We start from the raw sequence: 50211 nt of genomic DNA on the forward strand, positions 1-50211 counted from the left end.
CAGCAGCAGGATCAGGATGGGGTTGTCGGTCAGGGTCTGCAGCAGGGCCGCCAGCTGCTCTGGGGCTTCCAGCAGGGCCAGCAGCCAGCCGAAGGCGGCCGCCGAGCCGATGATCAGCATCACCATGGCGGTGGTCTTGACCGCATTCTGCGCCGCGATCGTGAAACCCCGGAAGCCCAGCGTCCGATAGACGATCACGGCGATCACCAGGGTGTAGATCACCGCGACGGCCGAGCTTTCGGTCGGGGTGAAGACCCCGCCCAGCACACCCCCGAAGATGATCACCGCCGTCAGCAGACCCGGCAGGGCGGAGGCGAAGGCGGCGGCGAAGGCCGGCCAGCCCGGGAACTGGCCCTTCGGATAGCCCCGCCTCACGGCGATGATCCAGGCTGTGGCGGCCAGCAGGATGCCGGTCAGGATGCCGGGCAGAACACCGGCCAGGAAAAGGTCTGCGACAGAGACCGACACGCCAGCCGCCGCCGCATAGATGATCATGTTGTGCGACGGCGGGATCAGGATGCCGAGGATCGCCGAGGTGGAGGTGACATTCACCGCATAGTCGGCGTCATAGCCCTTTTCCTTCATCAGCGGGATGAGGGTCGAGCCAAGGGCGGAGACCGAGGCGACGGCCGATCCCGACACGCCGCCGAACATCATCGACGCGCCCACATCGACGACGCCCAGTCCGCCGCGAATCCGGCCCATGGCGGCGTCGGCCACCCGGACCAGCCGTTCGGCGATCCCTGCCTGCTGCATCAGGTCTCCGGCGAAGATGAAGAACGGAATGGCCATCAGGGAGAAGACGTTCACGCCTGTGGCGATCCGCTGGAAGGCGACCACCGGTGCGATGTCCATGAAGATGAAGGTCACGAGCGACGCCAGGCCGAGGGCGAAGGCCACGGGAACGCCGATGATCAGCAGAAGGGCCAGCAGCCCGAGCAGAAGGGTCAGTTCCATAGCGGTTCGACTTTCCGGCCCCGGGCCTCACAAATCAGATGTTCCAGTGCGAACAGAACGGTCACCCACCCTGCGATCGGCAGCGGCAGATAGGCGGCCCCGCGCGGCACGCCCAGGGTGGGAATGTCGAAGGCCCAGGTGCGCGCCACCAGCTCGCCGCCCCAGACGCCCATGGCCAGGCCAAACGCGGCCATGGCCAGCAGGCTTACGACCCGGCACAGTCGCCGCAGAGGCGCGGGCATGGCGTCGGTGGCCGCGCTCATGCCCAGATGGAACTGTTCGCGCACCCCGACCGCAGCGGCCAGCAGGACGAACCAGACCATCAACAGCAGCGCCGCCTGCTCCGCCCAGGCCGGCGCGTCGCCCAGGCCGTAGCGGGCGAAGACGGCCCAGCCGATGATCCCGGTCATGGCGATCAACCCGACCGCCGCGAACGCCAGGGTCGCGCGGCTGATCCAGCGCGAGATGAAGGCGAGACTGTCCAGCATCACACCATGCCCCGGATCTGGTTGACGAGCGCGGTCTGCGCCGGCGAGGTGATGAACCGGTCCCAGACCGGCGCCATGGCCGCCTCGAAGGCCGAACGATCCAGACCGTCGACGACCTCCACGCCGGCGTCGATCATCGCCTGCCGGGCGCTCGCCTCGCGGGCTTCCCACAGTCGGCGCATGAAGGGCACGCTCTCGGTGGCGGCGTCTCGGATGATCTCACGATCAGACGGCGACAGTTTGGCCCAGGTCCGGGCCGAGGCCACGAGCACCTCCGGGGCCATGACGTGGCGGGTCACGCTGTAGAAGCGCGCGACCTCGAAATGGCGGCTGTCCTGATAAGAGGGCCAGTTGTTCTCGGCCCCGTCGATGACCCCCTGGACCAGGGCCTGAAAGACCTCGCCATAGGACATGGGGATGGGGCTGGCGCCGAGCGCCTGGACCATGGCGATATAGAGGTTCGACGTCTGGACCCGCAGTTTGAGACCGCGCATGTCGGCCGGGGTCCGGATGGGACCCCGGGTGTTGTAGAAGCTGCGCTCGCCGGAATCGTAGAAGGCCAGGCCGATCAGCCCGTGCCGCTCCAGACTGTTCAATATCGTCCGGCCGGGGGCCCCGTCGAGCGCACGCCGCATATGGTCGGTCGACTGGAACAGGAAGGGCAGGGACGGGACGAGGGTCAGCGGCTCAATGGGATTGAGCGGGGCCAGGTTCACCCGGTTGATGTCCAGTCCGCCGAAGACGGTGATCTCCAGCGTGTCCTTTTCTTCCCCCAGCTGGCCGCCGGCATAGTTCTGAAGCCTGAGCCGCCCGTCCGTCCGTTTCGAAATCAGGGCGCCAAAGTGATTGACGGCCTCGACCGTCGGATAGCCCGCAGGATGGGTGTCTGCGCCGCGCAACGGCCGTTCGCCGATCTCCTGGACACAGGCCGCGAGAGGGGCCGCCAGGGCAGTGGCGATCAACGCTCGGCGAGAGGGTCTCATAGGCGATAGGTTTCCTTGACGAGCCCCTAGCCAAGTTCGTGCGCCAGCTCGTGAGCCTCGTCTTCCTCAAGCCGGTGTTCCGTGAGGCAAGCATGCAAGGTAACCGGTGTCAATGCGGCGATGATTACAGTAGGATTACAGTGGGATTACAATGGAATTACCGTTGGCTGTGGCGACGGTGCACTTAACGCACCTTCAGCCTAAGCTCTCGAATATCTCAGCGACAATTTTGTGTACTGCCGCCGTAGTCGCCGCATCATGAAAGGCCGCCGTCTTGGCTGGCTTGCCTGTTCAAGAAAGCGGAGACCTTTTCGCGCGCGACGACTAGCGCCGCCATTTTCAAAACAGGTCCTGTTGGTCCGTGTCGGGCGTGGGCGCGCCCTCTCGCGCGTCAAGGCGACTTACAGCGCCGATGTTTCGTCTGGCGACGGCGGTGACGGCGACGCGGAGGGGGTCTTGGGCGGGCAGCGGACCTGGCCATTGATCGTGGCGCCCGAGCCGGGGTTCAGCGCCCCTATACTGGCCGAATAGCTGACGATACGCTCGCAGTGACTGTAGGCTTCGCCCAAGGCCTTCAGGACGGCCGCTGGATCGGTGTTGGCCGTGGCGCAGGCCGACAGCGAAAGGCAAGCGAGCGCCGCGCTCGCCAGGATGATGGCGCGCTTCATGATGACGTCTCCGGTTCAGGAATGTTCGGGGAAGGTCGCGCTGAGCGCTCGTCTATTGGGCGTCAAGGAAGGCCGTGCGTTCGGCTTCGCGACGGTTCACAAGGCCTTGCAGAACCCGGCCCCCGGCGTACTTCCAGGCGCGGAAAGCGTCGGCCGAGCCGATCGTGTCGCCCGCCAGGAACTTCCGGCGCACCGTGCTGTCGGCGAAGTCTGCGGTTCCGCCGATTTCACCCACCCCGATGTTGTAGGCGAGCGAGACCATGGCCCCCAGCTGCGCGTCGCTGGGCGCGCGGTCTGGCAGCAGGCGCAAGATTTTATCGGTGACGTCCTGGGCGACCTTGGCCAGCAGAAGGTCGGCTTCGATCCGGGTCATGCCGCCGGGCCACAGGGCGCGCCAGAGACGATAGGCGGTCTCGCGCTCTTTCACGGGCTTGCCGGCGTGGAAAAGGGCATAGCCCCAGCCGACCGTGTATATGCCCACTGGATCGGGCAGCGGTTCCAGGACGTTGGGCGTCTTCTTGTCACCATCGTGCAGGCCCTCGAAGCGCTGGATCAGCGCAAGGGCGCTTTCGGGCGTGGGGCGCTTTTTCATGCGGACTCCTTTCGGCGCTGGGGCGTCCGACGTTCGGCGGGGAGCTGGTCGGGACGCGCCCGCCCCTGCGCCCAGAGGTTCGTGAGCATCGCGCTCGCGGCCGCCGTCACCGCCGTCACGATCCAGGCTTCGCGCGGCGTGGCGCCGCCATGGATCCAGACGTCGATGCCCGCGCCCGCCATCACGACCGAGAGGCCGAGCACGACGATGGAGGCCGCCCGGCTGGACGACCACGGCTTGATCTCGGGCTTGAGCATGTTCCCCCGCAGGGCCAGCGCCAGGAACCCGGCGCCGGCCGCAGCGACGGTGTAGAGGTCGAGGGGCGTGCTCATGGCTCGCCCTCCCGTCCGAGCGCTTCAACGCGCTGGGCCGCCCGGTTGCGCAGGACCTTGAAGATCAGGGGCAGCAGCTCCCAGCCAAAGGCGCCGACGCCAAACCCGAACGCGAAGGCGTCGCGCAGCGGCGCCAGCGGGATGAGCGGCGCCAGGACCTGGACAAGCGCGAAGGCGCAGAGCACGCCGGCGGCCGTGGCGCAGACCACGTTCAGAACCAGGGCGCGGTACTCGTCGTGCGTCGGGGCGTGGCCGCCCAAGGCCACCGCCCCGAACTGCGCCAGGCCGTAGACCGCCGCGCCGAACAGCGCGCCGAGCGCCGCTCGCAAGCGGTCGGGGTCGATGTCCATCAGGACCTCCAGAATGGGGATAGGGCGGGTGGCCAGGCCCGCTGGAAGGAGAACGCGGGCGATCGCGGGGCGCCTGAGCCGGAGGGCCGCCAGGAGCTTCCTGGAAAGGCGGCGAGGACCTGGGCAGGTCCTCGCCGCGCGATCGCGCTATTTTTCGTCCGGACCCGCGGGCGTGAGGATCTGATCGCGCCTTGCGGTGCTATCGGCCGCCAGCGGGTCGCCAAACACCCCGAGCTGGCGGAGCAGTTCGAAGGCGCCGAGGGTTTGAGGGCTGTTGAGCTCGATCACCGACACGGCGTCGAAGCGACGCAGAAAGCGCTGCATCTCGAACAGGTCGTCCTTCTCGGGATTATCCAGGTCTTGAACGGAGAGGGCTGAAGCTTGGACCTGGAGCTTGGCGAAACGCCGCTCCTCTTCCTTGGTGAAGCGGTTGAGCAGATAGACCTTGGCGATGCGCTCCATGGCGGGGCGGGCGGGCTCCGCCACGGGGATGAAGCCCACGCCTGCATAGCCCAGAGCCTCATCGACCCAGGACAGGTCGGCCAGGCTCTCGTCGGAGAGGCCGATAAGTTCTGGCGGAAGGTCTCCAGGCGCGCCAATGGGCGCGGCCGTGGCCGCGGTGATCTTCTGAAACTTGGTCATGAAGAACCTCAGGTGGAGGTGAATTTCGCCCCCGCCAAGGCGGCGAGGTATTGCTCATCTGCGTTGCGAATGGCCGGCGCGATGTTGTCTCCCACCCGCATGACCATGCCGTAGAAGCGATGGAGTTGGCCGCTCGTGCCCGATAGCGGGCCTACGAAAAAGTTCAGGCCCGCGTTGCCGCTGAACAGCAAGGTGGATGTATCCGAGCCGGCTGGAACACCATTGGCTCTCGCGGTTCTGCCGCTGTTTGTCTGTTGAAAGGCGGCGACAACGTCGAGGTCTAGGAGACCCGTGATTGGGCTTCCAAGATTGTCTCCGAAGGTCCCGAACACCAGATCGCCTATAGAGCCGAAGCCGGTATGCAGGTTCCACCCGGTGTCGTGCTCGATACCGCCGCCCCCAAAGATGGTGCCTGAGCTCCGAAACCGGGCTGCCCACTGAAGCGAGTACCGAACGCCAACAAACGCGTTCCAAACGGTGCTTTCGAAGCTGAGCTGTGACGAGTTTTGCGTGACTTCCAGGTAGTAGATGTCCTTCTCGGGCAAATATCTGAGAACAGGGCGGGCGGCTTCGCTCGGCGCGAACACGTAGCCGCCCGCCGTGCCCTTATTGCGAAATGATCCCACCGGCTGATTGATTTGCGCCTTCTGGGTCCGAGCGCTGTCGATCCACATCGACGAGAGGTCCGACGGATCAAACCACACGGTCACGGAGCTTTGGTTTCCAAGAGTAGGGCGCGTTTTCCCGACTGATTTCCTGATCGCGTCCATTGAGCCCATGCGTGGCGCGGGCATGGGTTTGAGGGCGGACAGGCCGCCGAGGCCAGCCAGTTTCGCCCTTTCGCCGCCGATGCCTTGCATCAGTAGGCGGCGCCTTCGACGCGGCCGACGATGCCGCTGGCCAGCGCGACCCCGGAGGCCATCCAGAGGCTCTCCCCGGCGGCCAGGATCAGGGGAGCCACCTCCGCATAACCGAAGTCCGTCACGGCCGCTTGGGTGGATTGCGACATGCTATAGGCTGGCATCAGCGCGGTGTTGATCAGGCGCAGCGTCGTGCCGCCGTTGGACGAGACGTAGAGCTGCATCTGGGTGGCGCTGACCGTGGCGCGCGGAATGGCGGTGACCTTGGTGATACGGGCGCCGTTGGTCTGGGAGGCCAGCACTTGAACGGCGTTGGACACCGTGTCGCCATAGCTGGTCTGGGCGGCGGTCATGACGCCGGTGCCGGTGATCGGGGCCTGCGGCGTGACGAGAGAGTTGGGCGTGACGGGCATGGTCTGGGCTCCTTAGAAAAGCGCTGCGGCGTTCAGGGCGAACGCGCGGGCGGCGTTGATGTCGGTCTGGGCGGTGGCCAGCGCGGTGGTTAGGGCGGTGTCGGTGGGCGCGCTGGTCGAGACGGTCCAAGCGCTAAAGGTCCCGGTTCCGCCGATCGTGGTCACGTTCAGGGTCAGGGCCCCGGTTGCGGGGGCGTAGGCGGTGATCTGGCCGAACATCCAGTTGGTCGGCGATGCGGTGGCCGCTACCATCGCAAAGCCGCCCACGGCGAAGGCCAGGTTCGGCTGGATGGTCAGGCTCTTGGCGCCGGCGCCGACGGCCACGGACGTAGTCGAGGTTCCGACGAAGCCGGCCGCCGCGATCTTGGCGTCCATGGCCGCGAGGCTCGCCGTCGCCTGAGACGTGAACTGCCCCGTGGCGGCGTTGAAGGCCGTGATCGAGGCGTTGTGCTGGGTCTGGAAGCTGGAAAGCGACGCCAGGAAGGTGTCGGTGTCGCTGACGAAGGTGGTTGGGTTTTCAGTGCGCGGCGGGTTGGGCAGCGCGCTGACGCTGGGCACAATGTCGATCGGCATGGATCAGACCTCCTCAAGTTCCAGGGTGACGAGCGCGCTGTCCGGGCGATCCAGCCGGATCGAGAATTGCTTGTAGATTCCGAGGATCAGCAGCGCTTCGAAGTAGTCGTCCGTCAGGTCGTCGAGCCCGAACCAGAGGCCGGGTTCGGCATTGAGGCGTGACCGCGCGTCGCGCGCGTTCTTCACATTCGCCTTGGGACAGCGCACGGACTGGTTGGTCTTGGGGACGGAGCGGCGAGGGACCAGGGTGCTGGTCCCGTAGTCGTCTCGCGTGATCTTGGAGTAGTTCTCGGCGTCGTCGACGGCGTCGTAGATGGTCGAGCCCAGATAGATGGAGCGACCGATCACCAGGCCGCCGCAGCTGACCTTGCCGCCGTTTCGGGTGACCGCGATCGAGATCACGCCGTTGGTGTAGGGCGGCAGATCGTAGAAAACGATGGCGGACCGGAAGGTGAACGGCGCGAAGAAGTAGCCGTAATAGTCCGTCACCGTGCGGGTGCTGAGCGCCAGGGTTTGCGTGTAGCGGACGATGCCGCTGACCGTGACGGTCACGGTCACGGCGTCCGCGACCAGGCCCACCAATCCGATCGCGTCGATGCGCTCGCCCGGCGTGATGGTCACGTTCAGCGGGGACGACACCGTGGTTGCGGTGTTGCGCAACAGGTCGAACATGGCCCAGCGGTTGGTGGGGCCGACGTCCATCCACCAGGCGCTGGACCCCGGATCGGTCGGAAGGCGGCCGGAATTGCCGTCCTGAAGGCTTTCGAAGATCCGGTGGACCTGGCAGGTCGCGGTGTGGACGCCCGATCCCGCCGAGGTCGTGGTGATCGGGGCGCCGTTCAGCTCTTCGGAAACCTGAAAGGCTCCCGCAGCGCGGTTGACGATGAAGTAGACCCGACCCGCGACCAGACCGGCCGGAAGGGTTCCCGTCGTGGAGAACACCACGATCGTTCCGTCGGCCTGGCCGTGGCTGGCCCAGGTGATCACCGCAGGCGCGCCGTTGGAAATCGTGACGGTCGCGGTCGGCGACCCCACGATGACCTTGGCCCCGGCGGCGTAGGTCGTCCCGGCGGCGTAGGCGGCCTCGCCCACCGCCGGTTCGGGCGCGTTCGAGCTGGTCAGTCGCGCTTCGGTTATCTCTAAGGGCGGGATTACTCGCATCAGGCGGCCTCCGTCATCATGGCTTGGCCCCCGCTGGTCACCGTCGCGAACTGGCGCTGCAGTTTCTCGTTGGAGGCTTTGAGGTCGGCGATGTCCTCGGCTTGCCGTTCGTTCACGGCGACCAGGCGTTCCAGCGCGGTGACGAGCCTTGGATCATTGGCGGCGCGCACGCCGAGCCGCCCGCCGATGTTCGTCAGGGGCATGATCGCTTCCGGACCCGCTTCCCCCATCACGGCGGTGTTGAAAGCGGTCGGCCGGGTCACGACGCCGTTGGTGAACGCGCCGCCGTTGGCGAAGCCAATCCGGTAGGACTGGTTTTGCGCCGCGAGGATGTCGCGCGCGACCTTCTTCACGCTCTCGGGCTGTTGCTCGATCCAGGCCTGGAACCCGCCGGAGCCGAAATCGCCCGCATAGCCGGTCTGGCGCGCCAGGAGCATGTTGACGTCGCGGTTCACGCCCCATTCGCGGTCCGGATTGGCCAGCGCGCCGCCATAGGTCCCGTCCAGCACCTTCAGCGCCGACTGCAGACCCGCGATGGCGTTGGCGACCGACAAGACCGACTCGTTGATCGTGGTCAGGGCCGAGACCTGCGCCGTCAGGGCTTCAAGCTGCTGTTCGGCGAGGGTCTTCTGGCGTCCTGCGGTCGCTTCTGCGGCCGCCAGCGCGGACTTCGCCCAGGCCACGTCGCGCAGGTAGTTGGCTTGGCTTGTGCTGCTGTTCGCCGACGACTCTAGGAACGCGGTGATCTGATCGGGAAGGTTGCCGGCCGCGTCCGCATCGCCCAGCGCCGCCGACGCGGCGGTGGTCCGCGCCTGGGCGCGCAGGGCCGCGTAGGAGGCCGCAGCGCCCGCCGTCTCGTCGAGCGCGTTGCGCGCGTCCCTCAGCGTCTCTTCCAGGCTCGACCACTTGTTGATGGTCTCCTCGATGGCCGAGGCCTCCGCCTCGTAGGCGCTGACCAGGGCAGCCCGCGCGTTCGAGACCAAGGCCTCGGCGTCGCTTTGCTGCGTGGCGCGAAGGCTGGCGGCTTCCTCCGCCGCCTGGGCAAGCACGGACGCGGCGTCTTCCGAGGCGGTCGCCACCTTGTCGAACGCCGGCGCGATCGACAGGAGCGTCTTATAGGCCTCGGCGCCGGCAGCCGTGGAGACGTCCAGGCCAAGGACGACCTTCTTGAACTCCTCGCGAGAGCTCTTCGCCGAAAGACCGAACGCCGCGAGGTTGTCGTTCACCGCCCCGATCACCGGGGCCAGCTGTTCGGCTTCCGTCAGGAAGCTCGAGGCGAAGAACGACGTGGCCGACGAGAACGCGTCCAGCCCGCCAAACAGCTGGACCAGGTTGTCGCGCGCCGACAGGCTTTCGATCCCGATCGACCGGAAGGACATGCCAAGGCTGGCCAGGGCGGTGTCGACGACCTGATACTCGCGCGCCAGGCGGGTCAGGGTCTCGAACGCGCCTTCTCCGACCGCGGCCAGGTCTTCCAGACCTTGCACGCCGGCGGCGGCCAGCTGGTCGGCCACCTTGTCGAAGGTGGCGTTCAGAACCTCGGCGATCTCGGTGGCCGAGAGGTCCTTGAGCGACAGCTTGCCCAGGTCGACCACGGCCGAACCCAGCGCGGCTTCGGCGGCCTTGGCGGCCTCGACGCCGAACACCGACGCCGCCGACAGGACGCCGTCTCCCAGGGCCTGGATGACGCCCGCGATTTGCGACAGCAGGTCGCCGTCGATCGCGCCGGAAACCGTCGAGGTGGAGACCTTGGTGGAGTAGGCGACGCCCAGGAACTTCTTGGTCTTGGTCGTCACCAGATCGGCGTAGGTCGCGCCGCTGATGCCGTTGGCCAGGATGTCGGCGTAGCTGGCGGCGTTGAAGCTGAGGCCCTGGTCGAGGAGCTCGGTCGTCGTTTTCGAGCCGCCCAGGAACAGATTGGCGAGGCCGAATAGCGCGCTCCCGTTGCTGGTCGTCGTCCCAAGGCCGAGGCCGGACGGGCTGAGGAGGTTACCTGCCGCGATCGACCGGCTGAGGCCGCTGGCCAGGTTGCCGATCTGGTTGTCGATCGAACGCAGCGACGCGACCATGGCGCTGGAGTATTCGAGATCCTGGTTCCAGGCGCTGTTGGCCTCCTCCAGGGCCCCAGCGATGGAGCCCGAGGACGTCTTGTTTTCGGTGCGCAGAACGTCGACGGCGCCCTTCAGGGCTTCGAGCTTGGCCTGGGCTTTCTCAGCCGACTTTTGGCCAATCGCGCCCAGAACGCCGGTGACGGCGGACACAGCGCCGCCGATCGGAGCCAGGACGCCGCTTGCGCTTCCGAGGAACTGGCCAAGTCCGCCGCCCGCCAGCTGGCCAGCCTCTTTCAGCAGGCCTGAAAGGCCGCTGATCGACCCGCCGACGTTACCCTCCGCCACGCCCCCAAAGAAGGCGTGGGCGGACTGGAAGGCGCGTCCGTAGGCTTCGACAATCTCCCCAAGGGCGCGCTTGTGCTCCTCAAGATGCACAACCGGCATGGGGATAAGATCGACGTTCTGTTGGGCGTCGATGGTTTTTCGGACTGCCGCTGCTTCGGTTAGAAGTTGCTTTTGCGCTTTCCACGAGGCGTAAGCCCGATCCAGGCGCTCTAGCTGGTCGTCGGTCGTAGCTCCCAGACGCGCGGTCGCATAGGCGAGCGCCATCTGAGCCTCCTCGCTCCGGCCCATCGCCGCAATTTGCCGCTCCAGGTCACGCGTGAATTCAATGATGTTGTCGCCTAAGCCAACGACGTTGACCTCGTTCACTTGAGGGGCGGCGGAGTGATCCTTGTTCGAGCCCGAGCTTTTTTGGCGCTTTTCCCATTCGCGATCGGCCTGGGCCGCCACGGCGGCTCCAAAGCCTTCGCGGGACTTCTTGGCGCGGGCGGATGCCTTTTCCCAATCCGCTGAGAAGGCTGCTGCAGCCTTCGCATTCGCGGCCTGAAGTCGGGGAAGGGTAACCTTCCCGAACTCGTCCAAGCCTGCCTTCTTGAGCAAGACATTGAGGCCTGAGATCACGCCATTGATCATGGCCTCGATCCCGCCGATGGTCTTGTTCGCCGCCGCCGAGATGATCGCGCCAATGGCGTCCGGCAGGTTCGACCAGTTCTTGGTAATGGTCTGGTAGGCGGCGATGAAGAAGCCCACGGTGTTATCGTACCAGCCCGTCACGCCATCGACGATGAAATCCAGGGTCTTCGAGAACAGATCGCCCAGGAACCCCAGTCCCTCGCCGATCGGGCCGTTCATGATGTAGTCGCCTGTCACCTTGACGAGGGCGTTCCAGGTGTCGCCCCAGGTCGTGGCGTGTTTGGTGTTCTTGTCGATCTCACGTTCGAACAGGGCGAACGCGCCGACGGCGACCGCGCCGATGGCGGCGAATGGAGCGAAGGCCACTGCGGCTTCCCCGAAGCCCGCGAAAGCCGCCTTCAGGCCTCCGGCTTCCAGGGCCGCCCCTGCGAAGGTCTCCACCATGCCCACGCCCAGGTTGGTGAGGAGCGCCATGGGCTCTTGGCCGGATAGCAGCCCGGAAGCGAAGTCCTTCATTTGGGACCCGAACTTCTCGGCGTACTTGCCGCTGTCTTTCAGGCTGCCGCCATAGCGGGCGATCTCCGCTTCGCTTTCCTTGGCCGCCGTCCCCAGCTTGTTCAGCATGTCGGCGTACTGATCGCCGCCGGTCGCGCCCTTCTTTAGGGCCTCGTTCAGCGCCCTGGCGCTTTGGGCGAGCGCGTCCTGCGCGGCGGCCAGGGGATCGAGCGCGTCGGCGAGGTCGCTCAATCGGCGCTCATACTCTGCGGCCTGCGAGGAGGCCCGCCGTTGCGCGCGCGTGAGCTGCTGGATGCTCTCTTCGGCGCGCGCCGCCGCCGAGTCGATGGCGGCGAAGGATGATTTCGCCGAGCGGCCGACCTTGCCAAAGGCGGTGTCGGCGGTCTTGGCGGCCTTTGTCAGGCGCTCCAGTTGCTCGGCGGCGGTCTCGGCCGCGCGAGCCAGGCTGGCCGGGTTCGGCGTTTCTTGCGCCATGATGACCTCCACAAACGCGAAGGGCTCCCTCGCGGGAGCCCTTGCTTCGGCAAAGTTGAAGGGCCTCGTCGAAGGGCGAGGCGTCTCGAACAGGTTTTGGGTGATGGCTCCGCGCGCGGAGCCTTAAGTCTTCGTCGCCAAGGCGATCTCAAGCTGGAGGCTGTCGATCTGGAGGATCGCCCGCCGTTCCCAAAGCTCCAGCCGCACGCCCTCGTCGCGTTCCCAGGCCTGGATATCCAGACGCGAGAGGCGACAGGGGGCCATGGCGCCGGTTTGCCGGGTCCGCGCCAGGTCGCAGAACCAGTACCAGACATGGGCGGCGTGAGGTGACAGTGGCGGCGGGTTTTCCAGCCTCCAGCGCGCCTCGACGTCGCCCTGCCGCGCCAGGCTTTCCAGGTGTGTGCGAAGGGGTTCGCCGTCGTCCTGGCGAACCCCTAGCTCGAACTGTTCTCTCGCGAAGGCGATCAGGCCTTCGGCGAGGGTCGCGTAAAATTTGCGATGTCGTTCGAGGCGCGCGTCACCTGCTCGGCGATCCGGTTGCTACGGCTCACCAGGCGGAAGGCCCCTTCGGGCGTGAAGGCCGTTCGCAGGTTCCAGCCGACGACGCGCGCCGCGGTCAAGCGGTGACCGAAGGCGATGTCGTCCTCGACCAGGGTGAACTCGGCCGCCTCGCCCTTGGTGACGGCCGCAGCCTGGGCCTGGCGCTTGCGGCGCTCGTTGACGAGGCGGTTCACCTCGCCTTGGACGCGTTCGGACTGCGCGCCCAGGACGTTGAGGACAAGGCCGTCCTCGGCGCCGTCCGCGTTCAGGACGGGCAGGGCGTAGGGCACGTCCGAGGCGGCGACGTCGTCATAGGCTTCCAGATCGCGGTCGATGGTGATCTTGGTCATGTGAGTGTCCCGAAAAGGACGCCAGGGCGCGACCCTGGCGTTGAGTTGGAGAGGGAGCGCCGCTGAAAGAGCCCGCGGCGGGGCGTCCGGCTGGGCCGGATCTCGTTAGGCGGCCGAGTCCTGGATCGAGATGATCGTCTGGTCGGTGGCCAGGGCCGCGCCGCCGGCGCTGTTGATCTGCGCCGTGAACGCGTAGGTCCGGATGATGGCCTTCTCGCCGTCGTCAGGCGTGTCGCTGGTCAGCTTGATCATCGGCATGTTGACGACCATGAAGTCGGCGTTGGCCGTGTTGTCCTCGGCGATCGTCAGAACCAGGGAGGTCGTCGACCGGCCATCCAGGATCGTTTGCAGCGTCACGCTGTCGAACTTGGCGGTGAAGCTGCCTGAGACAGCGATACGGCCGCGTTGGAGGTCATCGACCACATTGGCGCCGACCACGGCGTCGCTGTGGGCGGTGTTGCCGTTGATGGTGACCTGAGCGCCGGTGACGTTGGCGACTTGCACGCCGTTCACCAGGATAGCGCCGTTCACCGCCGTCAGCACATCGGTCAGGGTCTCGGCCGCCGGCGTTGTCAGCACTTGGGCGGCGCCCAGGGTGCGGGTGCGGCCGACGGTGTCGAGGCTGATCGTGGCGTTGCCCGTGGCCGGCAGGCTCAGAGCGACTTGGGCGATCTGTTGGTCGTTGTAGACTTCCGAACGACCAAGGTCCGGATACCACTCCTCGAACGTATAGTAGTCGTTGGTGTGGCCGGTCGCGGGGACCAGCGCCTTCTTGCCGGTGATGGCGAAGGTGGCGGCCGTGACGGCGCTTTCGGCGAACATCGCCGAGCCGTTCAGTGGCTTGACGGTGAGGGCCAGGGCGGTGACGGCCAGCACCTGCAGGTTCTTCTGGCTGTTGAGCGCGTTGAAGGCGCCTGCGGTCAGGCGGCCCACGTCGCCGACCTTGACGCCGTCGGTCAGGAACGAGCCGGCCGAGCGGGTCAGGGTCCAGTTCTGGCCCGAAGCGGCGACGGTGATGGTCAGGCCGGTCAGGGCCGCGCCCGTCGCCATGTCCTTGCGCAGCAGCGAAGCCAGCAGCGTTCCATAGGTGCCAGGCGACAGCAGGCCGTCGATCTTGCCGGCCGGCTTGATCACCCCCAGGCCGACGCCGGTCGACTGTTGGTGAGATACGATCTCGTTGCTCTCGAAGGTGTCCAGCGGCGCCTGGAAGACGCTGGAGGTGCGGCGGACGATCTGGCCGCCGCCGCCGGTGGCGTTGGCGCCCAGGCCGGTTTGCTTCTTGTAGGCGGTCTTTTTGTTAATACCCTGTGCAACGGGCATGAGAGACTCCTAGGTTGGTGAAGGGGCATGCAGCGACGCCCGGCGCATGTCCGGGGGCGTCGAGGTCTGGCGGCCGAGGGGCCCGTCAGGAGGTGATCGAGGCGATGAACGGCACGCGGAGTTGCACCACGTAGTCGCCCTGGTCGTCGTTCACGCCGGGCAGGATCGCGGGCGTGCCGGCGATCGTGGTGGCGAAGCCGTTGGCGGTGAAGGTCGCGCCTCGAAAGAAGGTGGCCCGGATCAGATCCGCGCGCGCGGCCACGGCGCTGACGCCTTGACCGCCCGGATAGACCAGGTCGATGCGCATGTAGCCGCGCTCTTGGAAGCCGCGCCCATACTCGCTGTTCAGGGGCTTGGCGAAAGCCATGGCGACGCGCTGGTAGGGCGTATCGGCGGTTGGTGAGAAGGCCGCGTTTTCCCAGGCCGTGGCGAGCGGCGGCGTCATGGCGGCGACCGCAGTCTCGAGCGCTTCACGGATACTAACCGAGCTCATCGTTCGCGTGCTCCCTGGAGCGGCTTCCGATCCGGTCGCTAGAACCGGCCGGTGGAGGAGGTGATGGGGTTCGAAGGCTTGCGCCGGCCGAGGAGCCGGCGGCCCTGCGGGCGCGTCGGCGAGCCGCCTCAGGAGCGGCGCCGTCCGGTTGGATCCAGCCCGCCGACGCAGGCTCGCGGCCTCACGTCGGTGACGCCGGAGTTGGTCCCAAAAGCGGGAGATCAGGAGGGGGGGGCCTGAGCGGCGGCGGAAACGAAAAAGCCCCGCCGGAGATTTTCCGGGCGGGGCTGTTTGTGTGGGCGCAGTGCCCTGTGTGGATATAAGAACCACAAAACAGGTTCCGTGTCAAGCGCTATGCTTTGGAATACTTATTCTCGCCTGGCCGCCAGGGCGTTTCCCGGGCCTTCGCCAGGCGCGCGCAGCAGCCTCACGGCGATGTCCAGGGCCCGCGCGAGGGCGTCCCGGTTTCGCGCCAAGGCGCGGCCGCGCCCCCAGGCGGTGATGGCCGTTCCTTCCCCCGCCACCGATCGGAGGAGTTGCAGCGCCTTGGGATCGCCGATGCAGCCCAGGGCCACGGCGCGATCGACGCGGGCGACATAGTCCAGCAGTTTCGCGCGCCTCAATCGTTTCTCGACGAACGCGTCATTGTCGTGCCCCGTGCCGCCGCCGACATCGTCGAAGACCTGAGCTCTGAGGTCCCTGCCGCGCGCCTCATAGCCGGCGCGATAGGCCGTCGCTGCTCTCATATGCTGAACGGTCAGGTGTCCCAGCTTGTGCAGCCGATGCAAGCCGTCGCGGCTCTCGATCTCGACGGCGCCGCAAGAGGGCGTCTCGTTGACGTCCTCGCCCCTGGCCTTGGCCAGGGCCACGGTCTCGGCGATGCCGTCCGCGCGCGCGTTGAGCTCGATCCTCTGCTGAAGTCGCTCGGCTAGCCTGGCGATTTTGCCTTGGGCGATTTCCCGATTGCCCTTGGTGCGGGCGCGGGCGAGTTCCGCGGTCGCGGCGTCCAGTGATTTCTTCTCCGCGTCGGTGAGATGGCGAGGGTCGCCTGAGATCGGCGACGACCCGCGCGCCTCGGGCTCTCGACTCAGCGCCGCCAGAAGAGCGCTCTCCCATGGCTCTTGAGGGGCGAACGCGGCGGCCCTGTCCGCCGCCGTGATCCCCAGCTTTGTTTCAAGCGCGGCGACCATGGCCTTGGCTTCGTTCTCGCAGCCCCGCCGATGAAGGCGCTCGGCGTCGCGGACAAGGTCCAGATCCTCCTCGGCCAGATGGTCGATGGGGCCCTTGGTGACGAGGGGCAGATCGCCTTCCACCCTGCCGTCGCGAAGCAGGGTCAGGACAGGTCGAACTTGGGTGTCGATGGTCATGGAGTCGTTTCTCAAGAAGGGGGGAGGCCAGGCGCACGAGGGGGCGGGGTCTCGGCGCGTTTCGGCTCGAAATGAGGGGGCGATCGCCTTGGCGTCGTCACCGACGGCTTCTCCGGTCCACGCCGAGCCGACAGCGTTTCTCCTCGTGCCGGCGCACCTGGCGCGCATGGAGCGCGGCGGCTTCGCCATGGCCATCCATCTCGGCCAGCATGTCGCCGGCCTTGATGACCAAGGTCCGTAGCACCGCGCGCTTTGGCCCCGCGCCGCAGGCTTGGTGGATGACCTGTTCAGCCAGGTCGTCGAGGAGGCCGCTCATTGGCGCCCCCGATCTGGCGACTGTCCCGTGCGGATGCGGCGATCTTCAGGATGCTCGCTGGGGAGCGGCGCGTCGTCCGCGAAGCCGTAGAGCGCGGCCCTGCGTCTGAGGGCCTCTAACCGAGCGGTCGAGCGCGCCTCACGGTCCGGCATGGGGCCATCATTGGGCATTCGCACGATCGCGCGAGGCAGGCGGCGATCGGCATCGGTGCGACGAAACGAGATGCGCGGGGGCGCGGCGCGAGCGGCGGCGCGCTCTGCGATATCAATAACGATCAAGGTCGGCTCCCATGAGCAGGTGGCTGGGGGAAGGCGAGCCGCGCGAACGACACGACCGCGAAGGCGTTCAAGCGCCCAGCACGGGACCTGGATCGGTTGTTCGGGGCGAGACATGACAAATGGGTACGAAAAATAGTACCCAATTACAAGTCAAAAGGTGCGAAATTTCGCAGCTACGAAAAATCGTACGAGTCGACATGATGAACGGCATGGAAAAGGTACCCAGCCGCCGCGCCCAGGCCTTCATGCGATGGATGGAAGCGAATGGTCTGAAGACCAAGCGCGTCGCGATAACGTCGGGCGTTCCCCAGTCGACCCTCGCCTCGTTCGTTCAAGGGGTCAGTCAAAGCCTCAAGGGCGAGACGGAGGAGAAGATCGCCACGGCCTACGAGACGACCGTGGACGCCATCTTCGCCGGCGCGATCAACAGCCAGTCCAAGCGCCAGGCTCCGCTTGTCCGTATCATTGGCCGCGTCGGGGCCGATGCGAGCGGAGAGGTGATCTTATCCACAGGTCACGAAACCTGGGATCAAGCGCCGCCTGCGTTTGGGACTACGTCCAAATCTGTCGCACTGGAGGTGCGTGGTCACTCCATGCACACCTTCGCTGAAGACGGCGCCCTTATCTATTTCGAGGAACAGAAGACCGCACCGGATGTCGACATGCTGGGATATCCCTGCGTGGTCGAAACCGAGGATGGCCGGGTCCTGGTCAAGCGGTTGCTCCGGGGCTCCGCACCAGGCTTGTATGACCTCGAAAGCATCGTCGGCCCGACCATCCGAGACGTCCGGCTTAGCTGGGCCGCCGAAATCCTCGCCGTCGTTCCGCCTCGCCAGGCCAGGCGGATTATCGTCAGGGCCGAGGATCACGCCGCCTAGGCGGCGTGGCCGTGCGTATTTCGATCAAGTCTGGCGTGGCGTGAAGTTTCGCATCTCTTGGCGCGAAGGTGCTAAATTTAGTATCCATTTCTTCGCGCTCGCAGGCGCTCGCAGGCGCTCGCCGCCGCCGCCGGGCTCTTCCCCAAAATTTCGCCGCGATGTTCAGGTGAAGCCTCGCTACGGTGTGGCTCTCCGACTCCGTCCTTCACGTTCCGAAAGACCCTTGATGCGCCTTCTTGCTCCCCTGGTTCTCGCCGCGACGCTGGCCGCCGGCGCCGTTCACGCCCAGACCCCGCAGGTCTCGCCGCCGCCGCAGCTGAACGCCGGCCCCTCGGCCAACGCCCTGGCCGGCAAGGCTTTCCTGGAGCAGAACGCCAAGGCCCCGGGCGTGGTCAGCCTGCCTTCGGGCCTGCAGTACAAGGTCGTGACCAGCGGCCCCAAGGACGGCCCCTCGCCCAAGCTGGGCGACATCATCAAGGTCCACTACGAGGGCAAGCTGCTGAACGGGACCGTGTTCGACTCAAGCTTCGCTCGCGGCCGCGCGGCGATCATGCCCGCCGACGGCCTGATCCAGGGCTGGCTGGAGGCTCTGCCGAAGATGAAGGTCGGCGACGAGTGGGTTCTCTACATCCCGTCGGACCTGGCCTATGGCCCGCGCGACATGGGCGAGATTCCGCCCGACAGCGTGCTGATCTTCCGCCTGCAGCTGGTGGGCATGCTGGCGGTGGATTAGAGGGGGCGGCGGACTTGCCCCCTCCGGGCCTTCGGCCCTCCTCCCCCGGAGGGGGAAGAAGGCCATTCTTCCGCCCCCTCCGGGGGCGGACGACCTCGCCAAGCGAGGTCAGGTGGGGGCAAGTGACAGGCTCTATCCCTTCCGGCTCTTCATCAGCGGCTGGATCTTCGTCCCGAAGTCCTCGACCCCCTGCACGAAGTCGTCGAAGGTCAGGAGCACGCCCGCTGTGCCGGGGACCTGCGCGATCTCGTCCATCATGCGGGCGATGCTCTCATAGCTGCCGACCAGGGTGCCCATGTTCAGGTTCACCGCCGACTCCGGAGCGGCCAGCTGGGCGGTGTTGGTGGTCGCGCCGGCCGCAGCATTGGGGGCGGCCTGATTGGTCAGCCAGGCCAGCGCCTCCTGATCGGCGCCGTCGCGGTACTTTTGCCACTTGGCCAGGGCCTTCTCGTCGGTCTCGTCGGCGATGATCATGAACAGGATGAAGGACTGGACGTCGCGGCCGGTCTTGGCGGCCGCCGCCTCCAGCCGCTGGTTGACGCTGGCGAAGGCGGTCGGGGTGTTGACCCCCTTGCCCAGGGCGAAGCTGTAATCGGCGTACTTGGCCGTGAAGGCCAGGCCCTCGTCGGACGAGCCGGCGCAGATCAGCTTGGTCTCCTTGGGATGCGGGCTGACCCGGCAGTCCTCCATGGTGAAGTACTTGCCCTTGAAGTCCGACACCCCGGTCTCCAGCAGGTCCTTCAGCACCGTCGTATATTCGGCCAGGTAGTTGTAGCGGTCGGTATAGTGCTGCTCGCCAGGCCAGAGGCCCATCTGCGAGTACTCGGCCTTCTGCCAGCCGGTGACCAGGTTCACGCCAAAGCGCCCCGGCGCGATCGAGTCGATGGTCGAGGCCATGCGCGCCACCATGGCCGGCGGGATGGTCAGGGTGGCCACCGTGGCGAAGATCTTGATCTTGGAGGTCACCGCGGCCAGGCCCGCCATCAGGGTGAAGCTCTCCAGATTGTGCTCCCAGAACTGCGTCTTGCCGCCAAAGCCGCGCAGCTTGATCATCGAGAGGGCGAAGTCGAAGCCGTATTTCTCGGCCTTCTGGGTGATCTCCTTGTTGAGCTCGAAGCTGGGCATGTACTGCGGCGAGGTCTCGGAGATGAGCCAGCCGTTGTTGCCGATGGGAATGAAGACGCCGACCTGCATGGGTATAACCTCAGATGTGATCGTTGCGGACGAGGCCTGACGCCCCCTCCGTCTCGACGCCTGACGGCGCCGATCCACCTCCCCCGCAAGCGGGGCAGGAGGGTGAAAACGTCGTCCTCCTCACCCGTGAAACGGGGGAGGTGGCGCGCGGCGAAGCCGCGTGACGGAGGGGGCGCGCAACCATCACGCCCCCTCCAGAAACGCCACCAAACCCTCGTTGAAGGTCTCGGGATCGGTGACGGTGAAACCGTGGCCGCCCCAGGCGACCTGCTGGAAGGCGGCGTTGGGCAGGCGAGCGGCCAGGCGCTGGGAGCAGCGCATCGGGACCAGCATGTCGTCGGCGCTGGCGCTGATCAGGATGCGGTGAGGGATATCCTCCAGCCGCGCGTCGATGTCGAAGGCCAGCAAGGCGTTGATCCGCGCCAGCATCACCTCGCACGGCGGGAAACCGGCCACGTGGTGGGCCTCCTCGGCCATCAGCCGGTCGTGGTTCCGCGAGATCCAGTCGGCCGGATAGAGGAAGATCGGCTGGGCGTGGACGTAAGCCTCTGGCCCGCTGTCGTTCAGCAGATGGATGCGGGTGTCGAAGCAGCGCTGGATGTGCGGATCGGGCCGGCTCCAGCCGTTGACGACCACCAGCTTGCCCAGGCGGTCGGGGTGGCTCAGGGCCAGGGCTAGGCCCGCATTGCCGCCCGCCGCGTGGCCGACCACGTGGGCCTTGGCAAGGCCCAGAGCGTCCATGACCTTGACCATGTCTTGCGCCATGTCGTCGACGCTGTAGGGACCTGGCGGCAGGGCGCGGACGCTGCGCCCCGTGCCGCGGTGGTCATAGGTGACGACCGGCCAGCGCTGGGTCAGGGCCCGCATCTGCGGCGCCCAGAACGCCCCCGAGCCGCCCAGGCCCGACGACAGAAGGACCACGTCCCGGCCGGCGACCGGGCCGCCGTGGAGTTCGTAGAAGATGCCATCGACGGTTCCGCTGGTCATGCGACGCACCGCGCGTTCCGTCGGGTTTGAGGAACAAGTCTCACAGCCAAAATCTCCGTCATTCCCGCCCTTGTGGCGGGAACCCCTGGTTCAGCTGACACGTGAGACGCCAGCGGATCGCCAGCGATCCGCCCCTGCCGCACCTGCGGCGGACAGAGAGGTTCCCGCCACAAGGGCGGGAATGACGGATGAAGCAGGGGGCGGCGCAGGTATCCCCGTTTTCGCGGGGGCGAGCGGGGAGGGGCGGTCATGCGGCTACGTCTTGCCCACATGCGCGACCGAGGCGATCTCGACCACGAAGCCGGGCTTCACCAGGCCGCACTGGATGCAGTAGCGGGCGGGTTTGTCACCGGGGAAGTACTCGGCATAGACCTTGTTCATTGGGGCGTAGTGGACCCAGTCGGTCAGGAAGATGTGGTTCATCACCACGTCCTCCATCGTGCCGCCGGCGGTCTCGATCACCGACTTGATGGTCTCCAGCACCTGACGGGTCTGGGCCTCGGCGTCGCCGGGGAAGGCGACGTTGTTGTCCTTGTCGAAGGCCAGGGTGCCGCTGACATAGACGATCCCGTCGGCCATCGTTCCTGGCGAGAACGGGGCGATCGGGACGCCCGTGCCGGGCGGGGTGATGACGGTCTTGGGCATTGTCGTGGTTCTCCAAATCCTCAAGAAATCCGACCTTCCCGGCGAATGCCGGGACCCAGATTCATCCGGGACGGCTTGGGTGTTCTCGCCTTGCGGCGAAGCCGTGACGGCAAAAGCTCCTGGGTTCGATCTGGGCCCCGGCATTGGCTTCGCCGCACTGGCGTGTCGCCGGGGAGATCGGGTGAAGGGTTAGGCGCGCGGCGCCAGCTGTCCGAACGTTCCCTTGAAATCGGCCGTGTTCGAGACCCAGCCGAAGAAGCGCTCGATGTTGAACAGGGCGGCCTTCTGGACGAAGTCGGGGCCGGCCTGGTGGGTGGCGTCCTCCAGCACGGTCCCGAAATATTCGAGGAAAAACCCGTCGCGCAGGGTCGACTCCACGCAGACGTTCGTGGCGATGCCGACGAACACCAGGTGCCGGATGCCGCGGGCGCGCAGCACGCTGTCCAGCTGGCTGTTGAAGAAGCCCGAATAGCGGGTCTTGTGCAGCTGGATGTCGCCGAGCTGGGGCTTGAGCTTGTCGACCAGCTCATAGTCCCACTGGCCGCGCGCCAAGAGCTTGCCCTGCAGCTCGGGGCGGGCGCGCATGGTCTTGAGCGCGTTGGACTTCCACCAGTTGGGCGAGCCGGGACCGCCGGCCTCCACGTACTGGTCGTCCCAGCCGTTCTGGAAGTAGATCACGCTCATGCCGGCCGCGCGGGCCACGGGTAGGATCTCGGCGATCTTGTCGATCACCCCGGCCGCGCCCGAGATGTCGAAGCCGGCCAGGTCCAGATAGCCGCCGGGCGAGGCGTAGGCGTTCTGCATGTCGATGACGATCACCGCCGTCGTCTTCGGGTCCACCGGCAACGGCTCGGGCCGCGCGGGCAGCATGACGCAGTCGGGCGACAGCGGGGCGATCGGCGAGCTCATCGACGGGGCTCCTTGTGATGTCCGGCCAGCATGGAATACCATCCCGACGAACACTGCAATCCGAACCATCTGGTCCAAGTTTGACCATTTGGTCCAAGTTCGAGAGCCGATGACCGGTCCCGCCGCGAAGTCCGTCAAGTCGCCGCGCAAGCCCGTGGCGCGGAGCGGGCGCGCGAAGGCCCCCGGCGCCCGCGCTCTAGTCAAGGCCGCCCAATCGGCGGGCGAAACCGCGGCGCCGGCCGCAGCGCCTGCCGGCCGCCGCGCCCAGGCCGGCGAGGCTCGCAAGGCCGCGATCCTGGGCGCGGCGCTGTCGGTCTTCGCGCGGCTTGGCCTGGACGGCGCCAGCGTCGAGGCCATCGCCCGGGCGGCGGGCCTGTCGAAGGCGAACTTGCTCTACTACTACCCGTCCAAGGACGCGCTCTATGTGGCCGTGCTGGAGCAGGGGCTGTCGCAATGGCTGGCTCCCCTGGCCCGCTTCCGCCGCGAGGACGACCCGGCCCAAGCGATCGGCGCCCTGATCGAGGCCAAGCTGGCCATGAGCCGCGACCATCCCGACCTGTCGCGCCTGTTCGCCCTGGAAATGCTGCGTGGCGCGCCGCTGTTGAAGCCGGTGCTGGCTGGGCCGCTGAAGGCGGTGTTCGACGCCAAGGTCGCCGTGATCGAGGGCTGGATCGCCGACGGCCGCCTGGCGCCCGTCGATCCGACCGGGCTGATCTTCGCGATCTGGGCGATCACCCAGCACTATGCCGACTTCGCGGTCCAGGTCCGGGCCCTGACCGGCAAGGGCCTGGCCGACAGGGCCTTCATGGATCAGACGCGCGCCGCCGTGACCGCCCTGGTGCTGGATGGCGCCCGCCCTCGCCAACCGTGATCCGAAGGCCTTGCCCGCCGGTCGCGCGGGCTCGGGCGGGAGGCTGCACAGTTCGCGCGCAGCCAGGTGCTCCGGGCGCCGATAATTCGGAGTCTCCGCCCCATCGTTCGGCGCGGTGTTCCGTGAAGCCTCGCCGCGCCGTCCATCGCTGATAGCCCTTTGTCCGCACGCCGAGTTTTAGCGGCGCGTGAGGGGAAGGGTTTTCATGGATTCCGGTGTCAGGGCGCCGACGCGGCGCCAGCTTCTGTCCGCCATCGCCAAGGTCGGGGGCACGGCGGCGCTCTATCAGGCGATGACCACCTTGGGCCACGCGGCCGAGACCCAGTTCCATGGTCCCCCCAATCTGCAAGGCGCGCGGCCGGGCGCCAGCGTCATCGTGCTGGGCGCGGGCCTGGCGGGCTTGCTGGCGGCGTTCGAGCTGCGCAAGGCCGGCTACAAGGTTCAGATCCTGGAGTTCCAGAACCGCGCCGGCGGCCGCAACTGGTCGCTGCGGGGCGGCGATACCTATACCGAGCTGGGCGGCGCGACGCAGAAGGTCGGCTTTTCGCCCGGCAACTATCTGAACCCCGGTCCCTGGCGCATCCCGCACCATCACCGGACCTTGCTCCACTACTGCAAGAGCTTCGGCGTGGCGCTGGAGCCGTTCATCCAGTTCAACCACTCGGGCTGGATCCACTCGTCCCAGGCCTTCGGCGGCAAGCCGGTGCGCTTCAACGCCGCCGCCGCTGACTTCGAGGGCAACATCGCCGAGCTGCTGGCCAAGTCGGTCAACGCCAAGGCCCTGGACGATACGGTCACGCAGGAGGATCGCGACAAGCTGCTGGAGGCCCTGAAGGGCTGGGGCATGCTGGACAAGGACTACAAGTACGTGTCGTCCCTGCGCGCCTCCTCGCACCGAGGCTATGAGCGGCCGCCCGGCGGCGGCGTCGACGGCGCGCCGATCGCGTCCAAGGACCTCTACGGCCTGCACGACGTGCTGGACCCGCAGGTCTGGACCTCGATGGGCTTCTTTATGAACCACGAGATGCAGACCACCATGTTCCAGCCGGTCGGCGGCATGGACATGATCGGCAAGGCTTTCGCACGCCAAGTCGACGGCCTGATCACCTACAACGCCAAGGTCAGCAAGATCTCCCAGGACGACAAGGGCGTCGCAGTCAGCTGGACCGACACCGCCACGGGAAAGGCCAACGAGACCAAGGCCGACTGGTGCGTCTGCACGATCCCTCTTGGCGTGCTGGGCCAGATGGACTTGGCGGTGACCGACGAGATGATGGCCGCGATCAAGGCCGTACCGTACTCCGGCCAGGTCAAGATCGGCCTGGAGATGAAGCGCCGCTTCTGGGAAGAGGACGACGACATCTACGGCGGCCACAGCTTCACCGACCAGGAGATCGCCCTGATCTCCTATCCGAACCACAACCTGTTCAAGGACGGGCCGGCGGTGCTGCTGGGCGCCTTCGCCCGCGAGATGGGGGCCTATCGCCTGGCCGGCATGACGCCCGAGCAGCGGATCGAGGTCGCGCTGGCGCAAGGCTCGGTGATCCACCCGGCCAGCTACCGCAAGGAGTTCGCTAGTGGCGCCTCGGTGGCCTGGAGCCGCGTGCCCTGGACCCTGGGCTGCTGCGCCCGCTGGAACGAGGACACCCGCAAGCAGCACTACCAGACCCTGGTCGGCATGGACCGCCGGATCGTGCTGGCCGGCGAGCACGCCTCCTACGTCGGCTGCTGGATGGAGGGGGCGCTGCTCTCGTCCATCGACGCCATCACCCGTCTGCACAAGCGCGCGCTGGAGGCTTAAGAGATGAGGAAGATCTTTCTGACGGCGGCTCTGCTGGCGGCTTTCCCGGCCATGGCCCAGACCCCCGCGCCCGGCGGCGGCGACACCGGCGGCGGCATCGTCCGCGCGGCCAAGCCCGTCACCGGCGAGCAGGTCTATGGCGCGGTCTGCCAGGCCTGCCACATGGCCGACGCCAAGGGCGGGGTGGGGGCGGGGACTATTCCGGCCTTGGCCTCGAACCCCAAGCTAGCCGGGGCGGCCTATCCGATCATGGTCGTGGCGCAGGGGCAGGGGGCCATGCCGGGCTTCGTCGGCACGCTGAGCAACGCCCAGATGGCCGAGGCGATCACCTATGTCCGCACCCACTTCGGCAACGCCTATGCGAAGCCGGTGACCGAAGCGGACGTGGCGAAGTTCGCCAAGCCGCCGAGCGCGGGCGGGCATTAGTTAGAAAGATGCTCCCCCGCGTTGCGGGGGAGCTGTCGCGGGGCGACTGAGGGGGCTAATGCGGCCTAGGCAGAGCTCGCCCCCTCCGGCCCTCTGGGCCACCTCCCCCGCATCGCGGGGGAGGATCTTGAGGCCCGCGATCAGCCGAGCTTCACCTTGCCATCCACCCGCCGCGCGACGCCCAGCGGGTTGTCGGTCTTCAGCTCGGCCGGCAGCAGGGCTTCCGGCAGGTTCTGGTAGCTGACCGGCCGCAGGAAGCGAGCGATGGCGAGCGTCCCCACCGAGGTCGTGCGGCCGTCGCTGGTGGCCGGGAAGGGGCCGCCGTGGACCATGGCCGAGGCCACTTCGACGCCGGTGCCAAAGCCGTTCACGAGAATCCGGCCGGCCTTCAGCTCAAGCGTCGGCAGCAGGGCGGCGACGATGCCGTGGTCGGCCTCGTCCATGTGGATGGCGATGGTCAGCTGGCCTTCGACAGCGGCGATCACCGTCTCCAACTCGGCTTGGTCGGCGCAGCGGACCACCAGCGAGGCCGCGCCGAACACTTCCTCGTGCAGGTGCGGATTGGCCAGGAAGTCTGCGGCCTTGACGCTGAACAGGGCCGCGCGGCCGGTGTGGCTGCCGTCCGGACCCGGGACGCCGCGCGCGACCGTGGTCACTTCCGGCGCCTCGCTCAGGGCGGCCACGCCATGGGCGAAGGCCTGGCAGATGCCCGGGGTCAGCATGACCGAGGCCGGAGCCGCCTCGACCGCCTTGCCGGCGGCCTCGACGAAGGCGTCCAGCTCGGGGCCGTCGATCGCCAGGATCAGGCCGGGATTGGTGCAGAACTGGCCCGCGCCCAGGGTCAGGGCGGCCACGAAGTCCGGGGCGATCGCGGGACCGCGCGCCTTCAGGGCGGCGGGCAGCATGATCACCGGGTTGATGCTGCTCATCTCGGCGTAGAACGGGATCGGCTCGGGACGGCCTTGAGCGATGGCCAGCAGCGCCAGGCCCCCGCGACGCGAGCCGGTGAAGCCGGCGGCCTTGACGCGCGGATCGGCGACCAGGGCCTGGCTGACCTCATAGCCGCTGTCGTGGATCAGTGAGAACACGCCCGGATGCAGGCCCACCGAGGCGACGGCGGCCTGGATGGCGCGGCCGACCAGCTCCGAGGCGCCGGGGTGGGCGGGGTGGGCCTTGACGATGACCGGGCAGCCGGCCGCCAGGGCCGAAGCGGTGTCGCCGCCGGCCACCGAGAAGGCCAGCGGGAAGTTTGACGCCCCGAACACCGCCACTGGACCCAGCGGCACGTTGCGCAGGCGCAGGTCCGGACGCGGCAGCGGCTTGCGGTCGGGCAGGGCCGGGTCGATGCGGGCTTCCAGGAAGCCGCCGTCGCGCAGCACGCTGGCGAACAGGCGCAGCTGGCCCACGGTGCGGCCGCGTTCGCCTTCCAGGCGCGGGCGGGGCAGGCCGGTCTCGGCCATGGTGCGGACGATCAGGTCATCGCCGATGGCCTCGATGTGCTCGGCGATGGCTTCCAGGAAGGTCGCGCGGGTCTCGTAAGGCAGGGCGCGGTAGCTGGCGAAGGCCTCGTGGGCCAGGGCCGCGGCGGCTTCGACATCGGCCAGGCCTGCGCCGCCGAACGCGGGCTCCAGGATCTCGCCGGTCGCCGGATTGACGCCCTTGATCTCGCCGTGGGTTCCCTTGCGGCTTTCGCCGCCGATCAGAAGCTGGCCGGTCAGATGCACTTTGGTCGTCCTGCGGTGTTGTCGTTGCGATGGCTATAGATGGGAGCGCTAACATGACAAGTCCATGCGCGCGGCCCGGCTTTCCGCGCCAGAGCGCCGCCACCGGTCCCGAGGCGGCCTTTTGAACCCGGTTTGGTGCGGGCGCCAAGGGGCATGTTCCTCCCCCGCATCGCGGGGGAGGTGGCCCACAGGGCCGGAGGGGGCCAACGCGGTATCCGTCCAGCTCGCCCCCTCAGTCACTCCGTGACAGCTCCCCCGCATCGCGGGGGAGCATCTTCAAAGCGACTGCCCGTCGTCGACCGTGAACACGCTGCCCGTCACCGCCCGCGCCGCGTCCGAGCACAGGTACAGCGCCGTGCCGGTCAGGTCGTCCTCGTCCATCAGGCGCTTGCGGGGGAAGCCGGCGACCAGGCGCTGGCCGCCGTCGGTGTCGAACCACTCGCTATTGAGCTCGGTGCGGATGTAGCCGGGGCACAGGACGTTGACGTTGATCCCCTTGCGGGCCCATTCGCGGGCCAGGCTCTTGCCCAGCATGGCGGTGGCGGCCTTGGACGTGCAGTAGGCGGTCAAGCCCGGCAGCACCTTGTGCGCCCCGATCGAGGCGATCAGCAGGACGCGGCCGCGCCCGCCCCATGGAGAGTTTAAGTCCTCCGACCCGGCCCGGATCATCCGCCGCGCCCCCTCGCGAGCGGTCAGGAACACGCCCCGGGTGTTGACGCCCAGCACCTTGTCGAAGTCGTCGGCTGCGATGTCGAGGGCCGAGCCCTGGATGCTGATGCCGGCATTGGCGATCACCGTGTCGGGGACGCCCAGGCGGCTCTCGATCGCGTCATAGCCGGCGATGATCGAGCCCTCGTCCTCGACGTCCATCGCGAAGGCCGCCGCGTTGGCGCCGATCTCGGCGACCAGGGCCTCCAGACGGTCGGTGCGGCGGGCGGCCAAGGCCACCTTGGCCCCGGCGGCGGCGGCCCGGCGGGCCAGGTGCGCCCCGATGCCGGACGAAGCGCCGGTGACCAGGACGGTCCTTCCGGTCAGGTCGATCATGCTCTCTCCCTTTTGAGCCTAGCCTGGCGGTCCGCTGGATCGCTGTCGAGCCGCCCCTGGCGTCAAGTACGGGCGTTCAGGCCGCTCTATGCTCGGCATAGACGAGATCGAGTTGTTTGAAATCAAACACTTGTCACTTTCAGAGCCTTCTGGATCATCCGCGTCCGCTGGCGCCGTATCTTTGTGTCATGGCCCAGAAAAGCGAAGACATCGAAGCCGCCCTCAGCGCCATCGAGGAGTTGGTCGCCCTGACCTACGCCAAGGCGGCGTCTGAGATCCTGACCGCCAGCGAGGACAAGACCTCCGAAGCGCGGATGGAGATCGCCGCCAAGGCCGCGAAGGCCGGCCGAGCCATCAAGCTGTTCCGGGGGAGCGCTAGTCGGGTCGGCCGCGCGCTTTCGGGCCTGCAGCAGGCCGTCAAGGCCGAGGCCGGCGCCGACCGTAACAATTCGGAGACCGCGATGAATGACGACGTCCCATGGAACGCCCAGCGTATCGCCGAGCTTCATGCCGAGGTGCGTGAGCGACTGGCTAAATTTGCTGGATCCCGAGAGCTTAAATACCTGGCTGAGCGGGATCGACGAGAACCGTCCGGACTTGGCGAGACAAGTGGTGGAGAGCCTTCGAACCCTCCGCATCCGGGGGGATCACCAGGTTCCACCGCCTGACCCCTGGACCACCTGGCTGTTCCTGGGCGGGCGCGGCGCGGGCAAGACCTACGCCGGCGCGGCCTGGATGATCGAACAGGCCACGGCCGGCGCGCGGCTGGCCTTGGTTGGTCCCACTTTCCACGATGTGCGCGAGGTGATGATCGAGGGGCCCTCCGGCCTCCAAGCGCTCTCACCGCCCGACGAGCGCCCCCGCTGGGAAGCCTCCCGCCGGCGCCTCGTCTGGCCCAACGGCGCCACCGCCTACGCCTTCTCGGCCGAGGACCCGGACTCCCTGCGCGGCCCCCAATTCCACGCCGCCTGGGCCGACGAGTTCTGCGCCTGGCCCAAGCCCGGCGACACCCTGGCCATGCTGCGTTTTGGCCTGCGCCTGGGGACCGATCCGCGCCTGGTGGTGACCACGACGCCCAAGCCCCATCGGGCCCTGAAGGTGTTAATGGCCGAGCCCGGCGTCTCGCTGACCCGCGCGGGCACGGCCGCCAACGCCGGCAACCTGGCGCCCGCCTTCCTGCGGACGCTGGAGAGCCTCTATGGCGGCACGCGCCTGGCCGCCCAGGAGCTGGACGGGGTGATCGTCGAGACCGACGGCGGCCTGTTCCGCGCCGAGGACCTAGCCAGATGCCGGGCCGCCCGGCCAGCGCGACTGGACCGCGTGGTCGTGGCCATCGACCCGCCCGCCACCGCCGGCGGCGACGCCTGCGGCATCGTGGTCGTGGGCCGAAGGGACGACCGCGCCTTCGTCCTGGCCGACGAGACCGCGCGGGGGCTGTCCCCCGCCGGCTGGGCGGGCAGGGCGGTGGCGGCCGCGCGAACCTGGACCGCCGACGCCCTCGTGGCCGAGGCCAACCAGGGCGGCGACATGGTGAGGTCTGTACTAGCCCAGGCCGACCCGCCATGCCGGGTGAAACTGGTGCGGGCCAGCGTGGGCAAACGGGCGCGGGCTGAGCCGGTGGCGGCGCTCTACGAACAGGGCCGCGTGCTGCACTGCGGGCCGTTCGTGGCGCTGGAGGAGGAACTGATGGCCCTGGGCTCAGGCGACCTGGAGCACAGCCCCGACCGTGCGGACGCGCTGGTCTGGGCGATCAGCGAACTGATGCTGGGGTCGGCGCAGAGGCCCAGGCTGCGGGCGCTGTGAGGGGATGAACGATCAAGATCCTCCCCCGCGATGCGGGGGAGGTGGCCCAGAGGGCCGGAGGGGGCGGAAGGCGCCCGATCCTTCTTCCCCCTCCGGGGGAGGAGGATGCGTAGCATCCGGAGGGGGCAAGTGAGTGATGTGCTCTCGGATCGTCGACAGCGTGTCGTCCACGGACGCCATGACTTCGTGCGCCGGTATCCGCAGCGTGCGGACGCCTTGCGCGAGGAGCCACTGATCTCGGGCCAAGTCTCGCCTTGGCCTCGACGCAACGCAGTGCGCGTAGCCGTCCACCTCGACGGCCAAGCGCAGCGCCGCGCAGTAGAAATCGAGCACATAGGGCCCGATCGGATGTTGGCGGCGGAACTTGTGGCCGTCCAGGCCGCCGCGCCTGAGCGCGTGCCACAGGTTCATTTCCGGCTTCGACATTTCCTTTCTGAGGCGGCGCGCATTGGCCACCGTCGCCTTGGGCGCTGACATCGCGAACTCCCTGACTTGCCCCCTCCGGGCCTGCGGCCCTCCTCCCCCAAAGGGGGAAGAAGGATGTGATCGCAACCCTACATTGTTCCCCATTTGTTCTCAACTCCATCCCCGGAGCCCCCCATGCTCTTCCCCAAACCGCGCCCGCCCGAGCGCAAGGACTCCCGCGCCGCGCGGCTGATCGCCTTGACGACCGGAGGCCGTCCGCAGTGGACGCCGCGGGACTATGGCGCGCTGGCCGCCGAGGGGTTCGCCAAGAACCCCGTGGCCTATCGCTGCGTCCGCATGATCGCCGAGGCCGCCGCCGCCACGCCGCTGGCGGTGTTCGTCGAGGGCCACAGGGCCGATGATCATCCGCTGAAACGGCTCCTCGACCGGCCGAACCCGGAGCAGGGCGGACCCGATCTGATGGAAGCGTTCTTCGGCAACCTGCAGGTGGCTGGCAACGCCTATCTGGAGGCTGCCGGCGACGCGCAGCCCAGCGAGCTCTACGCCCTGCGGCCCGACCGAATGACCGTGGTTCCTGGCCCGCGCGGCTGGCCGCTGGCTTATGACTACCAGGCCGCCGGGCGCACAGCGCGGATCGGCCGCGACGGTGACGGCTGGCTGCCGGTGCTGCACCTGAAGCTGTTCAACCCGACCAGCGACCACTACGGCTTCTCGCCGCTCGAAGCGGCGGCCTTCGCGATCGACGTCCACAACGCCTCCAGCGCCTGGAACAAGGCGCTGCTGGACAACTCGGCCCGGCCTTCGGGCGCGCTGGTCTATTCGTCCAAGGACGCCGGCGACCGCCTGACCGACGAGCAGTTCGACCGGCTGAAGACCGAGCTGGCCAACGCCCATTCGGGTCAAGCCAACGCCGGCCGGCCGCTGCTGCTGGAAGGCGGGCTCGACTGGCGGGCCATGTCGCTGACGCCCGCCGAGATGGACTTTACCGAGGGCAAGCACGCCGCCGCCCGCGAGATCGCCCTGGCGTTTGGCGTGCCGCCGCAGCTCTTGGGCATTCCCGGCGACAACACCTACGCCAACTACCGCGAGGCCAATGCCGCCTTCTGGCGCGGGACGGTCGTGCCGTTGGCCGAGCGGGCGGCGCGGGCCCTGACCGCCTGGCTGGCCATGAAGTTTCCCGGCGCGCGGATAGCCCCCGACCTGGACGCCCTCCCGGCCCTGTCGGCCGAGCGCGACGCCCTGTGGAGCCGGCTGGAAACGGCGTCTTTCCTCACCGACGCCGAGCGTCGGCGGCTGGCGGGGCTGGAGCACTAACCCGCCAACGCCGCTGGCCCCCACCTGACCTCGCCTCGCGAGGTCGTCCGCCCCCGGAGGGGGGCAGAAGAGGCTCCTTCTTCCCCCTCCGGGGGAGGAGCGCGTCAGCGCGGAGGGGGCCTTGATCGAGAGAACCCCATGACCAATCCCTCCCGCTGGCGGCTGGACCGTCAGGTGTCGGCCGCCGTGCTGGTCGCCGTGGCGCTGCAGGCCGCCGCCGCCTTGCTGTGGGCCGGCAAGGCCTCGGCGCGGATCGACGAGATGCAGCGCCGCCTCGAGGCCCAGGCCCCGGTCGCCGAGCGCCTGGCGCGGCTGGAGGCCCAGGCCGACGCCACCCGCCAGTCGCTGAACCGCATCGAAGCCAAGCTGGAGCGTTCGCGATGAGCGAAGACCTCAAGATCGAAGGCTACGCGTCCCTGTTCTGGACGCGCGACCTCAATGACGACGTCACCGCCGCCGGCGCCTTCGCCGAGAGCCTGGCGGCCGGGACGCCCGTGAAGATGCTGCACCAGCACGACGAGGCCGAGCCGATCGGTGTCTGGGACGAGGTCATCGAGGACGCCAAGGGCCTGTTCGTCCGAGGGCGGATCCTGCGGACCACGCCGCGCGGCCGCCTGGTCGCGGCGCTGGTCGAGGCCGGCGCCCTGGATGGCCTCTCGATCGGCTTTCGCCAGGTGAAGGCGCGGACCCAGGGTCGTCTGCGGGTGCTTAGTCGTGTCGAGCTCTGGGAGGTGTCGATCGTCACCTTCCCGATGCTGCCCCAAGCTCGCTTGAACCTAGCGAGGCTGAGCCTCAGTTCCGGATCAGCCTGAGCAAGGTGCCGTCCGGGTCGATCAGGGCGGCCATGACTTTCTTGTCGCCGGGCGGGTGGAGGCGGGGGAAGCCTTCGGTCTTCTCCTCGATCCCGGCCTCGAGACAGACGGCATAGAAGCCCTCCAGGTCGTCCAGGCGCAGGCAGCAGGCGAAGTTGCTGGTGGCGGGTTTGAGGCCCGGGAACGGGAAGAACTCCAGCGTCAGTCGGCCGCGCTCCAGCACCATCCAGCCCGGGTCGCGCGAGGCCCGCTCGAAGCCGAGGGCCGCATAGAAGGCCTCGGTCGCGTCGAAGTCGCTGGACGGAAGATTCGGCGTGGCGCGGTCGGGCATGCGGCGACGCTAGCATGAGTCACGAGTTTCCTTCTCCCCCTGCGGGAGAAGGTGGCCGCGTCAGCGGCCGGATGAGGGGTTTCTCGGCGACGCCGGCGCGACCCCTCATCCTCCCACCGGCCTCTGGCCGGCGGGCCCCGCCTTCTCCCGCAAGGGGAGAAGGGCCATTCGTTCCGGAGAACCCCATGAAGGAAACCAAACACGCGGCCTCGCCCGAGGCCCGCGCGGCGCTGGCTGACGTCCTGACCGCGTTCGAGAGCTTCAAGGCCGCCAATGACGTGCGCCTGGCCGCCATCGAGACCAAGCGGGCCGATGTCCTGCTGGAAGAGAAGGTCGGCCGTATCGACGAGGCGGTCAGCCGCGCCCAGGACCGCCTTGACCGTCTGATGTCCGACCTGCGTAGACCTTCTCTTTCGGCTGATGCGCCGCTGGCGCATGTTGACGAGCGCAAGGCCGCCTTCGACCGTTATGTGAAGACCGGCGAGACGCCCTCGGCCTTGCTTGAGGCCAAGGGTCTGTCGGAAGGCACGGCCACCGCCGGCGGCTATGTCGCCCCGCCGGAGCTGGAGCGGCTGATCCTGCGTCGCCTTGCGGCGACCAGCCCCATGCGGGAAATTTGCCAGGTCCGCACCATCGGCGCCGGGACCTTCCGCAAGCCGGTCTCGCCGACGGGCCTGGCCGCCGCCTGGGTGGCCGAGACCGCCGCGCGGCCCGAGACCACGGCCCCGACCCTGGACGTCATCGACTTCCCGGCCGGCGAGCTCTACGCCAGCCCGGCCGCGACCCAGGCCCTGCTGGACGACGCCTATGTCAGCATCGACGAGTGGCTGGCGGAAGAAGTGCAGGACGCCTTCGCCGCCCAGGAGACGACGGCCTTCGTGTCGGGCGATGGGGTCAACAAGCCCAAGGGCCTGCTCGCCTACACCGCCGCGCCGGACGCGTCCTACACCTGGGGCCAGGTCGGCTATCTGGCCACCGGTGTGGCGGGCGGCTGGACGGCGTCCAACCCGACCGACAAGCTGATCGACCTGATCTACGCGACCAAGACCCAGTACCGCCAGAACGGCCGCTTCGTGATGAACCGCCGCACGGTCAGCGCCGTGCGCAAGTTCAAGGACGCCCAAGGCAACTACATCTGGAACGCGGCCCTGCAGCCGGGCCAGTCGGCGAGCCTGCTCGGCTTCCCGGTCACCGAGATCGAAGCCATGCCGGACGTGGCCGCCAACGCCCTGGCCGTGGCGTTCGGCGACTTCGAGAAGGGCTACCTGATCGTCGACCGCGCCGGCGTCCGCGTCCTGCGCGACCCGTACTCGGCCAAGCCGCACGTCCTCTTCTACACCACCAAGCGCGTCGGCGGCGGCGTGCAGAACTTCGACGCGATCAAGCTGCTGAAGTTCGCGGCGTCGTAAGCTTATTCGACGTCCCCCTCCCCCTTGCGGGGAGGGGGCAGGGGGTGGGGGTGTCAGCGCCTGCCGATCCCCTTCTGGCGCGGAGCTTGCTCCCCCACCCCAACCCCTCCCCGCAAGGGGGAGGGGCTTCCCTCCGAGAAAACCATGCCCCAATCCCTCACCCTGGCCGAGGCCCGGGCGTTCCTGCGCGTCTCCGACGCCGCGGAGGACGCCGTCCTCACGATCCTGATCGACGCCGCCGAGGCCCGCGTCGCTGCGGCCGCCGGCGTCGCCCTGACCGCCGCGAGCCCCGCGCCGCTGCGCCTGGCCGTCCTGACCCTGGTCGCCCACGCCTATGAACACAGAGACGCCGGCGAACCCTCGCTGGCCCTCGTCGAGCCGTGGCTGACCCCTTACCGAAAGGCCCGGCTGTGACCGACAAGCCCCTGATCGACGCCCTGGTCGCCAGCTTGAAATCCGCGCCCGCCGTCACCGTCCTCGCCGGCCAGCGGATCTACGCCACGGCCCCGCGCCTGCCGACCTATCCCTGCGTCGTCGTCACCCGCTCGGAGGGCCGTCCGGTGTCCGAGGGCGACGCGATCGAGCACCTGCTGACCCTGACCTGCGCCAGCCGTTTTGGCGGACCGGAGGAGGCCAGAGCCCTGGTCGCCGCCGTCCGCGCGGCGCTGCACGACGCCCGACCGAGCTTGAGCGGCCGTCGGCTCGTCAACCTACGCGTCCCCTATGCCGACTGCTTCGCCGGCGCCGACCGCGAGACCACGCTCGGGATCGTCCGCGTGCGGGCGGTGACCGAAACCCTCTAGGACAAGGAGCTCCCCATGGCCGCCCAAGCCGGCAAGGACATGCTGCTGAAGATCAGCGACGGGGCCGCGAGCCCGACCTTCCACACCGTCGCGGGCCTGCGCGCCCGCACCCTAAGCCTCAACGCCAAGACCATCGACGCCACCGACAGCGACAGCGCTGGCCGCTGGCGCGAGCTGTTGGCGGGCGCCGGCGTCAAGTCGGTGGCCGTGTCGGGCTCGGGCATCTTCCGCGACGCCCCTTCGGACGCCCAGGTGCGGACGAGCTTTTTCGACCAGTCGGCCCGGACCTGGCGGCTGGTGATCCCGGACTTCGGCCAACTGGAGGGCCCGTTCCTGGTCGCGGCCCTGGAATACGCCGGCGAGCACGACGGCGAGGCCTCGTTCGCGATCAGCCTGGCCAGCGCCGGGGCGGTGAGCTTCACGGCGCTCTAACCCCATTCGAGCCCCCACCTGGCCGCTTCGCGGCCGTCCGCCCCCAGAGGGGGCAGAAGGTGCGCGCGTCTCCTTCTTCCCCCTCCGGGGGAGGAGCGCGAAGCGCGGAGGGGGCAAGTGAGAAGGAACCCCCATGCTCCCGCCCAACCCCGCGCGCGGCGAGGTCGTCGTGACCTTGGCCGGCGCGCCCCGGCGCCTGTGCCTGACCCTGGGCGCCCTGGCCCGCATCGAGGCCGCGCTGAACCTCGAAGACTGGTCGCAATTGCCCGACCGCATCGCCACGCTCTCGGCCGCCGACCTCTCCGCCGTGCTGGCGGCGCTGCTGGACGGCGGCGGCGAGGCGCCCGAGATCGCCGCCCGCGCCACGGTCCCAGAGGCCGCCAGCGCCCTGGCCGCCGCGCTGGCGGCCTGCGCATGAGCGCCTGGGCCGCGCCGCTGCGTCTGGCCTTGAGCCTGGGCCTGTCGCCCGAGGCCTTCTGGCGTCTGTCGCTGAAGGAGTGGCGAGCCCTGACCGAGACCCCGCCCGCGCCGGCCCTGACCCGCGCCGACCTCTCCGCCCTGATCGCCCGCTATCCCGACGAGGAGACCTCGCCATGAGTTTCGAAGACGACGGCCTCTCGGCCTTGCCCGCCCGCGCCGCCGAAGCCGCCGCCGCGCTAGACGCCCTGAAGGCGCCCGCCGAACGCGCCGCCCGCTCGATCGACGAGGCCTTCGCTCGCGCCGGCGCGTCTCTCGTCAGGTCGCTGGCCCGCGCGGCCTCGGACGGTCAGGTGTCGCTGGGCGAGTTGGCGCGCGCCGTGCTGGGCGCGGCCGGAGCGGCGCTGAAGGGCGGAGGCCTTGGCGAGGCGCTGTCGAAGGGCTTTTCCGGCGCGCGGGCCGACGGTGGCCCGGTGCTGCCCGGCGGGGCCTATCTGGTCGGCGAGCGCGGGCCGGAGGTCTTCCGCCCGGCCTTCGCGGGGAGCATCGAGCCGGTCAGAGGCGGCGGGATGTCGGTGACGATCAACGTCCAGGGCGGCGAGGCCGCTGGTCTGATCCGATCGGACGCCCAGATCGCCCAGGCCTTGGCCCGGGCCGTCAGTATCGGGGCGCGGCGGCTTTAGAGCGCCACGGCGGCGGTGTTCGGAGGCGGCGCGCCGTACTTGTTTTCGCGCGGCTGGCCCAGGCTGCAGCCGACCCAAAGGGTGAAGGCCAGCCAGACGGCGAAGGCGATGAAGCACGAAATGAAGAAGCCGCCCAGCGCCGTCAGGGCCGCGACCTCGGGCTCGCCGCTGGTCAGGGCCGCGATGGCGGGCAGGACGCCGATCGACAGGGCCGAACCCATGATCAGGACCGGGCCCAGAACCCACGGCAGCACCTGCCACCAGCCGGTCTGACCCATGTCGTGCAGCCGCTTGGAGTGGATGCAGACGCTGGAATAGAGCGTCGCCAGGAAGATGATGTTGCCGATCACGGGGATCCAGCCCACGGCCATGTTCACGCCCAGCAGGACGAGCCAGCCGATCCAGAACGCCTGCCGGCCGATGCGGCCCTCCGGCGACAGGAACAGGGTCTTCCAATCCATCTCAAGTCTCCAATCTCGACTCCATAGGTAGGAGCCGATGAGCCGCTGATGAAGTGAAAAGCGGGTCATGACCAAGACTTAATGGCGTTTGGCCGTAACGGCTCCGCTTCTCGTCAAATTTCGCAAAACCTTTTCGTGAGGATCGCCATGAGCGAGTTCCATGAGGCGCGCCTGCCCGCGCGCCTGGCGTTCGGCTGCGCCGGCGGCGTCGAATGGCGCACCGACATCGTGGCCCTGGCCTCGGGCGCCGAGCAGCGCACCAGCGCCTGGACGCGCGGCCGCCGCCGCTACCTGATCGCCACCGCCGCCCGGCCGCTGGACGAGCTGGCCGAGCTGCTGGCCTTCTTCGAGGCGCGGCGCGGGCGGCTGGCGGGCTTCCGGTTTCGCGACCCGGCCGACTTCAAGTCCTGCGCGCCGTCGGCTCAGCCGGCGGCGACCGACCAGGCGATCGGGACGGGCGACGGCGGCCGCAAGGTCTTTCCGCTGTCCAAGACCTACGGGAGCGGCGCAACGGCCCTGGCGCGGCCGATCGTCAAGCCAGTGGCCGGCACGGTCAAGGTCGCGGTGGCGGGCGTGGTCCTGGCGGCTGGCGCCTTCTCGGTCGATGTCACGACGGGCCTTGTCACCCTGTCGACCGCGCCGGCGGCCGGCGCGGCGGTGACGGCGGGCTTCGAGTTCGACACGCCGGTGCGCTTCGACACCGACCGGCTGGACATCACTCTGGAAGGCTTCGCCGCCGGCCGCGTCAGCGCCTGCGCCCTGATCGAGGTGCGCGACTGATGCGGGCGCTTCCGGAAGGACTGGATCTCTCTCGTCTGTGCCACGCCTGGATCGTCGAGCGACCGGATGGCGTCAGGCTGGGCTTCACCGACCATGACCGCGACCTCGTCGTCGACGGCGTGGCCTGCAAGGCCAGTGGCGGCTGGAGCCCCGGCGCCCGCGAGGCCGGCGTCGGCTATGCGCCGGGACAGGCCGCCGCGCTGGGCGTGCTGGACGACGCGGGGATCTCGGAGGCCGACCTCGACGCGGGGCTCTATGACGGCGCGAAGGTCTCGGCCTTGCGCGTGGACTGGAGCGCGCCGAGCCGGCTGGTGCGGCTGTGGACGGCGACGATCACCGCGCTCAGCCGCGAGGGCCAGGCGTTCAAGGCGACCCTGGCGGGACCGGCGGCGGCGCTGGAACGCATCGCTGGGCGCACCTTCACCCGGCTGTGCGACGCACGGCTGGGCGATGAACGCTGCGGCGTCGATCTCTCCGCCCATCCTGGCGAGACCTGCGACAAGCGCTGGACGACCTGCGTCGGCGTGTTCGGCAACGGCGTGAACTTCCGAGGCTTCCCCACATCGCCCGGCGAGGACTTCCTGACGCTGTACCCCGTCGAGGGCGAGCGCAACGACGGCGGGCGGCGTGCTTAGCGCCCCCTCCGTCACGACGCCTGACGGCGCCGCGCCACCTCCCCCGCTACGCGAGGGAGGAGGAAGCTTCATCCTCCCCGTGCAACGGGGGAGGGGGACCGCGAAGCGGTGGAGGGGGCGCTGATCGTCCTCGCCCACGCCCGCCTTTGGCTGGGCACCCCCTACCGCCACCAGGCCTCGACCCTCGGCGCGGGCTGCGACTGTCTCGGGCTCGTGCGGGGCGTCTGGCGGGCGCTGCATGGCGCCGAGCCGCAAGCTCCGCCGCCCTACCGTCCCGACTGGGCCGAGGTGGGAGAGCGTGAACTGTTGCTCGAAGCGTTCGGCCGCTGGCTGACGCCGATCCCGCTATCCGACGCCCGCCCTGGCGACGTTTTCGTCTTCCGCATGGCGCCGGGCGCGGTGGCCAAGCATTGCGCGATCCAGTCCGGGCCCGAGCGGATGATCCACGCCTACTGGGGCCGGGCCTGCGTCGAGAGCGCGCTGGGCCGCTGGTGGCGCGAGCGCTGCGTGGCCGGGTTCCGGTTTCCCCTTCCGCAACAAACACCCGGCCTCCCCGGCGAATGCCGGGGCCCAGATTCAGCCTGAGAGTCAGACGTGCTCGCGCCTGACTACGACGCCTGATCTCACACGCTCATGGGTTCGATCTGGGCCCCGGCATTCGCCGGGGAGGTCGGGGAGAAGATCGGAAATCGGAGGAGAAAGTTCAAATGGCTCAAGTCATCCTCTCCAGCGTCGGCGCGGCGATCGGCGGACCGCTGGGCGCGGTGGCGGGCGCGGCGCTGGGGGCGGCGGTCGACCAGGCCGCGCTGTCGGCCCTGTCCTCCGCGCGCCAGGTCGGTCCGCGCATCCCGGAGCTGCGCCTGACGGGCGCCGCCGAGGGCGCGGCCCTGCCATGCGTCTTCGGCCGCGCGCGGGTCGGCGGCCAGGTGATCTGGGCCGCGCGTTTCCGCGAGCAGCGCATCGAGGGCCGCGTCGGCGGCTCCAAGGGCCAGAAGACGACCTCATACGCCTACAGCCTGTCGTTCGCCGTCGCCGTGGCCGAGGGGCCGATCGACGGGATCGGCCGGGTCTGGGCCGACGGGCGGGTGATGGACACGGCCGGCGTGACGATGCGCGTCCACCTCGGGACCGAGGACCAGGCGCCCGACCCGCTGATCGCCGCGATCGAAGGCCAGGCGCCGGCCTATCGCGGCGCGGCCTATGTCGTGTTCGAGGATCTGCCCCTGGAGCCCTTCGGCAACCGCCCGCCGCAGCTGTCGTTCGAGGTCTTCCGCCGGCCTCGCGCGCCGGACGATCCGCCGGGCCTGGAGGAGCGGCTGAAGGGCGTGTGCCTGATCCCCGGCGCGGGCGAGTTTGTCTACGCCACAGAAGCCGTCCTGCGTCGCGACGGCCTGACCCGCGCGGCCAGCGAGAGCGTCCACAACGCCGACGGCCGCGCCGATCTCGTCGTGGCGCTGGATCAGCTGCAGACCCAGCTGCCGAACGTCGACCACGTGACCCTGGTCGTCGCCTGGTTCGGGACCGACCTGCGCTGCGGCCAATGTGAGATCCGGCCGGGCGTCGAGCAGGCGGCCAAGGACACCCTGCCGATCACCTGGAGCGTGGCGGGCGTGGAGCGCGCGGGCGCGCATCTAGTGTCGCGCAAGGATGGCAAGCCCGCCTATGGCGGCACGCCGGCCGACGCGGTGGTGCTGCAGGCGATCGCCGAGCTGAAGCGGCGGGGCCTGAAGGTCACGCTCTATCCGTTCATCCTGATGGACACCCCGCCGGGCCAGCCGGCCTATCCGTGGCGCGGCCGGATCGCCTGCGAGGCCGGCGCCGACGGAACGGCGGCGGCGACCGCCCAGGTGAACGCCTTCTTCGACGGGGAGTGGGGCCTGCGCCGCATGGTGCTGCATCAGGCGAGTTTGGCGGCCCAGTCCGGCGGGGTAGACGGCTTCCTGATCGGCTCGGAGCTGCGCGGCGTAACCACCACGCGCGGGCCGGGCGGGGCCTATCCGGCCGTCGCCAAGCTGAAGGCCTTGGCCGCCGAGGTTCGGGCCGCGCTGGGGCCATCGACCAAGCTTGGCTACGCCGCCGACTGGTCGGAATACTTTGGCCACCAGCCCGCCGACGGCAGCGGCCACGCGGTGTTCCACCTCGACCCGCTGTGGGCCGATCCGAATGTCGATTTCGTCGGGATCGACTGGTACCCGCCGATCACCGACTGGCGCGAGGGCGAGACCCATCTGGACGCCGCCGGCGGCTTTTCCGGTCCGCACGATCCGGCCTATCTGCGCGCGGGTCTGACCGGCGGCGAGGGCTTCGACTGGTTTTATCCCAGCCAGACGGCCCGCGACGCGCAGGCCCGCACCCCGATCACCGACGGCGCTCACGGCGAGGCCTGGATGTTCCGGCCCAAGGACCTGAAGGCCTGGTGGAGCAACGCCCATCATGACCGGCCCGGCGGCGTGCGCTCGGCCACGCCGACGGCCTGGACCCCGCGCGCCAAGCCCATCCGCCTGACCGAGTTCGGCTGCCCCGCCGTCGACAAGGGCGCCAATTCGCCCAACCTCTTCATCGACCCCAAGAGTTCCGAGAGCTTCCTGCCGCCCTACTCGAAGGGCGAGCGCGATGACTTCGGCCAGCGGCGGTGCCTGGAGGCGGTGCTGGCCTGGCTGGACGATCCCACCGCCAATCCGGTCTCGCCGGTCTATGGCGGGCCGATGATCGAGGCGGCCAGCGCTTGGTGCTGGGACGCGCGGCCGTTCCCGGACTTTCCCGCGCGGTCGGATGTCTGGGCGGATGGAAGCGCCTGGACGCTGGGGCATTGGCTGAGCGGCCGCGCCGGCGTCGCGCCGCTGCCCGAGCTGATCCGGGCGCTGGGCGCCCGCGCCGGGGTCGCCCTTGATCCCGGCGAAGCGGGCGGGGCGGTGGGCGGCTATGTCGTTGATCGGCCCATGCGCCTGCGCGACGCGCTCTCGCCGCTGACCGAGGTCTTCGCGCTCGATCCCGTCGAGCGCGACGATCACGTGCGGATGCTGGCCCGCTCGGGCCGGGTCGCGGGCGCTTTGGCCGAGGCCGACCTCGTCCGGCCCGATGACGGCGTGGTCGAGCGCGAGACTCGCGTGCTGGAGCCCGCCGCCGAGGCTCTGCGCCTGCGTTTCCTGGACGCGGCCCGCGACTACCAGGTGGGCGCGATCGTCGTGCGCCGCGAGCAGGGCGCGGGGACCCGTGACGCCGACGCGCCGATCGTGCTCTCCGCGCCGGACGCGGAAGCCGCCGCTCGCCGGATGCTGGCCGCCGACGAGGCCGCTCGGCGCGCGCGGATCGTCCACCTGTCGCCCTCGGCCGCCCTGCGGCTGGAGCCCGGCGATCGTCTGGCCCACGACGGCGGCGCCTGGCGGGTGTCGCGCCTGGATCTCGATGAGCGGCCGCGCGCGACCCTGGTCCCGGTGGTCGCCGAGCAGGGCGTCGGCGTCGGTCTCGACTGGACGCCCGCGCCGCCGCGCGAGCCTTCGCCGCCGCCGGTGCTGTGGGTGCTGGACCTGCCCGCGAGCGGCGCCTTGGAAGACGACGCTCGGCCCCTGGTCGCCGCCGCCGCCGAGCCCTGGCGGCCGCTCGATATCCATGCCGGCGCCGATCTCGACACGCTGAGCGTCAGAGCCCGCGTCAGCCAGCCGGCGACCTTGGGCGTCACCTTGACCGATCTTCCGCCGGCCTCGCCGCATCGCGTGGACCGCGTCGGGAGCCTGACGGTCCGCATGGAGGGGAGCAGTCTGTCGTCGGCGTCGCTGGGCGCGGTGCTGGCGGGGCGCAACCTCCTGGCGGTCATGGCCGGCGACGGGGCCTGGGAGGCCGTCGGCTTCCGCGACGCGGCGCTGCTGTCGCCTGACGTCTGGCGGCTCTCGGGCCTGCTGCGCGGCCAGCATGACGGTGCGGTCAGCGAGGCGATGATCGCGGCCGGCGCGCCGGTCGTGCTGCTCGACGAGGCGGTGGTCCCAATGACGGTCGCCGCCTTCGAGCGCGGCGCGCCGCTGACGGTGCGCGCGGCGCCGGCCGGCGGTCCTGCAGCGGGGGCGAGCGTCACCGAAGCCACCATCGTCTGGACCGGCCGCGCGGTGCGGCCCCTGGCGCCGGCGCACCTGCGGACGCGCATGGTCGGCGGCGATCTGCAAGTCTCGTGGATCCGCCGGGCCCGCGCCGGTGGCGACGTGTGGGCGGGCGAGGTCCCGCTGGTCGAGGGCGTCGAGCGCTACCGCGTCAGGGTTCTGGAAGGCGTGCGCCTCCTGCGCGAGGCCGAGGTTTCGGAGACCCTTTTCGTCTATACGGCGGCGATGCAAGCCTCCGATGCGCCGTCGTCCGAGGCCCGCGTAGAGGTCGCTCAGGCTGACGCGCTCTACGGCTGGGGCGCGGTGGCGACGACACGGTTGTGGTAGGAGCGCCACACCGGCCCTTGCGCGCCGCGCTGGACGTTCTAGATGGAGGGCGTTACCCCAACCTGCCCCCCGTTTCGATGAGGACCTTCCTTGGCGCGTGACCCCTACCAGGAACTCGGCGTTTCCCGCACCGCGAGCGCGGACGAGATCCGCAAGGCGTTCCGCAAGCTCGCCAAGCAGCATCATCCCGACGCCAACCCCGGCGACAAGAAGGCCGAGGAGAAGTTCAAGCAGGTCAGCGCCGCCTTCGACATCGTCGGCGATCCGGAGAAGCGCAAGAAGTTCGACCTGGGCCAGATCGACGCCGACGGACGCGAGACCGGACGCGGCTTTGGCGGTCAGCCGGGCAATGGTCCGTTTAACGCCGGCGGCTTTGGTCGGGGCGGCTTCCGAACCGACGAGGGGCCGGAGGTTGACCTCTCGGACCTGTTTGGCGGGATGTTCGGCGGTGGGCGCGGGCCCTTTGGCGGTGGCGGCGGTCAGGCCGGCGGCTTCGCCCCGCGCGGCGCCGACGTCAAGGCGCGGCTTGAGATTGACCTGGAAGAGGCGATCAAGGGCGGCAAGAAGCGCGTCAGCTTCTCGGACGGCCGCACGATAGACGTCACCATCCCGGCTAGCGCCCAGGAAGGCCAGACCTTGCGCCTGAAAGGCCAGGGCAGCCCCGGACGCGGCGGGGCCGGCGACGCCCTGATCGAGCTTATGATCAAGCCGCACCCGGTCTATCGCCGCGAGGGCGAGGCCCTGGTCATGGACTTGGCCGTCTCGGTCCCCGACGCGGTTCTGGGCGGCAAGGTCGCCGCCCCGACGCCGGACGGCAATGTGATGCTGAACGTGCCCAAGGGCAGCAACAGCGGCCAGACCCTGCGCCTGAAGGGCCGTGGCTTTGCCGACGCCAAGGGCAAGCGCGGCGATCTCTTGGCGCGCCTCGTCGTGACCCTGCCCGAGACGATCGACCAGGATTTGGAGAAGTTCGCCCAGGCCTGGCGTGACCAGAAACCGTACACGCCAAAGCGGAAGTAGCCGCGCTCGCCCTCGCGTCACGGGGAAGGCGCTTGCGGGGGGGCAGCCGCTCTTGTCTCCTGGTTCCCCCGGCCTTAGGGAAGTTTAACTCCCTCCGCGAACACCGTTGGATCGGCTTCCATGGTTCTGGTCAGCGTTCTGGCGCTCCTGCAAGTTGTCGCGTCGCTCCAGGAGACACCGGGTTCCTCCATGCCGCCGGAGAGCGAGCAGACCGCTTTGCTCGAGGGCCTGGTGGTCAAGGGCGCGCGCGGCAAGGCCCAGGGCCCCGCGCGGCCCGAACTGACGCTGGACGCCTCCGAGATCCAAGCGACCGGGGCCAGCACCATCCAGGATCTGGTCAGTCTGCTGGCGGCCGAGATCACCACCGGCGAGCCTGACGCTCCGCCGCCGATCTACCTGGCCAATGGCCGGCGCATCTCGGGCTTTCAGGAGATCAGCGGCCTGCCCAGCCAGGCGATCGAGCGCATGGACGTGCTGCCGCCCGCCACGGCCCTGGCCTATGGCTACCGACCCAACCAGCGGGTCGTGAATTTCGTGCTGCGTAAGCGCTTCCGCTCGGTCGCGACCGAGCTGGAGACGACCGCCACCACTCAGGCGGGGCGCACGGCCGAGCGCTTCGACGGCGACGCTTTCCGCCTGGCCGGCGACGAACGCACGACCGTGGGCCTGGATTGGCGGCAGGAGTCGACCCTGTTCGAGGCCGAGCGCGACATCTACCGCGTTCCCTCGGCGACCTCGCCCTACGGCCTGGTCGGCAATGTCGCCGGCGCGCCGTTCGGCGGGGAGATCGACCCGGCCTTGTCGAACCTGGCCGGCCGCCCGGTCACCGTGGCCCGAGCGCCGGAGGCGGCCTGGCTTGGCGCCGCCCCCCTGGCTGATTTCGCGACCGGCGCGGGCGATCCCGAGCTGAGCGGCGTCACCGCCAACCGCAGCCTGCTGCCCTCGCTGGGTCAGGGGAACTTCAAGGCCGCCGTCACCCGTGATCTGGCGCGGCAGGTCGCGGTCACCGTCAGCCTCGACCTGGAGGACGCCAGGCGCACCAGTTTCCTGGGCCTGCCGGCCACCTCCGTGAAGCTGCCCGCAGGCAGCCCGTTTTCGCCGTTCGCCCGCGACGTCACCGTCTATCGCTATCTCGACGCGCCCTGGTCGCAGCTACGCGAGCAGGACAATTTCAAGGGCCAGCTCGCCTTGGCCGCCAACGGCTATGTGCGCGATTGGCGCTGGTCGCTGAACGGGCTCTACGAGAAGAACGACAGTGAAACGGTCACCGGGCGGGGCGTCGACTCCAGCGCCTGGAAGGCGGCCATCGCCGCGCGGGACCCGGCGGTTAGTCCGTTCGGGCCGGTCCCGCGCGCCCTGCTGAAGGCCAACGCCCGGGACGTGGCCAAGTCGCGGTCCAATACGGCCAAGGCCGAGCTGGTCCTGAACGGCGATGTCACCGAAATCCCGGCGGGGCGGGTGTCCTCGACCCTGAAGCTGGGCGGCGAGCGGGTCGAGCAGATGTCGAACGCCCTGCGCAACGGCGCGCCGGTGCGCACGGACTATGATCGACGCACGATTTCGCTGCAGGGCGACATCGACGTGCCGCTGGCCAGCCGCGCGCACGAGGTGGCGCCGGCGCTGGGCGAGCTGACCGCCAGCGTCAACGCCGGCTACAATATCGAGACCTTCCGGGACAGGCTGGCCCTGGGGGCGGGTTTGAACTGGTCGCCGGCCCAGCTGGTGCAGGTCAATCTGGGCTTTAGCGAGGAGCAGTCCGCGCCGAACGCCAACCAGATCGTCGATCCGACGGTCCTGACCCCCAGCGTCACGGTGTTCGACTTCGCGACAGGCCAGAGCGTGACCGTCAACCGGCTGGAAGGCGGCAACAGGGCCCTGGCCAACGACCGTCGCCGCACGCTGCGAGCGGGCGTCAATCTTCGGCCCCTGGGGCGCGACGGCGGCCCCACCCGCGTGACCGTGAACGCCAACTACGTCCGCACCCACATCGACGATCCGATCTCGAATTTCCCGCTGATCACCCCGGCGCTGGAGGCGGCCTTCCCCGAGCGGTTCACGCGCAATGTCGACGGCGTTCTGACCGCGATCGACAGCCGGCCTTTGAACTTCGACGCCATCGACCGGGAGGAGGTGCGGGGCGGCCTCAACCTGACCCGCTTCTTTGGTCGGCGGAAGCCGGGCGCGCCCAAGGACGCCAAGCCAGATCTCAAGAACGCCGGACAGGTGCAGCTGTCGCTGAATTACGTGCTGCGTCTGCGCGACGAGACCACCCTGCGCCAGGGCCTGGCGCCGCTGGACCTGCTGAACGGCGCCAGCACCAGCCGGCGCGGCCAGCCCCGGGAAGAGCTGAACTTCCGCCTCAACGCCTTCCGGCAGGGCGTGGGCGTCAATCTGAACGGGGCCTGGCGCGGCGGCAGCGTCATCGACGCGGGTCCGACCAGCGGCGCGCTGCGGTTCGACGACCAGACGACGGTGAACCTGTCGGCCTTCTACGAGGTCCCGCGCGACCTGAAGGCCGGACCCGCCTCGACCCTACTGGCCGGGGCGCGCGTGACGCTGGCCGCGGACAACCTGTTCTACAGCCGCCCCGTCGTGAAGGACGCCAAGGGCGCGACGCCCCAGGCCTATCAGCCCGACTACCTGGACCCCCTGGGCCGCACGGTGAAGCTGACCTTGAGGAAGAGCCTGATCGCGATGTAGGGGGCGGCTTTATCCGCCGATGCCTTTGGCCTTCAGCGCCGCCGTCACCTTCTCCCGATACTCGGCGTCCTTGTAGAAGGTCGAATGCCCGCCGGCCTTCAGCTCGACGAAGGTCACGTCCCGGCCGGCCGCGTTCAGCCCTTGGGCGAGGCGACGCGTGGCGGCGAAGGGAATGGTTTCATCCTTGCGCGAGGCGACGACCACGATCTTGCCTGGATAGTTCGCCAACAGCGCCGGCGGATCGTAGCGCAGCACGCGGGGATCGACCCGCAGTCGCACGAAGGGCGAGGCCAGGCCCGCCTGGGCGTCGGCGATGTCGGTGAAGCGGGCGAAGGCTCCCTCGACCACCAGGTCGGAGGGGACCTTCGCGTCGGACGCCAGGGCCGAGCAGTACCAGCCGCCCAGCGAATGGCCCCAGAACAGCAGCTTGGCGCCGCGCTCGGCCGCCAGGGCCGCGACCTTGGCGCCAATGACGGGGCGGGCGGCCTCGAACTCCTCGCGCTTGCCCGAGCCCCCGCTGGCGGCGTAGCCGGGATAGTTGAACAGGAACGTGTCGCCGAACGGCGTCAAGGCTGTCGCGCGGGCCGCCCCGCCGAACTGCTCGCGGAAGGTGTTGCCGCCGCAAAACACGATGAGCGTCTTGGTCGACCCGACCCTGGTCACCGCGTAGTGGATGTCGCCAAAGCCGGCGGGCAGGGCGCCTTCCTCGACCGAGGGGCCGATCGGCGGCGGGGCGTCGCGAGTCGGCTGGCCGGCCAGATTGAGCTTCTGACGCTTGGCGACGGCGTCGGTGACCACCACGTCGCCGGGGCCAATGTCGACATGGATGCAGCCCGACAGCAGCAGGGCGCAGGCCAGCGCCGGAAAGACACGCCATGACGTCACGTGAATGCACTCCCCGCTATTATCTAAGGTTGCGCATCTAAGCGGTTGGCATCCTCCAGGTCCAGACTCGGCCATTTGGGCGCTTACGACCGTGACAGAACGACGCAGCCCGTTCATAAGCTGGGCGTTCAGTCTCCATTCAGCCGCGCTCCTTTAGACCGGACAGCATGAGAACGATCCGCGTCATCCTCGTCGCCGCCGCGTTGGCCGCCGCCCTTCCGGGCGGGGCGTCGGCGCAGCGTCGCGGCCCTGACACGCTGGGCGCCGACTGGCGCGCGCAGTCGGACCAGGCGCGTGGCGGCGTGCAGTCGGGTCGTCTGGTGCCGCTGGGCCGCGTGATCCAGATGATCGCCGCGCGCGTGCCCGGCCGGGTGCTGGACGCCGGCCTGGAAGGTCGCAACTACCGGGTCCGTTGGGCGGCCGCCGACGGTCGCCGCATTGACTTCATCGTCGACGCCGAGACCGGCCAAATCCTGAGCGGGGGCTGAGGAGCTTTCCACCCATGCGCATCCTGCTCGTCGAAGACGATCCCGATCTGACGCGCCAGCTGAAGCTGGCCCTGGCCGACGCCGGCTACGCGGTCGACCACGCCCCCGACGGCGAGGAAGCCCAGTTCCTGGGCGAGACCGAGCCCTATGACGCGGTGATCCTGGACCTTGGCCTGCCCAAGGTGGACGGGGTGTCGGTGCTGGAGCGCTGGCGGCGGGGCAGTGTCGCCACGCCCGTGCTGATCCTGACCGCGCGCGGCGCCTGGAGCGACAAGGTCGCCGGCTTCGACGCGGGCGCCGACGACTATCTGGCCAAGCCGTTCCACACCGAGGAGCTGCTGGCGCGCCTGCGGGCCCTGCTGCGCCGCTCGGCCGGCCACGCCGCGCCCTCGCTGTCGTGCGGGGCCTTGCGCCTGGACCCGCGCGCCGCCCGCGCCAGCGTCAATGGCGAGCCGCTGCGCCTGACCTCGCTGGAATACCGCCTGCTGCACTACATGATGATGCACCAGGGCCGGGTGATCGGCCGCACCGAGCTGGTCGAGCATCTTTACGACCAGGACTTCGACCGCGACTCCAACACCATCGAGGTGTTCATCGGCCGTCTGCGCAAGAAGCTGGGCGCCGAGCGGATCGAGACCGTCCGGGGCCTGGGTTATCGCCTGGCGCCGCTGCCGGGCGAAGAAAACGCGTAGAGCGCGCTCCGCAAAAGTGGGAACCGGTTTTGCGATGAGAGTGCGCTCCACTTTGAACCTAAAGCCTTCTCATCCTGATCAAGCCTGCGGGCTTGATCAGGGAAGGCTTTAGCCTTGCTGGACCTGCGCCGCCGTTCGCTGGTCCGCCGCCTGGTCCTGATCGCCGGGATCTGGACCCTGCTGGTCGTGGTGATCGCCGGCGTGTTCCTGACCGCCCAGTTCCGCGGCGCGGCCATCCGCCGGTTCGACCAGTCTCTGGCGGTGCTGACCGACGACCTCTATGCGGGCTCGACGGTCGAGGCGGGCCAGCTGAAGGCGCCGTTCCTGACCGACATCCGGGCCACGCGCGCCTATTCGGGCCGCTACTGGGTGATCCTGGACAAGTCGCCGGACGGGGCGATGAAGCCGATCGAGCGTTCGCGCTCGCTGTTCGACAGCGACCTGATGCTGTCCTCGACCCAGATCGACAAGCTGGACGCCGCGCCGGGCAAGACCCAGTACTTCGACATGCGGGGGCCGCAGGACAAGCCGCTGCGCGCCGCCGCCATCCTGACCCGCCTGCCGGGCTATCCCGATCCCGTGGTGTTCCTGGCCGCCGAGGACCGCTCGCCGATCGACGACGACGCCGACCGCTTCGCCCGCATCACCGCCTTCGCCCTGCTGATCCTGGGCGGCGGCCTGATCCTGGCCGTGGTGGTGCAGGTGCGCTTTGGTCTGCAGCCGCTGTTTCGCCTGCGCCGCGAGGTGGCCTCGGTCCGGCGCGGCAAGGCCGAGCGGGTCGAGGGCGTCTACCCGGAGGAGCTGTCGCCGCTGGCGACCGAGCTGAACGCCCTGCTGGCCCACAACCAGGAAGTCGTCGAGCGCCAGCGCACTCACGTCGGCAACCTGGCCCACGCGCTGAAGACGCCGATCTCGGTGATGCTGACCGAGGCCAGCCAGCAGCCGGGCCAACTGGCTGAGGTGGTCGAGCGCCAGGCCCAGACCATGCGCGAGCAGGTCGACCACCACCTGCGCCGCGCTCGCGCCGCCGCCCGCTCGCAGACCAGCGGCGAGCGCACGCCCGTCGAGCCGATCCTGGACGAGTTGGCTGTCACGCTCGAACGCATCTTCCAGGACAAGTCCGACGGGCGTGGGATCGAGATCGACTGGCGCTGCCCGGAGGATCTGGCCTTCCAGGGCGAGAAGCAGGACCTCATGGAACTGGTCGGCAACGTGATGGAGAACGCGGGCAAGTGGTGCGGGGCTAAGATCCGCGTCGACGCCTCGTCCTCGGGCGAGGCGCGGATGATCATCACGGTCGACGACGACGGCCCCGGCCTGCCGCCGGAGGAGCGGGCCCAGGCGCTCAAGCGCGGTCAGCGGCTGGACGAGAACGCGCCGGGCTCGGGCCTTGGCCTGTCGATCGTCGACGAACTGGCCCGCGCCTATGGCGGGTCGGTCCAGCTTGGTGAATCCCCGCTGGGCGGACTGCGGGTCACCTTGGACCTGCCGCGCGCCGAAACCTGACCGATCGCGGGCCGCGTCGCGGGGGTGAGAACGACGGCAAAGCGTGCGTAAGTCACTTCCGCCATTGAGTTTTTCTGAGCTGACGGCCTTTGGATGGCGCGTGCGATTTTTGTCGCGTTTCGGAAATCCTTAACCTGCCCCTGAACATGGTTGACGGAACTGTCGGTTGCATGAGCCGACATGGGGAACCATGGCCGCCATCGCCGCCCATAAACTGCAGTTGATCCGGACGCTGGTGGAGACCGCGGCCGATGCGGCTCTGCGCAGCCTGGAGCTGGCCCTGGC

At 68.9% G+C, this 50211-nt stretch carries 55 protein-coding genes and 3 pseudogenes (1 of these 58 only partly in view); 27 read left to right on the forward strand and 31 right to left on the reverse strand.

What is annotated here, in order from left to right; all coding sequences use genetic code 11:
- The 19 genes from CSW59_RS17335 to CSW59_RS17420 all read right to left on the reverse strand — a co-directional run.
- Nucleotides 1-957, reverse strand: partial view of a TRAP transporter large permease gene (locus tag CSW59_RS17335; RefSeq protein WP_099445196.1) — the 5' portion only. 324 nt of this gene lie to the left of the window's left edge; the window shows 957 of its 1281 coding nt (coding positions 1-957); its start codon is at nt 955-957; its stop codon lies beyond the left edge, outside the window.
- Complete coding sequence (locus tag CSW59_RS17340) at nt 948-1448, reverse strand: TRAP transporter small permease (RefSeq protein ID WP_099445197.1); 501 nt, start codon at nt 1446-1448, stop codon at nt 948-950. The genes CSW59_RS17335 and CSW59_RS17340 overlap by 10 nt, the downstream gene beginning before the upstream one ends.
- A complete protein-coding gene (locus CSW59_RS17345) occupies nt 1445-2428 on the reverse strand; it encodes a TRAP transporter substrate-binding protein (protein WP_099445198.1) in 984 nt (327 codons plus the stop codon). The genes CSW59_RS17340 and CSW59_RS17345 overlap by 4 nt, the downstream gene beginning before the upstream one ends.
- Nucleotides 2429-2829: 401 nt before the next feature.
- Nucleotides 2830-3096, reverse strand: a complete 267-nt coding sequence (locus tag CSW59_RS17350; RefSeq protein ID WP_099445199.1) for a hypothetical protein — start codon at nt 3094-3096, stop codon at nt 2830-2832.
- A 52-nt stretch (nt 3097-3148) separates the two neighbouring features.
- Complete coding sequence (locus CSW59_RS17355; RefSeq protein ID WP_099445200.1) at nt 3149-3688, reverse strand: lysozyme; 540 nt, start codon at nt 3686-3688, stop codon at nt 3149-3151.
- Nucleotides 3685-4020 carry a hypothetical protein gene (locus CSW59_RS17360; RefSeq protein WP_099445201.1) on the reverse strand — a complete coding sequence of 112 codons (336 nt, stop codon included), beginning with the start codon at nt 4018-4020 and terminating at the stop codon, nt 3685-3687. Before CSW59_RS17360 ends, CSW59_RS17355 begins: the two co-directional genes overlap by 4 nt.
- On the reverse strand, nt 4017-4370 hold the full coding sequence (locus tag CSW59_RS17365) for a hypothetical protein (RefSeq protein ID WP_099445202.1): 354 nt from the start codon (nt 4368-4370) through the stop codon (nt 4017-4019). The genes CSW59_RS17360 and CSW59_RS17365 overlap by 4 nt, the downstream gene beginning before the upstream one ends.
- Before the next feature lie 147 nt (nt 4371-4517).
- Nucleotides 4518-5012 (reverse strand): hypothetical protein, encoded by a 495-nt coding sequence (locus CSW59_RS17370; RefSeq protein WP_099445203.1) that lies wholly within the window; start codon nt 5010-5012, stop codon nt 4518-4520.
- Nucleotides 5013-5020: 8 nt separating this feature from the next.
- Nucleotides 5021-5872 carry a hypothetical protein gene (locus CSW59_RS17375; protein WP_099445204.1) on the reverse strand — a complete coding sequence of 284 codons (852 nt, stop codon included), beginning with the start codon at nt 5870-5872 and terminating at the stop codon, nt 5021-5023.
- Nucleotides 5872-6285 carry a hypothetical protein gene (locus tag CSW59_RS17380; protein WP_099445205.1) on the reverse strand — a complete coding sequence of 138 codons (414 nt, stop codon included), beginning with the start codon at nt 6283-6285 and terminating at the stop codon, nt 5872-5874. Before CSW59_RS17380 ends, CSW59_RS17375 begins: the two co-directional genes overlap by 1 nt.
- A 12-nt stretch (nt 6286-6297) precedes the next feature.
- Nucleotides 6298-6858 (reverse strand): hypothetical protein, encoded by a 561-nt coding sequence (locus CSW59_RS17385; RefSeq protein WP_099445206.1) that lies wholly within the window; start codon nt 6856-6858, stop codon nt 6298-6300.
- A 3-nt stretch (nt 6859-6861) separates the two neighbouring features.
- On the reverse strand, nt 6862-8019 hold the full coding sequence (locus CSW59_RS17390) for a hypothetical protein (RefSeq protein WP_099445207.1): 1158 nt from the start codon (nt 8017-8019) through the stop codon (nt 6862-6864).
- The gene (locus CSW59_RS17395; protein WP_143755013.1) at nt 8019-12035 is read right to left on the reverse strand and encodes a hypothetical protein; all 4017 of its coding nucleotides are present in this window, start codon (nt 12033-12035) and stop codon (nt 8019-8021) included. Before CSW59_RS17395 ends, CSW59_RS17390 begins: the two co-directional genes overlap by 1 nt.
- 123 nt (nt 12036-12158) lie before the next feature.
- Nucleotides 12159-12299 (reverse strand): hypothetical protein, encoded by a 141-nt coding sequence (locus CSW59_RS20820; RefSeq protein WP_161495067.1) that lies wholly within the window; start codon nt 12297-12299, stop codon nt 12159-12161.
- A 200-nt stretch (nt 12300-12499) separates the two neighbouring features.
- The gene (locus CSW59_RS17400) at nt 12500-12925 is read right to left on the reverse strand and encodes a hypothetical protein (RefSeq protein ID WP_099445209.1); all 426 of its coding nucleotides are present in this window, start codon (nt 12923-12925) and stop codon (nt 12500-12502) included.
- A gap of 105 nt (nt 12926-13030) precedes the next feature.
- Complete coding sequence (locus CSW59_RS17405) at nt 13031-14245, reverse strand: phage tail tube protein (RefSeq protein WP_099445210.1); 1215 nt, start codon at nt 14243-14245, stop codon at nt 13031-13033.
- Between the two features lie 85 nt (nt 14246-14330).
- Nucleotides 14331-14738 (reverse strand): phage tail terminator-like protein, encoded by a 408-nt coding sequence (locus CSW59_RS17410; RefSeq protein WP_099445211.1) that lies wholly within the window; start codon nt 14736-14738, stop codon nt 14331-14333.
- Nucleotides 14739-15106: 368 nt separating this feature from the next.
- The gene (locus CSW59_RS17415) at nt 15107-16105 is read right to left on the reverse strand and encodes a hypothetical protein (protein ID WP_099445212.1); all 999 of its coding nucleotides are present in this window, start codon (nt 16103-16105) and stop codon (nt 15107-15109) included.
- 97 nt (nt 16106-16202) lie between these two features.
- Nucleotides 16203-16421 carry a hypothetical protein gene (locus tag CSW59_RS17420; RefSeq protein ID WP_099445213.1) on the reverse strand — a complete coding sequence of 73 codons (219 nt, stop codon included), beginning with the start codon at nt 16419-16421 and terminating at the stop codon, nt 16203-16205.
- Between the two features lie 397 nt (nt 16422-16818).
- Here CSW59_RS17420 and CSW59_RS17425 point away from each other — a divergent pair, with 397 nt between their 5' ends.
- Together CSW59_RS17425 and CSW59_RS17430 are read left to right on the forward strand one after the other, a co-directional pair.
- Nucleotides 16819-17577: a hypothetical protein gene (locus CSW59_RS17425; RefSeq protein WP_143755014.1), complete on the forward strand. Its 759-nt coding sequence runs from the start codon at nt 16819-16821 to the stop codon at nt 17575-17577.
- A 226-nt stretch (nt 17578-17803) separates the two neighbouring features.
- Nucleotides 17804-18310, forward strand: coding sequence for an FKBP-type peptidyl-prolyl cis-trans isomerase (locus CSW59_RS17430; RefSeq protein WP_099445215.1), 507 nt, complete (start codon nt 17804-17806; stop codon nt 18308-18310).
- Between the two features lie 132 nt (nt 18311-18442).
- On the opposite strand, the gene rutA is transcribed toward CSW59_RS17430, so the two are convergent.
- From rutA to rutB, 5 genes and pseudogenes are all read right to left on the reverse strand, one after another.
- On the reverse strand, nt 18443-19504 hold the full coding sequence (rutA, locus tag CSW59_RS17435) for a pyrimidine utilization protein A (protein ID WP_099445216.1): 1062 nt from the start codon (nt 19502-19504) through the stop codon (nt 18443-18445).
- A 183-nt stretch (nt 19505-19687) separates the two neighbouring features.
- On the reverse strand, nt 19688-20500 hold the full coding sequence (gene rutD, locus CSW59_RS17440; protein ID WP_099445217.1) for a pyrimidine utilization protein D: 813 nt from the start codon (nt 20498-20500) through the stop codon (nt 19688-19690).
- Nucleotides 20501-20547: 47 nt separating this feature from the next.
- Nucleotides 20548-20700: pseudogene (locus CSW59_RS21940) on the reverse strand (hypothetical protein); the annotation flags it as partial.
- Nucleotides 20701-20746: 46 nt separating this feature from the next.
- Nucleotides 20747-21136 (reverse strand): pyrimidine utilization protein C, encoded by a 390-nt coding sequence (gene rutC / locus CSW59_RS17445; RefSeq protein ID WP_099445218.1) that lies wholly within the window; start codon nt 21134-21136, stop codon nt 20747-20749.
- A gap of 189 nt (nt 21137-21325) precedes the next feature.
- Complete coding sequence (gene rutB / locus CSW59_RS17450; protein ID WP_099445219.1) at nt 21326-22045, reverse strand: pyrimidine utilization protein B; 720 nt, start codon at nt 22043-22045, stop codon at nt 21326-21328.
- A 109-nt stretch (nt 22046-22154) separates the two neighbouring features.
- On the opposite strand from rutB, the gene rutR reads away from it, so the two are divergent.
- The 3 genes from rutR to CSW59_RS17465 all read left to right on the forward strand — a co-directional run bounded on the left by rutR (nt 22155) and on the right by CSW59_RS17465 (nt 25143).
- The gene (gene rutR, locus CSW59_RS17455; RefSeq protein ID WP_099445220.1) at nt 22155-22916 is read left to right on the forward strand and encodes an HTH-type transcriptional regulator RutR; all 762 of its coding nucleotides are present in this window, start codon (nt 22155-22157) and stop codon (nt 22914-22916) included.
- Between the two features lie 205 nt (nt 22917-23121).
- Nucleotides 23122-24717, forward strand: a complete 1596-nt coding sequence (locus CSW59_RS17460) for a flavin monoamine oxidase family protein (RefSeq protein WP_099445221.1) — start codon at nt 23122-23124, stop codon at nt 24715-24717.
- 3 nt (nt 24718-24720) lie between these two features.
- Nucleotides 24721-25143 (forward strand): cytochrome c, encoded by a 423-nt coding sequence (locus tag CSW59_RS17465; protein WP_099445222.1) that lies wholly within the window; start codon nt 24721-24723, stop codon nt 25141-25143.
- Between the two features lie 140 nt (nt 25144-25283).
- On the opposite strand, the gene CSW59_RS17470 is transcribed toward CSW59_RS17465, so the two are convergent.
- The 3 genes from CSW59_RS17470 to CSW59_RS21945 form a co-directional block, all read right to left on the reverse strand.
- Nucleotides 25284-26867 carry an aldehyde dehydrogenase (NADP(+)) gene (locus tag CSW59_RS17470; protein ID WP_099445223.1) on the reverse strand — a complete coding sequence of 528 codons (1584 nt, stop codon included), beginning with the start codon at nt 26865-26867 and terminating at the stop codon, nt 25284-25286.
- 276 nt (nt 26868-27143) lie between these two features.
- Nucleotides 27144-27911, reverse strand: coding sequence for an SDR family oxidoreductase (locus CSW59_RS17480; RefSeq protein WP_099445224.1), 768 nt, complete (start codon nt 27909-27911; stop codon nt 27144-27146).
- Between the two features lie 122 nt (nt 27912-28033).
- Nucleotides 28034-28420 carry a hypothetical protein gene (locus CSW59_RS21945; RefSeq protein ID WP_143755015.1) on the reverse strand — a complete coding sequence of 129 codons (387 nt, stop codon included), beginning with the start codon at nt 28418-28420 and terminating at the stop codon, nt 28034-28036.
- Here CSW59_RS21945 and CSW59_RS17485 point away from each other — a divergent pair.
- The gene (locus tag CSW59_RS17485; protein WP_099445225.1) at nt 28377-29714 is read left to right on the forward strand and encodes a DNA-packaging protein; all 1338 of its coding nucleotides are present in this window, start codon (nt 28377-28379) and stop codon (nt 29712-29714) included. The genes CSW59_RS21945 and CSW59_RS17485 overlap by 44 nt on opposite strands.
- 12 nt (nt 29715-29726) lie before the next feature.
- On the opposite strand, the gene CSW59_RS17490 is transcribed toward CSW59_RS17485, so the two are convergent.
- The gene (locus CSW59_RS17490) at nt 29727-30191 is read right to left on the reverse strand and encodes an endonuclease domain-containing protein (RefSeq protein WP_099445226.1); all 465 of its coding nucleotides are present in this window, start codon (nt 30189-30191) and stop codon (nt 29727-29729) included.
- Here CSW59_RS17490 and CSW59_RS17495 point away from each other — a divergent pair.
- The 3 genes and pseudogenes from CSW59_RS17495 to CSW59_RS17505 all read left to right on the forward strand — a co-directional run bounded on the left by CSW59_RS17495 (nt 30163) and on the right by CSW59_RS17505 (nt 32266).
- Nucleotides 30163-31454, forward strand: a pseudogene (locus tag CSW59_RS17495) (phage portal protein). The gene CSW59_RS17490 and the pseudogene CSW59_RS17495 overlap by 29 nt on opposite strands.
- A gap of 138 nt (nt 31455-31592) precedes the next feature.
- Complete coding sequence (locus CSW59_RS17500) at nt 31593-31838, forward strand: hypothetical protein (protein ID WP_099445228.1); 246 nt, start codon at nt 31593-31595, stop codon at nt 31836-31838.
- On the forward strand, nt 31835-32266 hold the full coding sequence (locus CSW59_RS17505) for an HK97 family phage prohead protease (RefSeq protein ID WP_099445229.1): 432 nt from the start codon (nt 31835-31837) through the stop codon (nt 32264-32266). Before CSW59_RS17500 ends, CSW59_RS17505 begins: the two co-directional genes overlap by 4 nt.
- Here CSW59_RS17505 and CSW59_RS17510 read toward each other — a convergent pair.
- Nucleotides 32247-32597, reverse strand: a complete 351-nt coding sequence (locus CSW59_RS17510; RefSeq protein WP_099445230.1) for a bleomycin resistance protein — start codon at nt 32595-32597, stop codon at nt 32247-32249. The genes CSW59_RS17505 and CSW59_RS17510 overlap by 20 nt on opposite strands.
- A gap of 185 nt (nt 32598-32782) precedes the next feature.
- On the opposite strand from CSW59_RS17510, the gene CSW59_RS17515 reads away from it, so the two are divergent.
- The 8 genes and pseudogenes from CSW59_RS17515 (at nt 32783) to CSW59_RS17545 (ending at nt 36341) form a co-directional block, all read left to right on the forward strand.
- The gene (locus CSW59_RS17515) at nt 32783-34006 is read left to right on the forward strand and encodes a phage major capsid protein (RefSeq protein WP_099445231.1); all 1224 of its coding nucleotides are present in this window, start codon (nt 32783-32785) and stop codon (nt 34004-34006) included.
- A 144-nt stretch (nt 34007-34150) separates the two neighbouring features.
- Entirely contained in the window at nt 34151-34420 is a 270-nt protein-coding gene (locus CSW59_RS17520; RefSeq protein ID WP_099445232.1) for a head-tail connector protein, read from the forward strand.
- The gene (locus tag CSW59_RS17525) at nt 34417-34809 is read left to right on the forward strand and encodes a DUF3168 domain-containing protein (protein WP_099445233.1); all 393 of its coding nucleotides are present in this window, start codon (nt 34417-34419) and stop codon (nt 34807-34809) included. The genes CSW59_RS17520 and CSW59_RS17525 overlap by 4 nt, the downstream gene beginning before the upstream one ends.
- Before the next feature lie 15 nt (nt 34810-34824).
- Nucleotides 34825-35241, forward strand: coding sequence for a phage major tail protein, TP901-1 family (locus CSW59_RS17530; protein WP_099445234.1), 417 nt, complete (start codon nt 34825-34827; stop codon nt 35239-35241).
- Nucleotides 35242-35245: 4 nt separating this feature from the next.
- Nucleotides 35246-35355: pseudogene (locus tag CSW59_RS20995) on the forward strand (hypothetical protein); the annotation flags it as partial.
- Nucleotides 35356-35374: 19 nt separating this feature from the next.
- Nucleotides 35375-35659, forward strand: a complete 285-nt coding sequence (locus CSW59_RS17535; protein WP_099445235.1) for a GTA-gp10 family protein — start codon at nt 35375-35377, stop codon at nt 35657-35659.
- Nucleotides 35656-35838, forward strand: a complete 183-nt coding sequence (locus CSW59_RS17540; protein WP_099445236.1) for a phage tail assembly chaperone — start codon at nt 35656-35658, stop codon at nt 35836-35838. The genes CSW59_RS17535 and CSW59_RS17540 overlap by 4 nt, the downstream gene beginning before the upstream one ends.
- Nucleotides 35835-36341: a phage tail tape measure protein gene (locus CSW59_RS17545; protein WP_099445237.1), complete on the forward strand. Its 507-nt coding sequence runs from the start codon at nt 35835-35837 to the stop codon at nt 36339-36341. Before CSW59_RS17540 ends, CSW59_RS17545 begins: the two co-directional genes overlap by 4 nt.
- Here CSW59_RS17545 and CSW59_RS17550 read toward each other — a convergent pair.
- Nucleotides 36338-36802 (reverse strand): DUF805 domain-containing protein, encoded by a 465-nt coding sequence (locus CSW59_RS17550; RefSeq protein WP_099445238.1) that lies wholly within the window; start codon nt 36800-36802, stop codon nt 36338-36340. The two genes, CSW59_RS17545 and CSW59_RS17550, sit on opposite strands and share 4 nt — an antisense overlap.
- 147 nt (nt 36803-36949) lie before the next feature.
- Between CSW59_RS17550 and CSW59_RS17555 the strand changes: the two genes are divergently transcribed.
- The 6 genes from CSW59_RS17555 to CSW59_RS17580 all read left to right on the forward strand — a co-directional run bounded on the left by CSW59_RS17555 (nt 36950) and on the right by CSW59_RS17580 (nt 46355).
- A complete protein-coding gene (locus CSW59_RS17555) occupies nt 36950-37582 on the forward strand; it encodes a DUF2460 domain-containing protein (protein ID WP_099445239.1) in 633 nt (210 codons plus the stop codon).
- Nucleotides 37582-38217 (forward strand): DUF2163 domain-containing protein, encoded by a 636-nt coding sequence (locus CSW59_RS17560; RefSeq protein WP_099445240.1) that lies wholly within the window; start codon nt 37582-37584, stop codon nt 38215-38217. Before CSW59_RS17555 ends, CSW59_RS17560 begins: the two co-directional genes overlap by 1 nt.
- 108 nt (nt 38218-38325) lie before the next feature.
- A complete protein-coding gene (locus tag CSW59_RS17565; protein ID WP_099445241.1) occupies nt 38326-38802 on the forward strand; it encodes an NlpC/P60 family protein in 477 nt (158 codons plus the stop codon).
- Between the two features lie 122 nt (nt 38803-38924).
- Nucleotides 38925-42635: a glycoside hydrolase/phage tail family protein gene (locus CSW59_RS17570; RefSeq protein ID WP_201722832.1), complete on the forward strand. Its 3711-nt coding sequence runs from the start codon at nt 38925-38927 to the stop codon at nt 42633-42635.
- 90 nt (nt 42636-42725) lie between these two features.
- A complete protein-coding gene (locus CSW59_RS17575) occupies nt 42726-43655 on the forward strand; it encodes a J domain-containing protein (RefSeq protein ID WP_099445242.1) in 930 nt (309 codons plus the stop codon).
- A gap of 189 nt (nt 43656-43844) precedes the next feature.
- Nucleotides 43845-46355, forward strand: a complete 2511-nt coding sequence (locus tag CSW59_RS17580) for a TonB-dependent receptor (RefSeq protein WP_143755016.1) — start codon at nt 43845-43847, stop codon at nt 46353-46355.
- Nucleotides 46356-46364: 9 nt separating this feature from the next.
- Here CSW59_RS17580 and CSW59_RS17585 read toward each other — a convergent pair whose 3' ends face one another.
- On the reverse strand, nt 46365-47240 hold the full coding sequence (locus tag CSW59_RS17585) for a S9 family peptidase (RefSeq protein WP_099445244.1): 876 nt from the start codon (nt 47238-47240) through the stop codon (nt 46365-46367).
- A 167-nt stretch (nt 47241-47407) separates the two neighbouring features.
- On the opposite strand from CSW59_RS17585, the gene CSW59_RS17590 reads away from it, so the two are divergent.
- The 4 genes from CSW59_RS17590 to CSW59_RS21500 all read left to right on the forward strand — a co-directional run.
- The gene (locus CSW59_RS17590) at nt 47408-47728 is read left to right on the forward strand and encodes a PepSY domain-containing protein (protein WP_099445245.1); all 321 of its coding nucleotides are present in this window, start codon (nt 47408-47410) and stop codon (nt 47726-47728) included.
- A gap of 14 nt (nt 47729-47742) precedes the next feature.
- Nucleotides 47743-48420 carry a response regulator transcription factor gene (locus CSW59_RS17595; protein ID WP_099445246.1) on the forward strand — a complete coding sequence of 226 codons (678 nt, stop codon included), beginning with the start codon at nt 47743-47745 and terminating at the stop codon, nt 48418-48420.
- A gap of 114 nt (nt 48421-48534) precedes the next feature.
- Nucleotides 48535-49926 carry an ATP-binding protein gene (locus CSW59_RS17600; RefSeq protein WP_099445247.1) on the forward strand — a complete coding sequence of 464 codons (1392 nt, stop codon included), beginning with the start codon at nt 48535-48537 and terminating at the stop codon, nt 49924-49926.
- A gap of 190 nt (nt 49927-50116) precedes the next feature.
- Nucleotides 50117-50211, forward strand: a 95-nt coding sequence (locus tag CSW59_RS21500; RefSeq protein ID WP_236632258.1) for a hypothetical protein, incomplete at its 3' end; no start/stop codon positions are given.

The organism is Caulobacter sp. BP25 (assembly GCF_002737755.1).
Classification (GTDB): domain Bacteria; phylum Pseudomonadota; class Alphaproteobacteria; order Caulobacterales; family Caulobacteraceae; genus Caulobacter.

Coding starts and splice junctions, on each gene's coding strand:
- CSW59_RS17490 (WP_099445226.1), bottom strand. CDS start 30,191: ATGTCAGCGCCCAAGGCGACGGTGGCCAATGCGCGCCGCCTCAGAAAG.
- rutB (WP_099445219.1), bottom strand. CDS start 22,045: ATGAGCTCGCCGATCGCCCCGCTGTCGCCCGACTGCGTCATGCTGCCC.
- CSW59_RS17460 (WP_099445221.1), top strand. CDS start 23,122: ATGGATTCCGGTGTCAGGGCGCCGACGCGGCGCCAGCTTCTGTCCGCC.
- CSW59_RS17385 (WP_099445206.1), bottom strand. CDS start 6,858: ATGCCGATCGACATTGTGCCCAGCGTCAGCGCGCTGCCCAACCCGCCG.
- CSW59_RS17545 (WP_099445237.1), top strand. CDS start 35,835: ATGAGTTTCGAAGACGACGGCCTCTCGGCCTTGCCCGCCCGCGCCGCC.
- rutC (WP_099445218.1), bottom strand. CDS start 21,136: ATGCCCAAGACCGTCATCACCCCGCCCGGCACGGGCGTCCCGATCGCC.
- CSW59_RS17415 (WP_099445212.1), bottom strand. CDS start 16,105: ATGACCATCGACACCCAAGTTCGACCTGTCCTGACCCTGCTTCGCGAC.
- CSW59_RS21945 (WP_143755015.1), bottom strand. CDS start 28,420: ATGAAGCTCGGCGATACGCTGGGCGTTCCATGGGACGTCGTCATTCAT.
- CSW59_RS17465 (WP_099445222.1), top strand. CDS start 24,721: ATGAGGAAGATCTTTCTGACGGCGGCTCTGCTGGCGGCTTTCCCGGCC.
- CSW59_RS17510 (WP_099445230.1), bottom strand. CDS start 32,597: ATGCCCGACCGCGCCACGCCGAATCTTCCGTCCAGCGACTTCGACGCG.
- CSW59_RS17580 (WP_143755016.1), top strand. CDS start 43,845: ATGCCGCCGGAGAGCGAGCAGACCGCTTTGCTCGAGGGCCTGGTGGTC.
- CSW59_RS17595 (WP_099445246.1), top strand. CDS start 47,743: ATGCGCATCCTGCTCGTCGAAGACGATCCCGATCTGACGCGCCAGCTG.
- CSW59_RS17405 (WP_099445210.1), bottom strand. CDS start 14,245: ATGCCCGTTGCACAGGGTATTAACAAAAAGACCGCCTACAAGAAGCAA.
- CSW59_RS17375 (WP_099445204.1), bottom strand. CDS start 5,872: ATGCAAGGCATCGGCGGCGAAAGGGCGAAACTGGCTGGCCTCGGCGGC.
- CSW59_RS17360 (WP_099445201.1), bottom strand. CDS start 4,020: ATGAGCACGCCCCTCGACCTCTACACCGTCGCTGCGGCCGGCGCCGGG.
- CSW59_RS17395 (WP_143755013.1), bottom strand. CDS start 12,035: ATGGCGCAAGAAACGCCGAACCCGGCCAGCCTGGCTCGCGCGGCCGAG.
- CSW59_RS17550 (WP_099445238.1), bottom strand. CDS start 36,802: ATGGATTGGAAGACCCTGTTCCTGTCGCCGGAGGGCCGCATCGGCCGG.
- CSW59_RS17365 (WP_099445202.1), bottom strand. CDS start 4,370: ATGGACATCGACCCCGACCGCTTGCGAGCGGCGCTCGGCGCGCTGTTC.
- CSW59_RS20820 (WP_161495067.1), bottom strand. CDS start 12,299: ATGGCCCCCTGTCGCCTCTCGCGTCTGGATATCCAGGCCTGGGAACGC.
- CSW59_RS17530 (WP_099445234.1), top strand. CDS start 34,825: ATGGCCGCCCAAGCCGGCAAGGACATGCTGCTGAAGATCAGCGACGGG.
- CSW59_RS17480 (WP_099445224.1), bottom strand. CDS start 27,911: ATGATCGACCTGACCGGAAGGACCGTCCTGGTCACCGGCGCTTCGTCC.
- CSW59_RS17400 (WP_099445209.1), bottom strand. CDS start 12,925: ATGACCAAGATCACCATCGACCGCGATCTGGAAGCCTATGACGACGTC.
- CSW59_RS17520 (WP_099445232.1), top strand. CDS start 34,151: ATGCCCCAATCCCTCACCCTGGCCGAGGCCCGGGCGTTCCTGCGCGTC.
- rutR (WP_099445220.1), top strand. CDS start 22,155: ATGACCGGTCCCGCCGCGAAGTCCGTCAAGTCGCCGCGCAAGCCCGTG.
- CSW59_RS17535 (WP_099445235.1), top strand. CDS start 35,375: ATGCTCCCGCCCAACCCCGCGCGCGGCGAGGTCGTCGTGACCTTGGCC.
- CSW59_RS17505 (WP_099445229.1), top strand. CDS start 31,835: ATGAGCGAAGACCTCAAGATCGAAGGCTACGCGTCCCTGTTCTGGACG.
- CSW59_RS17380 (WP_099445205.1), bottom strand. CDS start 6,285: ATGCCCGTCACGCCCAACTCTCTCGTCACGCCGCAGGCCCCGATCACC.
- CSW59_RS17540 (WP_099445236.1), top strand. CDS start 35,656: ATGAGCGCCTGGGCCGCGCCGCTGCGTCTGGCCTTGAGCCTGGGCCTG.
- CSW59_RS17560 (WP_099445240.1), top strand. CDS start 37,582: ATGCGGGCGCTTCCGGAAGGACTGGATCTCTCTCGTCTGTGCCACGCC.
- CSW59_RS17515 (WP_099445231.1), top strand. CDS start 32,783: ATGAAGGAAACCAAACACGCGGCCTCGCCCGAGGCCCGCGCGGCGCTG.
- CSW59_RS17390 (WP_099445207.1), bottom strand. CDS start 8,019: ATGCGAGTAATCCCGCCCTTAGAGATAACCGAAGCGCGACTGACCAGC.
- CSW59_RS17430 (WP_099445215.1), top strand. CDS start 17,804: ATGCGCCTTCTTGCTCCCCTGGTTCTCGCCGCGACGCTGGCCGCCGGC.
- CSW59_RS17555 (WP_099445239.1), top strand. CDS start 36,950: ATGAGCGAGTTCCATGAGGCGCGCCTGCCCGCGCGCCTGGCGTTCGGC.
- CSW59_RS17570 (WP_201722832.1), top strand. CDS start 38,925: ATGGCTCAAGTCATCCTCTCCAGCGTCGGCGCGGCGATCGGCGGACCG.
- CSW59_RS17350 (WP_099445199.1), bottom strand. CDS start 3,096: ATGAAGCGCGCCATCATCCTGGCGAGCGCGGCGCTCGCTTGCCTTTCG.
- CSW59_RS17425 (WP_143755014.1), top strand. CDS start 16,819: ATGGGTACGAAAAATAGTACCCAATTACAAGTCAAAAGGTGCGAAATT.
- CSW59_RS17410 (WP_099445211.1), bottom strand. CDS start 14,738: ATGAGCTCGGTTAGTATCCGTGAAGCGCTCGAGACTGCGGTCGCCGCC.
- CSW59_RS17590 (WP_099445245.1), top strand. CDS start 47,408: ATGAGAACGATCCGCGTCATCCTCGTCGCCGCCGCGTTGGCCGCCGCC.
- CSW59_RS17420 (WP_099445213.1), bottom strand. CDS start 16,421: ATGAGCGGCCTCCTCGACGACCTGGCTGAACAGGTCATCCACCAAGCC.
- CSW59_RS17345 (WP_099445198.1), bottom strand. CDS start 2,428: ATGAGACCCTCTCGCCGAGCGTTGATCGCCACTGCCCTGGCGGCCCCT.
- CSW59_RS17355 (WP_099445200.1), bottom strand. CDS start 3,688: ATGAAAAAGCGCCCCACGCCCGAAAGCGCCCTTGCGCTGATCCAGCGC.
- CSW59_RS17370 (WP_099445203.1), bottom strand. CDS start 5,012: ATGACCAAGTTTCAGAAGATCACCGCGGCCACGGCCGCGCCCATTGGC.
- CSW59_RS17485 (WP_099445225.1), top strand. CDS start 28,377: ATGACGACGTCCCATGGAACGCCCAGCGTATCGCCGAGCTTCATGCCG.
- CSW59_RS17500 (WP_099445228.1), top strand. CDS start 31,593: ATGACCAATCCCTCCCGCTGGCGGCTGGACCGTCAGGTGTCGGCCGCC.
- rutA (WP_099445216.1), bottom strand. CDS start 19,504: ATGCAGGTCGGCGTCTTCATTCCCATCGGCAACAACGGCTGGCTCATC.